A 57671-nucleotide genomic window follows, 5' to 3' on the forward strand; every position below is an offset into this window, starting at 1 on the left:
GGCCAGCGCGACCGCCTGCTCGCCCATCTTGCGGCGGGTGGCCTCGTCGAGCAGCGGCGACGGTGCCTCCTCGATGATCTTCTGGTTGCGGCGCTGGATCGAGCATTCGCGCTCGCCGAGATAGATGACGTTGCCGTGCTTGTCGCCCAGCACCTGGATCTCGATGTGACGGGGATCGACGATGAACTTTTCGACGAAGACGCGGTCGTCGCCGAACGAGGCTTTCGCCTCGGCCTTGGCGAGGTTGAAACCCTCGGCGACCTCAGCCTTCGAATGTGCGATGCGCATGCCCTTGCCACCACCGCCGGCGGAGGCCTTGATCATCACGGGATAGCCGATCTCGTCGGAGATCTTGACCGCGTGCTTGTCGTCCTCGATGACGCCGAGATAGCCCGGCACAGTCGAGACCTTGGCTTTCGCAGCCGCCTTCTTGGATTCGATCTTGTCGCCCATCGCAGCGATCGCGCCCGGGTTCGGGCCGATGAAGACGATGCCGGCGGCTTCCAGCGCGCGCGGAAACGCCTCGCGCTCGGACAGGAAGCCGTAACCGGGATGCACGGCTTCGGCGCCGGTCTTGCGGCAGGCCTCGACGATCTTCTCGATCACCAGATAGCTCTCGGCCGCGGCCGGCGGGCCGATCAAAACGGCCTCGTCGGCCATCTCGACATGGAGGGCGTCGCGGTCGGCCTCGGAATAGACCGCAACGGTTTGAATTCCCATCTTGCGGGCGGTCTTGATGACCCGGCAGGCGATTTCGCCGCGATTGGCGATCAGAATTTTTTTGAACACTGCTATCTCACAACGGCAGATTATCGTGCTTTTTTGCGGGTATTTCGATCTTCTTGTCCTTCAGCATCGAAAGCGCGCGCGCGATCCGCTTCCGCGTCGAATGCGGCATGATGACGTCGTCGATGTAGCCGCGCTCGGCGGCGATGAACGGCGAGAGGAAACGGTCTTCGTATTCCTTGGTGCGCGCGGCGATCTTGTCGGGGTCGCCGATGTCTGCACGGAAGATGATCTCGACCGCGCCCTTGGCGCCCATCACCGCGATCTGGGCGGTTGGCCAGGCGTAGTTCATGTCGGCGCCGATTTCCTTCGACGCCATCACGTCGAAGGCGCCGCCATAGGCCTTGCGGGTAATAATCGTCACCAGCGGCACGGTGCACTGCGAGTAGGCGAACAGCAGTTTTGCGCCGTGCTTGATCAGGCCGCCATATTCTTGGCTCGTGCCCGGCAGGAAGCCCGGCACGTCGACGAAGGTGACGATCGGGATGTTGAAGGCATCGCAGAAACGAACGAAGCGCGCGGCCTTGCGTGAGGCGTCGCTGTCGAGCACGCCGGCCAGCACCATCGGCTGGTTTGCGACGAAGCCGACGGTGCGGCCGGCGATACGGCCGAAGCCGGTGACGATGTTCTTGGCAAAGCTTTCCGCGATCTCGAAAAAATCGCCCTCGTCCACGACTTTCAGGATCAGCTCCTTCATGTCGTAGGGCTTGTTCGGATTGTCGGGGATCAGCGTGTCCAGCGACATGTCGAGGCGACCGATGTCGTCGAAGCTCGGCCATTCCGGCACGCCGTCGGTGTTGTTGGACGGCAGGAAGTCGATCAGGCGCCGCATCTGCAGCAGCGTCTCGACGTCGTTTTCGAAGGCGCCGTCGGCGATCGAGGAGCGCGTGGCGTGCACCGAGGCGCCGCCGAGCTCTTCGGCGGTGACGACCTCGTTGGTCACGGTCTTCACCACGTCCGGTCCGGTGACGAACATGTAGCTGGTGTTCTTCACCATGAAGATGAAGTCGGTCATCGCCGGCGAATAGACGTCGCCGCCGGCGCAGGGGCCCATGATCACCGAGATCTGCGGGATCACGCCCGAGGCGAGCACGTTGCGGCGGAACACGTAGGAATAGCCGGCGAGCGCGGCGACGCCCTCCTGGATGCGGGCGCCGCCCGCGTCGTAGAGGCCGATGATGGGCGCCCGCGCCTTCATTGCCATGTCCTGGAGTTTTGTGATCTTCAGCGCATGCGTTTCCGAGAGCGAGCCACCGAACACAGTGAAGTCTTTGGCAAAGACAAAAGTCTTGCGGCCGTTGACGGTGCCCCAGCCGGTGACGACGCCGTCGCCGGGGATCTTGTTCTTCTCCATGCCGAACTCGATGGAGCGGTGCTCGACAAACATGTCGAACTCCTCGAACGATCCCTTGTCGAGCAGCAGCTCCATGCGCTCGCGCGCGGTCAGCTTGCCGCGGGCGTGCTGCGCCTCGATGCGCTTCTCCCCGCCGCCGAGCTTTGCGCAGGCACGTCTTTGTTCGAGCTCAACCAATGTCGTCACGGCAGCATCCGTCCTCGTGGTCAGGTCCGACTTGGTGTCAACCAAGAACTCATTACGGAGTGGATATCGGGCAACAGTTTATTTCGCGGATGGTGCGACGCCTTCTTCAGCCCGGCTTGGAGCTCATGCCGAGCCGCCGGAGAAGACTTTCATCCCGATCGCGTTGCGGGTTCTTCGTCGTAAGCAGTACGTCGCCGATGAAGATGGAATTCGCGCCAGCCAGGAAGCACAGCGCCTGCAGCTCATCGGTCATATATTGTCGTCCGGCCGACAGCCGGACCACGGCGCGCGGCATCAAAATGCGAGCGACCGCAACCAGTCGCGCCACCTCGATCGGATCGGGACGCGCTGCGGTATCCGCAACCGGTACCCCCTTGACCTCGTTCCAGAGGTTTATCGGTACGCTTTCGGGATGGACCGGCAGATTGGCAAGCAAGACGAGCATGCCGAGCCGATCTTCGATTCCCTCCCCCATTCCGATGATGCCGCCCGCACAGACGCTGATGCCGGCGTGGCGTACATGCGTCAGCGTGTCTAGGCGGTCCTGCAGGGTACGCGTTGTGATGATCTTGTCGTAGAACTCGGGTGACGTGTCGACGTTGTGATTGTAAAAGTCGAGGCCGGCCGCGGCGAGCCGTTCGGCCTGTTCGAACGTCAGCATACCGAGCGTGACGCAAGTTTCGAGGCCCAGCCCCTTCACTTTGGCGACCATATCGCAAACGCGATCAAGCTCCCGGTCTTTCGGGCTACGCCATGCGGCGGCCATGCAGAATCGGGTCGCACCGGCGTCTTTGGCACGCTCCGCGGCAGCGATTACGTCAGCCTGATCCAATAAGCGAGTTGCACCGACGCCAGTATCGTAGCGCGCGCTTTGCGAACAATATCCGCAATCCTCAGGACAACCGCCGGTCTTGATGCTGAGCAAGCTTGCGAACTCAATGGTGTTGGGATCAAAGTTGCTGCGGTGAGTGCTCTGGGCACGGAGAACAAGATCGGAAAACGGAAGATTGTAGATCGACTCGGCCTCGGGGCGGGTCCATTGGTGACGAACCGCCTCCGTCGGGGCGGCGTCAGCTTGATCGGTTTGGTCAATCACGCTCATAATAACCTGTCTTGTCGGCGCCGCCATTGATCCCACGAGCGAACCGCGGCCTGCGCGATCACTGTCCCAAAGCCTCGCAAGTAGGCTCTACCGACGGACAGATTCCTCCGGCGGTCACAAGCTTCTGTAATTTCGAAGTGAGGCGGCCGCGGGCAGTTCCCCGCGTCGGCCGGAGGCTTTACGACCTTTGCACCTCACTCTGATGTATGCAAAGTTAGCAAATCAGTGGCCGCAGGAGGACTAAATAAGTGCTCATTATTGCTGATAGCGCTGCAGTTTTTGTAAAGTTTGCAAAGTGACGAAGCATCACAAGATCTTTGCGGGCGACCGCCTGCGGCGGCTGCGCGAGCAACGCGGGACGACACAAGCGGAGCTCGCAGACGCTCTTGGCATTTCGGCAGGCTATCTGAGCCAAATGGAAGGGGATCAGAGGCCGATCACGCGCAAGTTGCTCATGCGGCTCAGCCGCCTACTCGGCATTGAACCGAACTATTTCGCAGCTGATGACGACTTGCGTCTCGCAAGCGAACTCCGTGAAACCGCTAGCGACCCGCTGTTCGGGTCGGCCATCTCGGCGGACGAGGCGAGCGCGGCCGTTCGGGTCGCCCCCGACATCGCGCAGCGCTTTCTCCATCTTTATCGCGGTTATCTTGCGCTCGAGGAAGAGCATCGTTCGCTGCAAACGCGCGTCACACAGAACGATGTGGGTGCCGCGAGCCGCTTTCCCTACGATGAGGTCCGGGATTGGGTGCAGTCGAAACGAAACTATTTCGATGCGCTAGACCGCGCTGCCGAAAAACTCGCAGGAGCAAGAAGCTTCCATCCCGAGAATCGCAGCGAAGACTTCATCAGATATCTGCGCGACGCATACGGGATCCGAACGGAGCAAGCTCCGGAGGATCTCGGCAAAGGCATGATCTGGCGGCTCGATAACAGCGCCAAGACGCTCTTTCTGTCCGAGGATGCCCCGGCAGAAAGTCGACTGTTCTGGATCGCTCACGTCATCGGCCTCCTGGAGCAGCGAGACAGCATCGAGCGCCAGATCAAACAGGCCCGATTGAGCAACGAGGAAGCCGCATCGCTGGCACGTGTCGCCCTCGCCAATTACTTTGCGGGCGCTCTGGTCATGCCCTACGAAGCATTCCTCGCCACCGCGCGCGAAGTTCGGTACGACATCGAACGCCTTCAGCGACGCTTCGGCACGAGCTTCGAACAGGTCTGCCATCGCCTAAGCACGCTTCAACGTCGGAACTCTCCCGGAATTCCGTTCTACTTCTTGAAGATCGACATCGCCGGAAACGTGCTAAAGCGGAGCAGCGCTACCCGATTCCAGTTCGCCCGCTTCGGAGGTCCCTGCCCCCTTTGGAACGTGCACCAGTCGTTTTCGCATCCTGGTCGCATCCTGGTCCAGCTGGCCGCCACGCCGGATGGGACGAGGTATCTTTCCGTAGCCCGGACCGTGAGCCTCTCGGCAGGCTCCTATCTTAGCCGTCCGCGCGCCGTCGCGGTCGGACTCGGATGCGAAATTGCCTATGCAAACGAGACGGTCTACGCGAAAGGCCTGAACCTGGACGACCTCGATGCGACCGATCCTATCGGCCCAGGATGCAGAGCCTGCGAGCGTAGAGATTGTCGTCACCGGGCGTTGCCGCCGATCGGACATCCGCTTGACGTCGGCACAATCGAAAGAGGAGTCGTCCCGTACCAAATCGACGCCAAAATTCCACGAACCAGCGACAGCAGCAGATGACAGCGCGGGCGCGGACCCAGCAATAGCTTGCCAATGGGCAATCCTCGGCGGGATGACAGTTCTGGACTTTCAGCAAGCCTCTGCGGATTTCGTCGCCGCTCGGTTGCGCGGGGCTGCCAGCGAGTGTATTCCCGTGATCGAGTTCAAAGGCAAGCGCAAGACGAACTAACCCTGCCGGAGAGGCCCGCCGGCCCTTGCAGAAGGCGAGCAGGCTCGGGGTCCTGAAGTGGGCCCGCCTTATCCCAACGCAGACCTTGAGCCGAGGCGCTCCGGACCGCAACGAAAGGCAAAGCCATGTTCGCATACCAGACGATCCTCCTGTTCTTGGCGGCTGCGCTGATTGTCGCAATCACCCCAGGACCAGGCATCTTCTATATTGTCGCGCGAACACTTGCGGGTGGCAGAGAGGAAGGTTTGGCCTCGAGCGTCGGTCTGGGTCTCGGTGGACTTGTGCACGTACTGGCTGACGCCGTCGGCCTCTCTGCCCTCGTCATGGCGAGCGCGGAAGCTTTCACTTTACTGAAGATCTTGGGAGGCCTGTATCTCGTTTGGCTGGGGATTAAGACATGGCGCGAAGCACGTATCATCGAGCCGTCCGACGTTCACACCACTGGAGCGCCCCGGGCCTTTCGCGAGGGCATCGTCGTCGAGGCGTTGAACCCCAAGACGGCCGCGTTCTTTCTCGCGTTCATCCCGCAGTTCATCGACCCATCCGCGAACGTCGCCGCCCAGTTCATCGTGCTGGGGCTGATCTCGGTTGCACTCAACACGAGCGTAGACCTGATTGTGACCTATTGGGCTGCGAAGGCGCGGGACGGGTTTGCGAAGCGGCCATCATTCATCGTCAAGACCCGACAGGCCTCGGGCGCTGTCATGTGCGGGCTGGGAGCAACGCTACTCTTCGCACGTCGCGCGAGTTAACGATCGGCAAGCACACACCGCCAACGGCGGTGCCGCACCTGGTACGGCCTAGAGATGCTTCATTTCGTCTTGTCGGCCATTTCGACCGTCGCAAAATTAAGATCGGCGCGCCCCGGAAATAGGGGTTGATAGCCGGGCAGCCTTTCTATTCGCGCAAGCCAAGGCAGGACGTTTTGAAACGTCTCCAAATCAATCCCGCCCATACTTGCAAGGCGCGTGTACGGATAAAGGGCCACATCGGCGATACTCGGATGAGTTTGCGTAGCGACCCAGCCAGATGAGCCTTGCCTTGCGAGTTGCTCGTCCAACAGGCGCAACGCATGCTCTGCTTCGACCTTGAAACGAACCATGTCTTCGTCTCCAGCTTCGCGGTCACGGCGAAGGCTTAAGTGTAATCGCAGTTGCGCCAATGGATGCATGTGCTGTGATTGCTCGAACGACAACCACATCAAGACATATGCCTGATCAAGAGCGGTGATCGGCCACCACGGCGTTCCGTGAGCCAGAAACTGCAAGATGGCAATAGATTCGCCGATGGTGCGCCCATCCTCGAGCTCCAAGACCGGCACCATGCCGAGTGGACTACGTTTGAGAAACTCCGCATCGCCGAGGTTGCCTCGGTCGATCGACAACGTAACCCTTTGCAGGGGTTTATTGAGGAGCCTGGCGAGAAGTCGGACCTTCCAGGCATTCCCCGATCGCTGCGTATCGTAAAGCTTCATCATTCTGCACCACGCCCCGACACTCAGGTCTCTTTTGTGGCGATCACCACCAACGCGGACGCGGCCTCCGACGAGAGAGCAGTTAGCTTATGAGGAATCGTTGAATCGAATTGCACGCAGTCGCCCGGATAAAGAGCTTCCTTTCGGTTTCCGATAAGAATCTCGATCTTCCCGGTCAGGATGAAAAGGATTTCCTCGCCTTCATGATGACTCATGATCCGGCCCCGTTTTGCCGTTTTCGTGGGTCGAACAATGAAGGCGCGCATGATGCGATCCGGTGCCAGCCCGGCGACCAGTGACAAATATGTCGTGGCATCTCCTGGCTTGCCGTTCTCTGCTCGCACGATGGCGACCGGATCCTTGTCGTCCTGTTGTCCGTACAGCCGGTCAAGGGACGTACCCAGTGCTTCAGCTATCTTGAGCGCTGAACCAATCGAGGGCGACGAGAGACCGCGCTCCAGCTTGGACAGGTAGCTTCTTGTCAGCCCGGAATCGGCCGCAAGTTGCTCGAGGGTCATCCCGCTTTGGACGCGGAGGAATTTCAGGTTAAGGGTCATATCAATCGAATCAGCAGAATGGAGCATGCGATACGCTCGACCCCAATCTGTGTGATATTGTGCCGCAGATCAACACTGCCCCGGGCTGGGGCTGGGGCCGGGATCGGCATCACCATCCGAGGCCAATCAGAGGTCCAACACCAGTTTGGGCCCGGCGCAATCGCCTACGCAGACGATGAGCTCGCTTTGCCGCTCGGCTGGCGAAAGGACACGATCCCTGTGGATAGGAGGCCCTTCAATCCACCGCGTCCGGCAGGCTCCGCAGATGCCACCCCCGCACGAGACCGCCACATCGATGCCCAACGCCTCGAGCGTTCCGAGCAAGCCGACCTCGGGCACAACCGTTGCCACTTTCTTGCTCTCTCGCAGAACGAGTTCATAGGGTGGCACGTCACTCTGGGCGACCCGTTTCGGCGGGGTGAACATCTCGATGTGCTTGCGCTCGTCCGGCCAGCCTTCCACGGCGCCTTCGAAATCCCTGAGCATAGGCTCCGGCCCGCAGCAGGCCGCAAAGCCGCTGCCGGCGAACTCCTGAACTAGCTCGGCAATCGCGGGCTTCGGCTGCATGGCCGTGTCGTACAGCCGAACGCGACCGGCCTCGATTGCGGGCGAGATCATGTCGGAGAGGACCGGCCACCCGCGACTTGTCCAATGCAGTCTATAGTTCGTGCGTCTGCGTCGCTCGAGGTGCCGGATCGCAGAGATGAATGGCGTCACGCCGATGCCACCCGCCACGAACACGTTCATTTCGTCCGGATTCAGTGCGATGCCGCCCCGCGGCAGGGAGACGCCGAAAGAGTCGCCGACACGTACCCGATCATGCAGGAAATTTGAGCCGCCGCGGCCGTCGCGCTCCCGCTTAACTGCTATGACATAGCGTGTGTTGTCTTCGGGCTCGTTGCAAAGCGAATAGGTACGGACCAGGCCAGGTTGCAGGTGCACATCAAGATGCGCGCCGGGCTTGAAAGGAGGCAGCTCCCAACCGTCCTGATCCGTCAGCGTGAAGCGCTTGGTCTCATTGCCGAGATCCTCGACCCGCGAAACGACGGTCGAGACAGTTTTGATCGGCTTAGCCATTACAAAGGCCTTACGGCGTCACCCACGCGCAAGGTACCGCCTGCGATGATCTTGCAGTTTAATCCTGAGCGGTTGATCAGCGGATCGAACACGGCCTTACCGAGAATCTCCTCGATATGACGGCAGGGCGTGGACAGACGCGTGGCTTCGACAATCGCCTCGCCGAGCCTGAAGCGCCGGCCGACGAGGTGGTTCAGCGGCACACCCTCGACCGTCACGTTTCGTCGATGCTCTTCCGGCAGCAGTTCGATGCCGTGATCGCGGCGCAGGGCCTCGAGGGTCTCCATCTCGAACAGGGTGATCTGCCGACCCTCCTCCGGCTTGTGCGAGTAGAAGCCGGTCTCGTGCCCGATGAGGTAACGGTCGCCTTCGATGCCGCGGCCGGCAATCAGTTGGAGTACGGGGAATTCGCGCATGGGAAGAAACGCACGTGGCGTCTTGTGAAGAAAGCGCACGACACCCCGCCATGAGGCCGCGATCTGCGTTTTCTCGGATACGATGCCGTCCATTTGACTACCTTCGATATTCATGCGGCAGAGCTGTCCCACCTCTCGATCAGCGCGAGGCTGCTGCGATCGACTTGTCGGGAGATTGGTGCACGTCGGACCGCACTTCGATTACGACCGGCCCCTTTGTCGACATTGCCTCGGCCACGATTGCCGGAGCGCCTCTTGCGTCGCAAATGCAGTATCCAGCGGCGCCGTACGCGCGGGCCAAGGCGGCAAAATCAGGATTTGACAAATCGGTGCCGTACGGCCGGTTCGGAAACGTTCTCTCCTGATGGGAGCGAATGGTGCCATACGAGTTGTTGTTGGAAATCACGATCTTCAGATCGGCTCCTCTCGCAACCGCAGTGGCCAGTTCGTTCCCAGTCATCAGGAAGCCACCGTCTCCGCAAAACGCGATCACCTGTCGATCGGGATACCGCAGGCTTGCCGCGAGCCCGGACGGAACTCCGCTTCCCATCGCACCGCATGCCGAACCGAGCAATCGCGCAGTTGGCTGGAAGCTAAAAGTCCGGTGGACCCATCCGGCGAAGTTGCCGGAGTCCGTCGTGACCACCCCATCCGGCCGAAAGTGCGAGGCAATGGCCGCAACGGCATGGCCAAAAACGTCATTCGGGGGCACGCCCGACCGAGGCCAGCCGTGCGTCGCTGTCCGTGCAGCGACAATCTTCTGGCGCCAGGCGGTCCGCTCCTGTGGCGAAGCACATAAGGCAAGCATTCCGCGGACGAAGGCGTGCGCCCCAGACACGATCGCAAGGTCGGTTTGAAAGCGAGTCCCGATCGAAACGGGGTCCGGATAGACCTGCACAAGCGGCTGACGCGGCGCAGATTGTCGGGGAAACGAGAATCCGAGAGAGGAAAGATCGCCGAGGCGACTTCCGATCGCGACGATGAGATCGGCGCGCTCGAAGAGCTTCATGTGCGCGGGAGCGGTGAAGAACCCGAGCTGGCCGGCCCAGAGGGAATGATCGTTGGGAAACTGGTCCTGCATCTTGGCGGCGACAACGACTGGCACATTCCACTTTTCGCTCAGGGCGACCAGATCTTGCCGGAATGCTGTCGTCCGACACTCCCCGCCGACTAGCAGAATAGGCCGCTCTGAAGCGGCGAGCATGACGCCGGCCTTCTCGATTGCATCCGCGCCGGCCTCTGGCTGCACCGTTCCGTGGGTTCTAGCAACAAGTCCATCCGCCATATCGGCCAGAAGGTCCTCCGGCAGTTCGACAGCAACCGGACCGGGCGTGCCGGACTGCGCAATTGCAAATGCGCGGGCCATCATCTCCGGGACCAAAGCCGCGACGTCCAATCGAACCGCCCACTTCAGGACGCCATCGAAGGAGCGACTACAGTCGACCTCCTGCACCGCTTCGCGATCGAGGTTTGGACGGTCGACCTGTCCAACCAGCATCATGAGCGGAATCGCCTCCTGCGCCGCCACATGCAGACCGAGCGCCGCGTTGAAGGCACCTGGTCCGCGACTGGCCATCACGACGCCGGCACGCCCAGTCAGCTTGGCATCAGCGACCGCCGCGAGGCTCGCGCTGCCCTCGTGGCGGCACGTCACCAGATCGATTTGGTCTCTGTCATGCAACGCGTCCAGCAGCGGCAGAAAACTTTCGCCGGGAACGCCGAAGGCACGATCGACGCCGTGGGCAATGAGGCTGTCCGCGATCAACTCGGCAATACGATAGGTCATGGAACGACGGTTCCGTCCTGCTTAATAGTGCGGAGCTTGCCAGGTGTAAGCAACGGCGCCTCGGTAAGATTCTGCAAGCCCGCGACCGTCGCACCCTCGAGCAATGCGTCCATCGCCAAGCCATTTTCCGTCACGTCGAGAATAGCGAGATTCGTGAAAATGCGCGTGACCACCTTCCGTGCGGTGAGCGAGTATCCGCAGCGCTCGACGATCCGCGGACGTCCGTCCTTGGTCGTGTGGTCCATCATCACCCAGATTGATTTCGCGCCGACCGCCAAGTCAATCGCGCCGCCGATACCAGGTGGAGATCCGTTGTCGCCGGTCGTCCAGTTCGCCAGATCGCCATTCCTGGAAACCTGGAAAGCTCCGAGTACGGCGACGTCGAGATGGCCCCCCCGCATCATCGCAAACGACAGGCTGGAATCGAAATACGATCCGCCTCGCTTGAGCGAGATCGGCATCTTTCCGGCGTTGATCAGGTCCCAGTCCTCCTCACCCTCCGGAGGTTTTGGCCCAACGTTGAGAACGCCGTTTTCGCTATGAAGCATTACGCCGGAACTGGACGGCAGATAGTCTGCGACATGCGTGGGCGCGCCGATGCCGAGGTTGACGAACCCCTCGTCTGGAAGATGCAGCGCTACCATGCGGGCGAGCGCGTCTCGCGAAAGCGGCTTCATCAACGGCTCCTTGTGAACACGCGGTCAACGAAAATGCAGGGTGTCACGATGTTTTCCGGATCGAGCTCCCCAACGTCCACGATCCGGTCCACCTCCACCGCCACGGTATCGCCGGCGGTGGCCATGACGGCGCAGTGGTTGCGCGCGCTCTTGTTGTAGGTGATGTTGCCGAGACTGTCGGCCAGATTTCCCTTGATGAAGGTGAAGTCCGCTCGCAGCGGCAGCTCGAGAATGAACTCCCGGCCCTGCGCGGCGATTTTTTCCTTACCGTCCGCGAACACCGTTCCGACGCCGACCGGCGAGAGAAAGCCTCCGAGGCCGGCGCCTCCGGCCCGGATACGCTCGACCAGCGTGCCTTGCGGAACCAGCTCGAGTTCGACCGTGCCCGCCCGATATTGCTCCGCGAATTGTTGCGCATTTCGCGGATACGAGCAGATGATCTTGCGCACAATTCCAGCGCCGAACCAGAGCGAAAGGTCGTCGTCGGACGAGCCGGCATTGTTGGAAATCACAACGAGTTCACGCACGCCTGCGTCAAGCACCGCCGTGATCACCCCTTTCGGCAGGCCAGCGCCTCCGAAACCGCCAACCATGACGGTGTGACCGTCTTTGATGTCTTTCACGGCCGCCTCGGCGTCCCTAACCACTACGTTGCGCATTTGTCTTGTCCGTCAAAGGCTCGATTTCGATTCGGTCTCGGTAATCCGACGGTAGCCCACGCCCGATGCGATCCAGCAGCATCTCGTTCGTGCCATCAGCGTAAACCGCCATCCGGACCTCGGCGAGATGCATATTCAGACGGTGCGCCGCGCTCGCGCCGGTCGCGCCGATGATCCGCACGCACTGATCGATCCCCCAGATAGCGGCATCGACGGCAAACTTCTTGGCCTGCGCCGCGAGACCCACAGGGTTTCCGCCGATCTGGACCTGCTCGGCGGCGCGAAAGACCAGCGCGTGCGCGGCCTCTAGCCGGACGGAGACCTCTGCGAGCTCCCATCGCAGACCCTGATGCGCGACGAGCGGCTTTCCGAACGCATGGCGGCCTTCGCAATAGGCTACGGCCTCACAGAGCGCCGCGTGAAGTGTCGCAACGCACATCGCCGCGACATGCACCCGGGCCGCATTGACCGAGGCCATCGACGCTTTCAGCGCGGCACCGGGAGAAGCAATCAGGGCCCATTCCGGCACGAAATGATCGGCGAAGGCAATCTCGGCCAAGCGAAAGGACCGGGCGCCCGGAACGACGATCTCTTGTCGGCGGACGGTTGCCGCTACGTTCAGTGGCACATAGAAGCTCGCGATGTCGCCACCGCCGCCCCCAGCGTCTTGCACGCGCGCGAGCACGATGAGGCCGCCAACCATCATGCCGTTGGTGAGCCAGGCCTTGGTCCCATTCAGCGACCAGCCGCCGGCGATAGGCTTCGCAGTTGTGGTCAGCGCGGCGACATCGCTTCCACCGCCGGGCTCGCTCATGGCGGTGGTCAGAAGGAGCTCGCCTCGCAGTGCAGGCGTCAGGAGTTGCTCGATCTGCGCCGGTGTACCGGTCTGCGACAGGCGCGTCACGCCGCCCTGGTGATGGTTTAAGCAGAAGGCAGTCGCAAAGCTATGGCGCGCCATTTCCTGGGCGACACGGATCTTGCACAGATAGGACGCTCCGAAGCCGCCATGAGCCGGCTTCGCCTGTAGACCCAGCCTGCCGGTTGCCGCCCATGCAGCGATCCACTTTGCGGGAAACGCCTCGCCGGCGACGTGCGACGCCAGAACGGATTCTGCGAACACACCCGAACAGAATTCGCGTGTCGCCTCCACGTGCCTTCGCTCTTCCTCGGAGAGAAGCTCGTCAAACTGATGATAAAAGTCCAGCATCGGCGTTCCGATCAGGCTCTGCGACTAGCGCGCAAGGGACCCGCCCATCTCCTTGGCCCATTCATTCCAGAACGCGACTTCTTGTCCGATGTCGGTCGTAACGCTCTCCGCTGTCGAGCCATGGATCGGAAGAGCGCCAAGCGTCTCGAGCTGCGCCAGAAATTCCTTGTCGTCGGCGGCCTTGTCGAGTGCAGCGCCAATCTTCTCGACGACGTCCGGAGGCAACTTCGCCGGCCCGGCGATACCAAACCAAGGTGAAACGTCGAGCGGCTTGCCACCACCCTGCTCAACAGTCGGAAGATCAGGGAAAGCCGGCGAGCGCTCGCTTGAAGCGACCGCAATCGCCTTGAGCGTCCCCGCCTTGATGTGCTGCGCGACCGTCGATTCGGTGAAGAAGCCGACCTGAACGACGTTCGCAATCGTATCGACGACCGGCTGGCCACCACCGGAATAATTGATGAACGTCATCTTGGTGCCGTTGGCCTTGTCGAAGAGCGTACCAGCGATGTGCGACGTCGCCCCGAAGGTTCCACCGAAGTTCACTTCGCCGGGATGCGCTTTCAAATATGAAATGAGTTCCGAAATGGACGATACGGGCAAACCTGGATTGACCACGACAAGATTGCGCTGCTTTGCGACCTTGCGGATGTAAGTGAAGCTCTTCGCCTGGTCATACGGAACGGACGGATTGAGCGCGAGCGCCCGGGTGTTCGACGATTCGACCGAGACCAGAAGCGTATACCCGTCGGGTTTCGCCTTAGCGACGTTGTTTGCACCGATGAGGCCAGCAGCGCCACCGTTGTTTTCGATCACGACGGGCTGCCCCAGCTCCTTCGATAGTTTTTGTCCGATCACGCGTCCGATAATGTCGGTGGGACCACCAGGCGGAAAGCCGACAACGAGCTTGATGGGCTTCGATGGATAGACGTCGGCCGCGATCGACGGGGCAGAGGGTAAACCGAAGCACAGCGAGACAGCAGCAAGCAGCAAAGCTCTTCCGAAGAACTGGATCATGGGGACGTCCTCTCAAAGGATGGTTTCACCATCGAAGCTAGGACACATTGTGTCAAGTACGAAACCTGAATGGCGTCCATGCACCGCACCTCCGCAGCAAACAGCAGACGCACAATCACGCGGCGACTTGTGCCACTTCGATTAACAAGCTGCACAAAATACGAGTTTTGCTGCGTCGCAAGGACGATTTAACGCGATTGCGACGGCTTTTCTGTTGCCTGAAAGAGCCTGGCGTGTTTCTAGACGATCGGTCTAATGGTGAAACATGACGCAGAACAAGAACAAACCCCGGATAGTTACGCAGGCTGAACGGCGCGACCTCGGCTTCGCTGCAACGCGCGAAGTCCTCATTCGCTGTGGCATGGAGGTGCTGACGGAACAGGGGTTTGCGGCGACCGGTCTTGACGCCTTGTTGCGCCGCGCGACGGTGCCGAAGGGCTCGTTTTATCACTACTTCGGCAGCAAGGCGGACTTCGTCCGGGAAGTCATGAAGGCCTATGATGCGTTCTTCTGCCGAAAGCTCGATCGGGCTCTGAACAACGAGAGCCTCGCACCGTCCGAACGGATGCGCGCCTTCGTTGAGGATGCCAAGTCGGGCATGGCCAAGTACCAGTACACGCGCGGCTGCCTTGTCGGAAATCTCAGCCAGGATGTCGAGGCGCTCCCTGAGGACTACCGCGTCGCACTCGACAACATTGTGCAGGGCTGGCAGCGCAAGGTGGCACGCTGCCTCGAGCTTGCGCGTGAAGCCGGCGAGATCGAAGCGTCCGCCGACTGCGAGGCGCTGGCCGAGTTCTTCTGGATCGGCTGGGAGGGTGCGGTGATGCGGGCTCGCCTCGTCAGGAATAGCACGCCGCTCGACACCTTCATTGCGGGATTCATGGCCGGGCTACCGCGCCCGCGATCATCGAAATCCGGCCGAAAGCAGACCTCGTAGACAGGAGTTTGGTGATGTTGAAAGCCGTACTGATCGAAAAGGACGAACAGGGGTATCAGGCGAAGGTGACCGAACTGCCTGAAAGCCGGCTTCCCGAGGGCGACGTGCTGGTCGATGTCGAATACAGCACGTTGAACTACAAGGATGGCCTCGCGATTACGGGCAAGGGACCGATCGTACGATCATTCCCTATGGTGCCGGGAATTGATTTCGCTGGCGTGGTCAAATCGAGCTCCGATCCGGCATTCGCCGCAGGCGACCGCGTGGTTTTGAACGGCTGGGGCGTCGGCGAGCAACATTGGGGCGGTCTGGCGCAACAAGCCAAGGTCAAGGGCGACTGGCTTATCAAACTACCGGCCGCAATGCCTTCGCGCCTCGCGATGATCATAGGGACCGCCGGTTATACGGCGATGCTCTGCGTCATGGCGCTCGAGAAGCATGGCATCCGTCCTGGCCCGGGCGACGCGCTGGTGACCGGCGCCGGCGGAGGGGTCGGCAGCATCGCGATCATGCTGCTCAGCAAGCTTGGCTTCCGTGTCATCGCCTCGACCGGCCGGCCCGAGGAACGGCCATATCTGCAAAGTCTCGGAGCCGCAGAGATCATCGACCGGGCCTCGCTTTCCGAGCCCGGAAAGCCTCTCCAGAAAGAGCGATGGATCGCCGCCATCGATTCGGTCGGAAGCCATACGCTGGCCAACATCTGCGCCAGCACCAAGGCCGATGGCGCGGTGGCGGCCTGCGGCATGGCGCAGGGCCTCGATCTGCCTGTCGGCGTCGCGCCGTTCATCCTTCGTGGGCTCACCCTGTACGGGATCAACAGCGTGACGCGGCCCAAGGCCGAACGTGTGGAGGCCTGGGACCGGCTCGCCTCGCTCCTGTCGGCGTCGGATCTCGAAAAGACCGCGATTGAGATCGGATTGGGTGAGGTCGTGCCTGCCGCTGCTCGCCTCATGAACGGCCAGGTGCGCGGTCGTACGATCGTTGACGTGAACAGGTGAGTGCCGAGGGGGCCCCGATGCGTCTGAGTATTCGAAATCCAGCCGACTTCTGGTCCGGACTCCTGTTTGTGGCGGTCGCCTCTACCTTTCTCTGGATCGCCCGCAACTACGAGTTCGGCTCGCCCCTACGCATGGGGCCGAGTTTTTTCCCTGTCGTGCTTTCGATCGCGTTGGCGGCGATCGGGCTGGTCGCTCTTCTGAGATCCTTCACCGTCGCTGGCGATAAGATCGGAGGATTCGCGGTCAAGGGGCTGCTCCTCGTCACCCTTGGCTCGCTCCTGTTCGGCGCACTGATCGAGCGTGCCGGCATCATCATCGCGGTGTCCACGATCACTCTTGTCAGCGCCTATGCCAGCGTCAAGTTCACCTGGAAGCAGGGACTGATCATGGCCGCTGTGCTTTCGGCGTTCTGCGCGCTCGTTTTCGTCTATGGACTCGGTGTGCCTATGCCGATGTTCGGATCCTGGTTCGTGGATTGAAGGGCTGGCACAATGGACATTCTCTCCAATCTTCTGCTCGGATTTCAGACAGCGGGAACGCTTTTCAACCTGGGTTATTGCCTGATCGGCGTCTTCCTCGGAACTCTGATAGGCGTTCTGCCGGGGCTCGGACCGGTCGCCACCATCGCCATGCTGTTGCCCGCCACCTTCGGCTTGCCGCCGGTGTCGGCGCTCATCATGCTCTCGGGCATTTACTATGGCGCCCAGTATGGCGGGTCGACGACGGCGATCCTGATCAACCTGCCGGGAGAATCGTCTTCCGTTATCACTGCTTTGGACGGTTACGCTATGGCGCGAAACGGGCGGGCCGGCGTCGCACTCGCGACGGCTGCGATCGGCTCGTTCTTCGCCGGCACGGTATCCACCCTCCTCCTTGCGCTCGCGGCTCCGCCACTGGCACAGGTCGCGCTGAAGTTCGGGCCGCCGGAATACTTCTCACTCATGGTCCTTGGATTGAGCGCCTCGGTCGTGCTTGCACACGGATCGCTTTTGCGAGCGTTCGGCATGATCGTGTTCGGCTTGCTACTCGGCGTGGTCGGGACCGACGCCAACTCGGCGGTGCAGCGTTTCACATTCGACATCCCCGAGCTCGCCGACGGGATCGGTTTTGTCACCGTTGCCATGGGCATGTTCGGTGTCGGCGAGATCATCCGCAACCTCGAGAACGAAAGTGACCGCTCCGTCTTTGTCAGCAAGGTCACGAATCTGATGCCGAACCGCGAGGACTGGCGGCGGATCGTCGGACCGATTCTTCGTGGAACAGCGCTGGGATCCGCGCTCGGCATTCTTCCAGGCGGCGGAGCGATGCTCTCTTCGTTTGCCGCCTACTCCGTCGAAAAGAAGATTTCGCGGCGGCCATCAGAGTTTGGCAAAGGAGCGATCGAGGGCGTTGCGGCGCCAGAATCTGCAAACAATGCAGGCGCGCAGACCTCCTTCATTCCGATGCTCACGCTTGGGATTCCCTCGAACCCGGTGATGGCGCTGATGATCGGCGCGCTCATCATTCACGGTATTCAGCCGGGACCGGCGGTCATGACCCAGCAGCCCGCCCTATTCTGGGGGATCATCGCTTCGATGTGGATCGGCAACTTCTTCCTCATTTTGCTCAACCTGCCCCTCGTCGGGATGTGGGCGAAGATGCTGACGATCCCCTACCACATCTTGTTTCCCGGCATCATGGTGTTCTGCGCCATCGGAGTGTTCAGCCTGAACAACACTTCCTTCGACGTGTACCTCATGGCCGTCTTCGGCCTGCTCGGCTACGTGTTCGCCAAGCTCAAATGCGAACCTGCCCCCATGCTGCTCGGCTTCATTCTCGGGCCAATGATGGAAGAAAACCTGCGGAGATCGCTCACGCTGTCGCGCGGGGATCCGTTGGTCTTTGTGAAGAGCCCCATCAGCCTGACGATGCTAATCATCGCACTGCTCGCCTTGTTGATGGTCCTTCTTCCCTCGTTCCGAAAGACCCGCGAGGACGCCTTCGTGGAAGAGGACTAAGAGGACTCATCCGAAAGGCGAGTCATAAGACGAGTAAAATCAGGCAGGAGAAGCAAATGATTGCCGCGCCACCCGGGCTTGAGACCGCGATGGAATTGGATCCCCGCAGCCTCACTCCACAAAAAAAGATGGTCTTCCGATTCTACAAAGACATGTGGGATCGCGCGGATGTCAGCTTAATTCCCGAAATATTTCATCCAGATTTCACGTTCCGTGGCTCACTGGGCCCTGTTCTGGTTGGACACTCGCAGTTCGAGGACTATGTCCGATGGATCAGCGACGCTCTCGACGGTTACACCTCGGACATTCTGGATTTGATCGAAGAGGGTGATCGGGTATCTGGAAAGCTGCGTTTTCACGGAATTCATCGAAAGCCGCTCTTTGGGCGCGAGCCCACCGGACAGCATATCTGGTGGTATGGCACTCCGATCTTCATCTTCCGCGGCGGGAAGGTTCAGGATCTATGGGTTCTGGGAGATATTCATGGGTTGCTAGGCCGGCTCGATGGAGCCCAAGACGTGCCGCCGGAATTCAAGCCACCTCTGTCGCGTTGAATTAGAGAGCCGGTCACTGGTGCAGTCGGAGACGCGACCGACTACCCCATCTGGTCCAACAGAATGTCGTTCGGTGTTCAGATTGCTGCCGCCATCGACGGAGATCTTGCGCCGATCATCGCGACGAAGCGGTTCACCGCAACCGCATCTATTTGGCCGTTGCCATACCGGCGGCGATCTGCGGCGATGCGAGCGAGCCCGGGTGAACTTCAGCCGGGTGATCTCGCTGGGCTACCATTCTTCAACTGGCTCTCCGTGGAGCATAGCGCGAGATGAGGTCAACAAAAGGAGAATGGCAATAATGGGCAGAGAAGCAATCAACGCCCCAGGCGCCGCTGCAGTCGGTCCTTACTCCCACGGTGTGGCCGCGAATGGTTTCGTCTATCTCTCCGGTCAGACCCCTATCGATAGCGTCACTGGCCGATTGGTCGAAGGTGGAATAGAGGCCCAAGTGTCCCAATGCTTCCGCAACCTTGTAACGGCTCTGGAAGGGGCGGGTCTCTCGTTGGATAATGTCGTCAAGTGCAACGTCTTCTTGACGGACATGGGCGGTTTCACCGCGATGAACGCTGTCTACGCGAAGCACTTCTCAGACCCTATCCCGCACGCACAACAATCGGCGTGGCCTCGTTGCCATTGGTAGCGAAGGTCGAGATCGAAATGGTTGCCGTCAAGTCCTGAGCGTCGGCCCGCTTCAATCCGCTTCAATAGGAACTGCCGATGTCCTCGCACCATAGTTCGCTCGATGGAGGAAACCGATCTCGACGACGCCTGGAACCTGTCCCAACGGTTTCTTTGGCCTCATCGCCGCGAAGATCGGGCATTTTTGCTTGAGCTGGGCGAAGGGCTTGTGGCCGAGGTGGACGGCCGAGTGCGGGCCACGATCATGGCCTTTCGCTACGGGCCCGCCTTGGCGACTGTGGGCATAGTGATCGTTGACAAGTGGATGCAAGGCCAAGGCGTCGCCCGGGAGCTCATGCTGGATGTGATGGCACGTCTGAAGGGGTGCACGATTGTCCTGCAGGCCACCCCGAGCGGTGCGTCGCTCTATGCCAAATTGGGCTTCGAAGACATCGGGTTGCTATATCAGCATCAGGGCATCGCGCCGGCAGCGCCTCAGCCAACGCTATCGCCAGGCGAGCGGATCCGCTCAATCGGATCCGCCGATTCGCATCTCGCCACACTTTATTCACAGGCGAGTTGCTCCGATCGAAGCGACCTGGCGAAAGCATTGTTTGCACAGGAGAAGGGGATCGTGCTGACTCGCGACGATACGCCCGTGGGCTTCGCCATGCTGCGACAGTTTGGCAAGGGCTGGTGCATCGCACCGGTGGTGGCGATCGATCTCAACGCGGCAAAGGCTCTGATCCTCCACTGGGTTGCAGTCAACACAGACCGATTTACCCGCGTCGATGTGGCCGGCGACGAAGTCCTGTCGAAATGGCTGACGGAACTCGGCCTGCCACAAATCAGCGGTACACAAACGATGGCGCACGGGGGTTTACCGACTTCGCCCAAGGCGTACAAAGTCTTCGCAGTCACCGCGCATGCGTTGGGAGAACACAAAGCGAGTCGACGACTGAATTTGGGACCGGGCGGCAGTCACGCACGGAAATGCTGGACAGGCTGTCACTGCACGTCATGCCTGTAAATGGGCGCGCCGATGTTTACTTCGCTTGTAGTCCAAAATCAGGGGCAAGCCATTCAAGTGCCCCCAAGCTAAGCCTACATTTCAAAAAACGCCCGGCAAACTAAGTGCCGGGCGCAAGTTTATAAGGGCACTTAGGTAAGGCCCCGTGGTCCGGCCCAGGGAGGGGGCCGAAACTGAGAATCCGAGATCAGAAGCGTTCGTGCCGAAGGGGCGTGCGCGGCCTATCGCCCTCCTGTTGCACCAGTGCTCGATTGAGAATTGCTACGACGCGCCGCACCTCCAATGGAGCTTGTGATCGCCTCTTCAAGCATATCCAGTCGGTCCTGGCCCCAGAACAGCTCGTTGTTGAAGACATAAGATGGCGACCCAAAAACGCCGGCTTCCACAGCGTCATCCGTGAAACGTCGATACAACGCCTCAATCTCGGGAACATCGGCCGCCAATAGCAACCGGTCTGCGTCGAGCCCCTCCTCTGCCAAAATGCGCTTCAGCTCTTCGCGATCGGAGATATCGCGATCGTCACACCACTCGGCACGCAAAATGGCCTTGTAGAGCGAGACTATGCTCAATCCCATGCGATCCGCGGCAATCACGATCCGCGAAGCCGCGTCTGCATTCGGGCACATAAATTTCGGCATTGGATTTACGTGGATTCCGAGCTTCTTGCACCAACGGTTTAGTTCGACGATCCGGTAGGCTTGTCGTTCGGGCGCTCGATTGCCTAGCAATTGTCCGCCCGTCCGCCGGTAGACGTCAGGAAGATCGACCGGCATGTAGCGGATCTTCAGTTGATATTTGGCAGCAATTTGCTCTAGCCGGTCAGTGCCGAGATAGGCCCAGTCCGAGTTCATCCAGAAAAAGTAGTCGATCTTATTCATGATGCCACGCTCGCCGAAACGCTAGAAGCCGCGCTCGCCCTGTCTGCGGGCTCTTGGGCGGCAATGAATGCCGCTGCGCGCATACGCCACGCGCAAAGGAGGGCGATAGCGGCTAGGACCATGAGATACCAAACCACATATTGTGGATCACCTCCATTTCGCGCCAAGAGCCAAGTCGCAACGATCGGAGCAAGACCACCGCCTACCGCCCCGGAGACCTGCACGGCCAGGGAGATGCCGGTGTAGCGTACTTCTGGCGGAAATTGCGAAGAGAACAACGATCCTTCGGGGGCATACAGGCAACCGTAGACGAGCCCGATGGCGATGATCATCGCGACGTTGATCCAGAACACCTCCTTGCTGCCCAGAAGATTGAAGAAGACGGGGGCTGCGATCACGATACCGACCGCACCAATCATGAAGACGTGCTTGTGGCCGATACGATCGCCAAGCAATCCGAACAGCGGCATAGTAAACAGTACGACCGCGGCGCCCCAGATCGTCGCGTCTAAAATTACTGTTTGCGGGATGCCAAGCGTACCCGCGGCGTACGCAAGAGAGAAGCTCGACACGGTATAGAACCAGGTCACCTCCGCGAACCGCGCGCCGATCGCCAGGAGAACCTCCCGCGGATAGCTCCGGCAGACTTCGGCGATCGGGACTTTAACGTCGTTGCCATTGTCCTTCACTCTTTCGAAATCCGGGGATTCGGCAACGTTGACCCGAATGAACCAGCCGACCGCCAATAGAACCACACTGGCAAGAAATGGCAGACGCCAGCCCCAACTCAACATGTCCTTCTCAGGAAGCGCCGCCACCATGCTCATCGCCAAGGATGACAGAATGAGACCCGGGGCGACACCAGCTTGCGGCAAGCTGCCGAACAAGCCCTTCTTGCCTTCGGGAGCATGTTCAACCGCCATCAAGACCGCGCCCCCCCACTCGCCGCCCACAGCCACGCCTTGAAGAAACCGCATCGCTACCAACAAAACGGCGGCCCAGTAGCCGATGCTCTCGTAGGAAGGAATAATGCCGATGGCCATCGTCGGCACGCCCATCAAGACCAATGTGATGAGCAGCATCGATTTTCGTCCGATCCGGTCGCCGAAATGACCAAAGACGATGCCCCCTAAGGGGCGCGCAAAGAACCCAACCGAATAGGTCGCGAATGCCGCCATCGTCCCCGCAACAGGATCGAAACTCGGAAAGAAGATCTTGTTGAAGATGAGTGCGGCCGCCGTTCCATACAGAAAAAAGTCATACCATTCGATCGTCGTCCCCATCATGCTGGCAAGTCCGGCGATCACATAGTGACGGCGCCCCCGCTCCTCGACGGATTTCATGATCGTTCTCCTCCTCCGGTTTTTATTTTTGATAGTTAGGGGCCCGCTGGACGGGCCCCTTCCTTTTCACGCGGAAACCCCACGAAGATACGGCCTTCGCGCCCGGCTACTTCGCGGCTGGACCCGCCGAATGGGTCTGCCGGCACCAGTAGTCGAAGGTAGCTCCGACGATGGACGGCTTGAGCAGATAGTCGTGTGCTTCCTTCGCCAGCGCATCATCGACAGGCGTCAGCGGACCGAACGCCTGCGCGCGAATCTGCATCCGCGCGGCACGCTCGAGGTAGACCGACAGATATGTCGCCTCTTCGATCGATACGCCGGCAGTAAGGTAGCCGTGATGAGCCAGGATGATTGCGCGCTTGCGACCGAGTGCTTCCGAGATGAGAACGCCCTCCTGGTCCGCGATCGGAACACCGGGCCACTCTCCGAGAAACGCGCAGTCATCGTGCAGCGGCGTCATGTCCATCTGCGCGATCACGAGCGGCTGACGCGCCGCAGCCAGCGCCGAGGCCCACGGTGAATGTGTATGGATCAACGACTTTACGTCAGGCCTTGCGTCGTAGACCCATAGATGGAAGCGCGTGGCAGGATTTGCCATGCCTTCCCCAGTCAGCGTATTGAGGTCCCTGTCGACTTCGATGAAATCATCAGGAGTCGCCTCATCGAAGCCCAGACCAAACCGCAAGGTCCAATAGGCATTGGGGCGTTCGGAGCGAAAGCTGATTTGGCCCGCGAGCCCCGCTTCCTGACCGGTCATGGCCAATATCCGGCAGGCGTAAGCCAGCGTCTCCTTGTAGCTGCGCTTCGCGCCTTTGAGATGCTCAGCCATTTCCCGCGTGGCGCGGTCGTCGAAATATTCCTTTGCCCGCAGCTCCGCCTTCATCTGTCTTCTCCTGCATTTTGCGGGAAGCCTGATGATCCCGCATCAAAAAGTTAACATGTCGCAGGAGGTGCAAGCGTGCCATGAACCTCAAGTCATATCTGAGATGAGTTCTTCGGCGTTGAGCTACAATCGACCGTGCTTGCTCCGCTCGGGAGCCCGTTCATCACCGGTTCCTGCAGCAACGGAGGGATCATCTGGTCGCGCCCACGATCCGCGAAGACAGAACGAATCAATTGTCTGCCTCGGTCACTAACTCTCGATCACACTGCCAACTGACGACGTGATACGCGCCTTCGGCGGCACGTCGGTACAGGTACCCTTGGCTATCTCTGCCGCCATTCCGATGCTTTCACCAAGCGTAGGATGCGGATGTATTGTTCGACCGATATCGATGGCGTCCGCTCCCATCTCAATCGCCAAACAGATTTCTCCGATCATATCGCCTGCGTTCGGGCCGATGATGGCGCCACCGACGATTCGGCCCGTTTCCTTTGCAAAGATCAACTTGGTCACACCGAAATCGGCAGAATTGGCGATGGCGCGCCCAGAGGCAGTCCACGGAAATTTTGCGACTTCGATCGCCAGGCCATTGGCCTTGGCCAACTCCTCCGTCACGCCCACCCAAGCGATCTCTGGGTCGAGATAGGCGACGGAAGGAATGACCGCCGCGTCGAATGCGGCTTTGTGCCCAGCAGCAACCTCAGCGGCGACGTGTGCCTCATGGACCGCCTTATGCGCCAGCATGGGCTGACCGACGATATCGCCGATCGCGAAGATGTGCGCGACCTGTGTCCGCATATGCCGATCTACTTTGATGAAGCCATTATTTGCAGTGAGGCCGGCAGCTTCGAGCGACAGGTTTGCGCCATTTGGTCGCCGGCCAGCTGCTTGGAGAACGAGATCGTAGTCGCCGTCGGCGGCGTCGCCACTGAAGCGCCCGGTCAGCTTGTCTGGCTTGGCGTCAATCGCCTCCAGGCGCGTTCCAATCATGACGCGATCGAAGCGTCTGGCATTTTGTTTCATCCAGATGGCTACGAGGTCGCGGTCAACGCCATTCAGGATGAGATCCGTTTGTTCGACGACATCGACCCGCGCTCCAAGCGCGCTGTAGACGGTGGCCATTTCAAGTCCAATGATACCACCGCCAACAACCAACATCCGCTCGGGGACAAGCGGGAGTTCGAGCGCGCCAGTCGAGTCAACGATTCGCGGGTCGTCGGGCAGATGTGACAACGCGATCGGCGAAGACCCCGCCGCAATGATGCATGATTTGAACTGCAGGGCCAGCGCTCCACCGCTCGATAGCACGACTTCAATCCGGTTCGGCGCGGTGAATTGGCCTGTTCCTGTAATGCGTTGCACTTTCCGCATCTTCGCCATGAAATCGAGCCCATCGGTGAGCCTCTTCACCGTTGACTTTTTGAAGTCGCGGAGCGCATTGAGATCAACCTGCGGCGGGCCGAAAGTGATGCCATGTGTGGCGAGGCGGCCTGCCTCCTCCTTGACCGCCGCAACGTGCAGCAAAGCCTTGGAGGGGATGCAGCCGACATTGAGGCAGACGCCACCGAGTTGCGCTCTGGTTTCGACCAAAGCCACCTTCAGACCAAGATCGGCAGCCCTGAAAGCGGCTGAGTACCCACCCGGGCCGCCTCCGATAACGACGAGGTCAAAATCGCCGCCCGATGGCGCGACCGCCGCGGTAGAGCGTCCCGCCCCCGGCGCAGCGATGGTCGCGGCTCGCTCGCTGCCCGTAGTCGCTGGTGCATTCACAGCATCGGTTTCGATCAGGCCGAGTAGGCTACCCGTCGAGACGCGATCACCGACCGAGACGTTCAGCGACAGGATCTTCCCAGCGACGGGCGAGGGAATATCCATCGTCGCCTTGTCGCTCTCGATCGACGCCACTGCTTGCTCGAGGTTGATCCTATCTCCGACCTGCACGAAGATTTCGGCGACCGGAACATCGTGGAAGTCCCCGATGTCAGGCACGATCAGTTCGATTTTGGCCATGGTGTTTCCCTAGAGCATTGCGCGGCGAAGGTCGCTCAGGATCTCGGCGATACAGCCAAGGAATCGCGCGGCGGCGACGCCGTCCACCACGCGGTGGTCCCAAGATAGGCTTAGGGGCGTGATCAGCCGGGGTTCAAACGCCCGCCCATCCCAACGCGGCTCCATCTGCGAGCGCGCCGCCCCGAGGATGGCCACTTCCGGAGCGTTAATAATCGGCGTAAAACCGGTGCCACCAATTCCCCCCAAAGAGGAAATCGAAAAGCTGCCGCCCTCCATTTCGCGGGCCTGCAGCTTGCCCTGTCTAGCTTTCTCCGACAGGGCAGCCATTTCGACGCCGATATCGAGGAGACCCTTGCGGTCGCAATCACGGACGACGGGAACCAACAGGCCGTTCGGCGTGTCGACCGCAAAGCCAACATGGATGTATTTCTTCTGAATGACTGTTTCGCCTTCGAGCGAAGCGTTGAAGCGCGGATGTGCGGCCAGAGCGATCGCCGAGGCCTTTATGAGGAAAGCAACCATAGTGAGCTTAACCAACGGCTCGCGCTTCTCCGCGTTGGTCGCCAAGCGAAAGGCTTCGAGTTCGGTGACATCGGCGTTGTCGAAATTGGTGACATGAGGGATGGTCAGCCAATTCCGGTGCAGCGCGGTGCCCGAGATGCGTTGGATCCGTGACAGCGGAATCCGCTCCACTTGCCCATATTTCTCGAAATCGTAGGACGGCGCGGGCGGAAGCGAGAATCCGGTGGCCCCTACGTGCGCGGGTGCCGTCATCCGGGCTTTGACGAAGGCAAGCACGTCCTCGCGCAATACCCTGCCCTTTTGCCCGCTCGCCTTTACGTCGACGAGATCGACTCCGAGCTCTCGCGCGAAGGCGCGGATCGACGGCGTGGCATGCGCGCCCGCCTTACCCGCCCCGCCATTGCCCTGCTCGGGAGCGCAAGCCAGGACAGGTTGAGGAGGCGCAGCTACCGGGACTGCGGGCGTGGGAGCCGGGACCGCCGCCTCTGCCTGGGCCACGGTTGCCGAAGGGACCGAAGCCGGGTCCGCGACCTCGATGACGGCGATCGGCATCCCCTGGGAGACGTTACGGCCAATATCGACCTTCAGTTCGACGATCCGGCCCGCATAGGGAGAAGGTACCTCCATCGTCGCCTTGTCAGATTCGAGTACGAGCAAAGGCTCGTCGAGGCGGACGACGTCGCCTGGCCTGACCAAAATCTCGACAATCGGGACATCCTTGTAATCGCCGATTGAAGGCAACTCGACGGTTTGAAATGAAGCCAAAGGGGTTCTCCAGAAAATCCGGTCATTGCTGTCGCGAAGTGGCTGCTGCCGGAGGTCAACAAAGCCAAGGCGCCGTTGGCACGGCTCCAAGCCCATATTCCTTGGTCGCCTTTGCGACGATGTCCTGTGAAACCTTGCCTTTGCGCGCTAGGGCATAGATGGCAGCAAGAACGACATGCTTGCGATCGACTTCGAAGAAGGCCCGCAGGGCCGATCGTGTATCGCTGCGGCCGAAGCCGTCCGTGCCGAGGGCGACGAAAGGACCTTCGATATAGGAAGCGATCAGTTGGGGATAGGCACGAACATAATCAGTTGCTGCCACGATCGGAGCATCGCCGGGGAGCAGGCGCTCGACGTGGCTGAGTCCTGTCGCGTCGCCGCTGAGCATGCGGCGACGCTCGACCTCTCGGGCTTCACGGGCCAGTTCGCTGAAGCTAGTTGCGCTTAGCACCTCCGCCTCGATACCCCAATCGGCTAAGAGCAACCCGGCTGCGGCCACAACTTCGGGCAGGATCGCCCCCGATCCAAGCAGACGCACACTGGCGCGACCGGTCTGCGGTCCCATCAGCGAATAGAGGCCCTTGATAATGCCTTCGGCGACGTCCTTTGGCATGGAAGGCTGAGCATAACTCTCGTTCATCGCCGTGATGTAGAAGAACTCGTCGGCGCCCTGCTCCATCATCCGTCGGGCACCATGATCGACGATCGTTGCCACTTCATAAGCGTAGGTCGGGTCGTAGGCCCTGCAATTCGGCACCGTCGCCGCCATGACATGACTGCTGCCGTCCTGGTGTTGCAGGCCCTCGCCGCCGAGGGTGGTCCGGCCGGCGGTCGCTCCGATCAGGAAGCCGCGTGCACGCTGGTCGGCAGCCGCCCAGATCAGATCGCCGATGCGCTGGAAACCGAACATCGAATAGTAGATGTAGAACGGCAGCAGGGGCTTGCCGTGCACGCTGTAGGACGTCGCGGCCGCCACCCAGGACGAAATCGCCCCCGCTTCCGTAATGCCCTCCTCCAAGAGCTGTCCGTCGACGGCTTCCTTGTAGTAAAGCATCGAACCGGCATCCTCCGGCTCGTAGAGCTGGCCGACCGGGGAATAGATACCGACCTGGCGGAACAGATTGTCCATGCCGAAGGTACGAGCCTCGTCAGCGACGATCGGAACGATCTTAGGTCCGAAGTCCTTGCTCTTCAGTAGATTGCTGAACAGTCGCACCATCGCGACGGTGGTCGACATTTCCTTGCCATCTGCCTTGAGCGCAAATTCGCCATAGCTCGCCAGATCTGGCACGGATAAGGGCTTCGCGCTTTTGCGACGCGCCGGCAGGTAGCCACCTAAAGCACGGCGGCGCGCATGCAGGTACCCCAGTTCCGCCGACCCTTCCGCGGGGCGATAGAACTCGAGCTTTTCGACTTGCGCATTGGTTAGTGGCAGCGAAAACTTGTCGCGAAACGCGAGCAGCGCGTCGACATCCAGCTTCTTGGCTTGGTGCGCCGTCATACGGGACTCGCCTGCCCCGCCCATACCGTAACCTTTTTTGGTCTTCGCAAGGATGACTGTGGGACGCCCCTTAGTGCTCCTCGCGGCAAGGAACGCCCCGTAGAGCTTGCGGAAGTCGTGGCCGCCGCGTTTGAGAAGGTCGATATCTTTGTCGGACAGATGTGCGACGAGCTTGCGGACGTCCGGATCCCCGTCGAAGAAATGCGCGAGGTTATAGGCGCCGTCCTTTGCGCCGAGCGTCTGGTACTTGCCGTCGTTCGTCTCCGCGAAGCGGCGCAGCAAGCTATGCGAGGTGTCACGGGCGAAGATTGGATCCCATTCAGAACCCCATAGCACCTTGATGACATTCCAGCCCGCCCCCTTGAAGAGGCTCTCTAGCTCCTGGATGATTTGGCCATTCCCTCGCACGGGCCCGTCAAGTCGCTGCAGGTTGCAGTTTACGATGAACGTCAGATTGTCGAGACGTTCCCGCGCAGCCAGGGAAAGCCCGGCGACAGATTCCGGCTCGTCCATCTCACCATCGCCGAACACCCCCCAAACGTGCTGAGCGTCGGTGTCGTGCAGTTTCCTATCCCGCATGTAGCGCATGAAACGCGCCTGATAGATCGCGCTTATCGGACCGATACCCATCGATCCTGTCGGGAATTGCCAGAAATCCGGCATCAGCCAGGGATGTGGATAGGAGCACAGGCCGTTGCCCGACATCTCCTGCCGATAGTGGGCAAGGCTGTTCTCACTCAATCGTCCCTCGAGGAAGGCGCGTGCATAGATGCCCGGAGCCGAATGGGGTTGAAAGAAGACGAGATCACCACCATCACTCTCGCTCGGCGCACGAAAGAAGTGATTAAAGCCCAGCTCGAAGATCTCTGCCGCAGACGCGTAGCTCGCTACATGCCCACCGAGTTCGCCATAGGCTCGGTTCGCGCGCACGACCATTGCCAGCGCGTTCCAGCGAATGATCGAGGTAATGCGTTCCTCTATCGCCAAATCGCCGGGGAACGGCGGCTGCTTCTCGAGCTCGATTGTGTTCCGATAGGGAGAATAAGGATGACTATCCTCGACAATGCCGATTTCCTTAGCGCGGCGATCGAGCGCGTTCAGCAGAAAGCGAGCCCTTCGGCCATCATTTTGGCGTGCGACTGACTCTAGCGACCGCAGCCAATCATCTGTCTCGGTCGGGTCAACGTCAATGCTTGAGGTTAGGAGTTCTTTGTTGGCAGAGGAATTCACGTCAATCTCCCTAAATCGACAAGTTGAGCGTGGCTCAAGCGCTATCCTGCTTGCGTGCCGCTGCGCAGCCAATGAGGCGCTATCGCACCTTGGCGAGCGCGATCTTCACGACTTCCCGCACCAGCGGAGGACAATGCTTGTGGTCACGCACGATGGCGACGACGCGGCGGCGCAGCATCGGTCGAATGATCCTAAGTTTCTTAAGACCATAATCGACGAGTAGCCTGTCTGGAATTCGAGCCGGCAGCACACAAGCGCCAACGCCCGAAGAAACCAACTTGAGCATCGCATCGATTGTTTCTGCCTCCGCCACAAACTCCGGAGCAAGGCCGCCGCCCTGGAGCATCTTCCGCAGTGCATAGTGTGGCGGGAATCCCACGAGTTTATGTCGCGATGTTGTAAGGTCGATATCGTCCGGCCATACGCTGTCCTCGCGTGCGATCATGCACATCTCATCTTCGAACAACGGAGTTGCCTGAAGTTCTGCGGAGTCGACAGCCGAATCGTATACGAATCCGATGTCGGCCTTCCCGCTTTCGACCAGCGCGACAACCTCAGGCGAGCTCCGGCTTATCAGTGAAAGATTGACGCTCTCCCTCTGCACCATGAACTCGGCAACGACGTCGGACATGAAGTAATAACTTAAGGTGTGGATGACAGCGATCCTGATATGTCCTTGGGTCACACCTTCTTTATCACGCACAGATTCAAGAGCGTCATCGATGTTCGCGTAGGCCGCCTTTGCGACATCGAAGAGTCTTTCACCGGCTCTCGTCAGCTCAACTCCTCGTCCAGTACGGGAAAACAACGGCTTGCCGACATAGGCTTCGAGTGACGCAAGCTGGCGGCTAATTCCCGATTGGGTGAGGTCGAGCGCATCCGCCGCACGTGACAAGGATTTGAGCTCCGAAATTTTCACGAAGTACCGCAGTTGCCGGTCGGTATTTTCCATGTCCGGTACAAGCCCCGCCGTAACCCTAGCGACTAACTAACCGAGACAGCATTGTCGAAACCGCCCAAGCGATCCCCTGCAGCTCTCTCTCACCCGCCGGGGATCCAAGATCATGTTTGCTTCCGGGCTTCAACGAATGGGAGGCGCGTACTGCAGACCGCCCTTGGTCCATTGCGCATTCAGGCCTCGGGCAATTCGCAGGGGTGTGGACGGTCCCAGATTGCGGTCGAAGACCTCACCGTAGTTGCCGACATGCCGGATAATCCGCGCCACCCAATCAGCCGTCAGGCCAAGGCTCTGGCCGAGCGTGTTATCAATACCGAGGAGGCGCCTGACGTCAGGCTTGTCCGAGCGCACCATTTCATCCACGTTCGCCTTGGTAACGTCCAACTCCTCGGCGGTCAGCATCGCAAAGTGCGTCCACTTGACGATATCGAGCCATTGGTCGTCACCTTGACGAACGGCTGGTCCCAGCGGCTCCTTTGAGATAATTTCAGGCAAGATCACCTGCTCGGCCGGATTCTGTAACTTCACCCTGTAGGCGCTCAGTCCCGAGGCGTCTGCCGTCAGAACGTCGCAACGCCCTCCATCATAGGCCTTGACCGTCTCGTCGGCCGTGCCGAACACCACGGGTTCGAACTTCATCTTGTGAGCACGAAAGTAGTCCGCAACGTTTTGCTCGTGCGTGGTCCCCGCCGTGATGCAGATCGAGGCATCCGTAAGTTCGGACACCCCCTTAACGTTGAGGGACTTCTTGACCATGAAGCCCTGTCCGTCGAAATAAGTAATGGCTGCGAAGTTGAAGCCGAGCGCCGTATCGCGCTGCAAAGTCCACGTCGTATTTCGCGCCAGGACGTCAATAAGACCGGATTGCAAAGCCGTGAAACGGTCGGTTGCCGAAAGCGGCGACATACGCACCTTGGTTGGGTCGTTGAAGATTGCCGCCGCGAGCGCACGACAAAAATCAACGTCGAGACCACTCCAGTTGCCGGCGCTGTCCGGAGATGAGAAGCCTGCGACCCCTTGAGAAACGCCGCACTCGATGTGTCCCCTCGCCTTCACTTTCTCCAGGGTAGTGGTCGTTTGGGCCAATGCTCCGTGGCCCACCGTTAAGAGAAAGGTTGTCGAGATCAAAGCCAATTGAACAAGCGCGGGCGCGCGGCTCTTACGCATTTGCAATCCTCCGGTGCAGTTATTTCTTATGGACAACTTGTTGCCTGAGCGGCAGAGTTGAGTCAACATAAACTGCGATGCAGCGGTTCGCTCCTTGAGGTGCAAAGAGTCAGGAACCGCCCGCTAATGGAGATTTTCGAATGTCAGCTCCCAATTCTGTCCAAAAGGTCGCGACAGCGCCAAGTCATGGCTCGGAGCTAGGGTTCGCAACGCGCGCCATTCACTACGCGTATGATCCGGCCGACCATCATCGGGCGGTGTCTCACCCGGTTTACTTCACCTCTACTTACGGCTTCGAGAGCATGGCCGACGTCGACGCCGCCGCCGCGCTCGGAGGCAAGCTCTATGCTCGGGAGCACAATCCGACCACCGAGTTGTTGGAGACCCGCCTCGCCAATTTGGAAGGAGCCGAGGCCGGATTGGTCCTGGCATCGGGAATGGCTGCTGTGGGAGCCCTGACGCTGTCCCTGCTGTCGCAAGGTGATGAACTGATCGTCCACCGCACCTTGTACTCGAACACTACGGCCATGTCCGAGCAGGGTTTGCCGCGTTTCGGTGTGAAAGTCGTTCCCGTCGACCTCGGCGCCCCAGTCAATCTGGATGCGGTCATCACACCTCACAGTCGGGCGGTCTATTTCGAAACGCCTATTAATCCAACGGGGGACGTACTCGATATCGCCGCCATCGCGGCACGGGCTCATCGTGCGGGTCTTCTGGTCCTTGTCGACGGGACCTTCGCCTCACCGGCGTTGCAGCGTCCTCTCGAGCACGGAGCCGATATCGTTCTGCATTCGCTGACCAAATACATCAGCGGCCACGGAGACGTGCTTGGCGGGGCTCTCTTGGGAAGATCGGAGCTCATCGACAGGATCCACAACCAGGGCTTACGCTTCATCACCGGCGCGGCCCCTTCTCCCATGGCGTCATCTCTGATACTGAGAGGGTTGAAGACGCTGCCGCTTCGAATGGAGCGACATGGCTCCAATGCGCTTGCTATTGCGCGTATGCTCGACGAGCATCCTGCGGTTGCCTGGGTGAATTACCCATTCCTTGCATCGCATCCGAGGCATGCGATTGCAAAAAGGCAGATGTCAGGCGGATCCGGAATGATGTCGTTCGGTCTGCGGGGAGGATTTGACGCGGCAAGGCGCATGATGGACAAACTTGAATTGATGACAATCGCCGTCAGTCTTGGCGACGTCGAGACACTCGTCTCCCATCCTGCAAGCATTGTCCGCGCGCGGCAAACCGTTCGACCCGAGGCTCACTTGCAAGGCGGGGTTGGCGAAGATCTCGTCCGGCTGTCGGTGGGGCTCGAAGATGAGGCCGACCTCTTGGCCGATTTGAGGCAAGCGCTGAACCGGCTCTAGCGCTCTCGCTCTGAAACGAAGCTTCCGCGCGGCAGACTTTGGTTCGCAGCCGCCAATCAAGACCGCGGAGCAGCTTAAAGCCGCCACGGGTGCTTTCCTCACCGGACAAGGGCCCTGAACTGCCTTGACAAACGCCGTATCGCGACCAATTGTTGTTGCAAAGGCAACTAGTTGTCCGCCTGGGCCGGCTGGCAGCTGGGATCCCCCTTCTTGGGGACTGGCGGCTGGAAATGGCGCGCGGAAGCGCCCTTCGTTCTCAAAAAATTGAGATTAATCGGTCAACTTGACGCTTCCGCTAATCAGAGTGGGAGAGACGCACCGCCGAGCTGATAGTATGCCGGTGAATGCAGATAGCGATGGCAATGATCAAAAAGACCAGTTTGCTGGCGAGACAGAGAGTTGAAGAGATCGACACAGCAGCCGCCGGCCGCATAGGCGCTCGCCTACGGTCGAGCCGTCGGCAGAAGAATATGACCCTAGACGAGCTAGCCGAGGCGACGGGCCTCAACAAGGGATTTCTTTCGCGGATCGAAAAGGACGCCAAGGCCCCGTCGATAGCGACTGTTATGAAGTTGTCGCGGGCACTGGACATCCCCGTAGCTCGCTTGTTCGGCGAGCAAATTGATGATTCCGATATCCATCTTATTCGCACCGCAAACCACAAGCCTGAGGACGACCCGATAAACGGGTATTCCTTTGTTCCGCTGTCGCCAGCAGGGAGTGACAGACGGAACGAAGCATTTCTCATGACGCCCCCTCGCCACTTCAGCGAAGCCACACACGCTGAACATGCAGGCGAAGAGATGCTCTACGTTCTTTCAGGGCGGATCGAGGTGAAGTTCGTTGACCGAAGCGTCGCGATGTCGGCTGGCGACTACCTCCAGTTTCCCGGCCATCTCGTACATCACGTGCGACGGATCGGTGCAAACGCCACTGTGCTCATCGTCATAAGTCGCGATTAACGCAGCCGTTTTTCACCTGACTCGAGAAGCTCCGTCACGAGCCTCTAACCGGTTCCATGGCAGCAGCCCGAATGAGCCTCTTGTCTCATTGAACGAGAGGCCATATACGTGCCTCAAAGGCAATTAGTTGTCCATATAAACAACAGTTGCCCACTAGGGAAGGAAGCGCGTGTCAAGCAACGGTATTTCTGTGTCCGGGCGCGAGCCATTGAATTGCTGGGCGATCGTCGCTTTCGCGGCGTCCCGAGGCTCGGTTGTTGATTCGACACGCTCGTTCACTCGGCTGACGACCGTCTAGAGCAACGCAATGACCATTGCTCCCCGGAAACCCCCTCCGCAATCTATACAACGACTGCAGCGTGCGCTGGGCGGGCGAGCAGGTTGGAGCGGATTCGCGCTCCAACTTTTGTTCGCAGCCATCCTCGCTTGGCTGGCCTATGAAATCATCGCCAATGTCCGCGCAAACTTGCAGACGCAGCGGATCACCGCCGGCTTCGGTTTCCTGCAGAGCAACGCGGGCTTCGACGTCAATCAGACCCTGATCTCCTACTCGGGATCCGACACCTATGCCCGCGCTTTTCTGGTGGGTTTGTTCAATACTCTTCTGGTTTCCGTCATTGGTATCTTCTTTGCCACGGCGATTGGCTTCATTGTTGCGCTTGGCCGGCTATCGTCCAACTGGCTCTTGTCGAGAATCGCCGGTGCTTACGTTGAATTGGTGCGCAACCTGCCGCTGCTTTTCCAGATCCTGTTCTGGTATCTGGCGGTGCTCGCGGCGCTTCCAAGTCCGCGACAAAGCCTCTCGTTCTTTGGCGGCGCTTTCGTCAACAATCGCGGCATCATCATTCCGCGGCCAACCGGTGAACCTGGTCTCGAGCCGTTCGTCGGTGCCATTTTGCTGGCTATGGTCATCTCGTTTTTACTGTGGCGCTACTCCCGTCAGCAGCTCTATCGACACGGCCGGGTGATCAAGGTGTGGCCCTATGCTCTGGTAGATCTGGTCGGCTTGCCATTGATCGCGGCGTTGGCGTTCGGCGCGCCGGTGACGTTTGAGACCCCTGTGCTGAAAGGATTTAATTTTGCCGGCGGCTCTCGTCTCATTCCCGAGTTCGTCGCACTGACGCTGGCTCTATCGACCTACACGGCGGCATTCATCGCCGAGATCGTGCGCGCCGGCATACTGTCGGTGCACAAGGGACAGATGGAAGCCGGCTCCTCGCTTGGGTTGCGGCGCGGCACCGCGCTGCGGCTGATCGTAATTCCACAGGCGCTCAGGGTGATTTTGCCGCCGCTCACGAGCCAATATCTCAATCTAACGAAGAACTCCTCGCTTGCCGTCGCGATCGGCTATCCTGATCTATTTTCTGTGTTTGCTGGAACGACGTTGAGCCAGACCGGGCAAGCGATCGAGATCATCGGCATCACGATGGGGGTCTATCTGCTGATCTCGCTCGTGACCAGCGCGATCATGAACCTGTACGGGTGGCGGATCAGCAGGAGCACGATTTGATGCGAGACGGTGAAACACCTTCGTTCGTGCGCCAAGACTTGGTGTCTGAACGGTCCGCGCCGGTGAAGACCACGGGTTTTGTCGGCTTTTTGCGCGTACGTCTGTTCAATTCTGTAACTAACATCCTGGTCACGATCGTTTGCGCGCTGTTGCTGTGGGTGCTGCTGGTGCCTACGGTCAAATTCCTATTGATCGATGCTGTCTGGAGCGGTGCAGACCGTAGTGCCTGTCTAGCCGAAAATGCTGGTCACGTCGTTGGTGCATGCTGGCCCTTCGTTCATGCCAAATTCGGCCAATTCGTATATGGATTCTATCCGGAGCCTGAACGGTGGCGGGTCAATCTGACCTTCATGCTCGCCGCAGTGCTTCTGCTCCCGCTACTGATTCCAAAGCTACCTGCTAAGGGGCTCAATGCGAGTCTGTTTTTCATAGCGCTCCCGATCGTGGCCTTCTTTCTGCTGTATGGCGGTGGACTCGACGGCTTCGCGGTGAGTTGGATCTCGGCTCTGCTCACCGGCTTCAATGCTTCGATCGGAGAAGTCGGACGGAAGCTCGTCCTCGCAGGAGACGCCGTTGCGGTCATCGGTCCGTTTTTGTGGCTGGCTGGCAAGCTGATTGTTGGAATCAGCACCGCGATCTCGTGGGTGCTTACGCCGCTGGTTTGGCTGCACATTTCGATTCAATCGTCGGGCCGTCCGGTGTGGATCGACCTACTCCTGACGACGGCAATTATCTCGGCGCTGATCTTTATGCTGGGCGGGGGCGCGCGTGCGGGCTGGCGGCCGTTGCTGGCGAGCTTGACGACGTTCGTTGGTATCGGTCTCCTGATCGCTGTGATGGGCCTCGATCGTGGCGGCCTGCCGGTCGTTGATACCAGGCTATGGGGCGGCCTGCTGATAACGCTTGTCGTGTCCGTAACGGGCATCGTCGCGTCGATGCCAATCGGCATCGGTCTGGCGCTCGGCCGGCGATCGACGATCCCTCTAGTCCGGACCTTTTCGATCGCCTTTATCGAGTTTTGGCGCGGCGTGCCGCTCATTACGGTGCTATTTTTTGCGACCTACATGCTGCCGCTCTTCGTGCCAACCGGCTTCACGATCGACGGACTGGTGCGTGCGCTTATAGGGATCTCGCTGTTCGCAGGCGCCTATCAAGCCGAGGTTATTCGCGGTGGGCTGATGGCGATCCCACGCGGCCAGACCGAAGCGGCGAGCGCGGTGGGCCTAACCTGGTGGAAGACAACTGCGTTGATCGTCCTGCCGCAGGCGTTGCGCCACGTCATTCCCGGCATAGTCAACAGCTTCATTGGGCTGTTCAAGGATACGTCGCTCGTATCAATTGTGGCTTTGTTCGACCTGCTAGGTTCAATGCGGGCATCCTTCAGCGACCCTCTCTGGGCGACACCATCGAGCCTATTCACGGGCTTCGCCCTAACTGGCACGATCTATTTCGTCTTCTGTTTTGGAATGTCGCGTTACTCGCTGTTTGTCGAGCATAGATTAAACGCGCACCAGCGCAATTGAGGCAGGCGATGGCTACTGATTCTATCGTTGGAATTAACGATCTTAACAAATGGTACGGCGACTTCCATGTGCTCCGAGACGTCAATCTCGAGGTCGGTAAGGGTGAGCGTATTGTGATTTGCGGCCCCTCGGGCTCCGGCAAGTCGACGCTGATCCGTTGCGTCAACGCGTTGGAAGAATTTCAGGAGGGTGAGGTCGTCGTCGACGGCATCAAGCTCGGACCCAACCTCAAGCACATTGACGCGGTCAGGCGCGAAGTCGGCATGGTATTCCAGAGCTTCAACCTGTTTCCACATCTCACCGTGCTGGAAAATTGTACTCTGGCGCCGATCTGGGTACGCAACATCCCGAAGAAGGACGCCGAAGCGGCCGCGATGAAATTTCTGGAGCGGGTTAAGATCCCTCACCAGGCCAACAAGTTTCCAGGGCAGATGTCCGGCGGTCAACAGCAGCGCGTCGCGATCGCGCGCGCGCTCACCATGAACCCCAAGGTAATGCTGTTCGACGAGCCGACCTCTGCACTCGATCCCGAGATGGTAAAGGAGGTGCTGGACACCATGGTCGACCTTGCGAAGGAGGGTATGACTATGCTCGTCGTGACGCATGAGATGGGATTTGCCCGCGAGGTTGCTAACCGGGTGGTGTTCATGGATGCCGGCCAGATCATTGAATCGAACGCGCCACGGGAATTCTTTGCCGCCCCGCAGCACGCGCGCTCGAAGCTGTTCCTGGCCCAGATATTACGACACTAGATTGGTACGAAATCTGAACAACGCCCCGAGCGTGGAACGAAACCCGGTCCGCGCGACTTCTGCAATTTGCAAGTTGATTTAGTGACCGCGCTTTTCTTTGCGGCGAATTCAGACGACCCGACCTTTGGAGGATAGATGGGGGGATCCGTCTTCTGACCGTAGTCGGGGACTCTAATGTTCCGGGCCGGACATGAGAAGAGATTTCACGATCAAACACGTCTCTCGAGGAGGTCGTCGCTGCATTGCAGACAGTCTCACCTGGCGCTCGATTTGATGTTAGGCACCCGAAGCAGTTTCGTTGGCATGTGCGTTTTCTATCGACGCCGCATCTCCAGATCTGGAAGAGGCAGGGAAATGCAGAATGGACGGGCACTGCTGTAGGCACGGCGGAGAGGTTCTCTCTGATCCTGCCGACCGTCGGCGTCGTACAATCCACGCTAAGCAAACAAACCCATACTTCGGTTGGGTCGCACGCTCTGAACACTACAATCCAGATCCAGTTCCGATGTGGGAATACCGCGAGCCAGACGACGCACAGATCAATGGCACCTGCTTTGCAGGCGGAACATCGCGCCGTCTCCAAGAATAGCGGGAAATGAACTGGGCACCGCAACATCGCTCGCGCTCCGAGATTCAAAAAAAGGCCACCGCCGATCAAATCAAGCAATGGACCTTATCCGTATTGCGCGCACGGACATCAGATTGCGAAGCAGGTCACGTATCTAGGGATGCTCCCAACAACGCCCGCAATCATGAGATGTCGCCGTTCTTGCACATCCACCTGACCAGAAGCCAACGTAAGCTTGGCCCAGGCTATCGCGCGATCTCGGCCTCGGCGCTCCCGGTCCGGTCCGGTGAGCCAAAAAAGCGGTAGATGCGCGACGAAAAGCTCTTTCGGAATGCCGGCTGAGGATCAAAAGCTGAAGTTGTGTTTTACACCGAGCAATGTCGGTTTAGTATTTGACGAACGGGTCCGCCATCCCGAAGGTCACAACAAGCACCGTGATCACCGGCGCGTCGGAAGTTTCGAGAACGTTCGCACGGGCACGCCGGCACGTAGCCACCGAACTGCATATTGCTGCAGTCGATTCAGCGTTGCATCCGCTCAGTGGCTGCCCAACGGCAACTACCCCTCGTCGCCGCGAGAACGCGCCACGAGTGACGCGCCCTGCCGCACCTAAGCAGAGTAATTTCGCCCGCCAAGCTCCCAGCTCACGCCGGTCGCTTGTTCTGCCGGTTCTTCACGAGATCATCGACGACGGCGGGATCAGCGAGGGTCGAGGTGTCGCCGAGGCTGCCCGGCTCGTCCTCGGCGATCTTGCGCAGGATGCGGCGCATGATCTTGCCGGAGCGGGTCTTGGGCAGGCCCGGCGCGAACTGGATCTGGTCGGGCGAGGCGATCGGACCGATCTCCTTGCGCACCCAGGTCACGAGCTCCTTGCGCAGATCGTCGGTCGGCTCGACACCGGCCATCAGGGTCACATAGGCGTAGATGCCCTGGCCCTTGATGTCGTGCGGGAAGCCGACCACGGCGGCTTCCGACACCTTCTCATGGGCAACGAGTGCACTCTCGACTTCCGCGGTGCCCATGCGATGGCCGGAGACGTTGATGACGTCGTCGACGCGGCCGGTGATCCAGTAATAACCGTCGGCGTCGCGCCGGCAGCCGTCGCCGGTGAAGTATTTGCCCTTGTAGGTCGAGAAATAGGTCTGCTCGAAGCGTGCGTGATCGCCATAGACCGTGCGCATCTGGCCCGGCCATGAGCGGGTGAGGCAGAGATTGCCCGAGGTCTCTCCGTCCAGCACCTTGCCGTCGGCGTCGACGATCTCGGGCACCACGCCGAAGAACGGCTGCGTCGCCGAGCCCGGCTTCAGCTTGGTCGCGCCCGGCAGCGGCGTGATCAGGATGCCGCCGGTTTCGGTTTGCCACCAGGTGTCGACGATCGGGCAGCGGCCGTCGCCGATGACGCGGTGATACCATTCCCAGGCCTCCGGATTGATCGGCTCGCCGACCGAGCCGAGCAGGCGGAGCGAAGCCCGCGAGGTCTTGGTCACGGGCTCGTCGCCCGACTGCATCAGCGCGCGGATCGCGGTCGGCGCGGTGTAGAAGATGTTGACCTTGTGCTTGTCGATGACGTCCCAGAATCGCGAATTATCCGGATAATTCGGCACGCCTTCGAACATCAGCGTGGTTGCGCCGTTGGCCAGCGGTCCATACAGAATGTAGCTGTGGCCCGTGACCCAGCCAACGTCGGCGGTGCACCAGTAGATGTCGCCGTCGTGATAGTCGAAGACGTATTGATGCGTCATCGCGGCGAACACGAGGTAACCGCCCGAGGTGTGCAGCACGCCCTTGGGCTGGCCGGTCGAGCCTGAGGTGTAGAGGATGAACAGCGGATCTTCGGCGTGCATGTGCTCGGCCGGGCACTCCGTCGTCACCATCTTGGCGGCGTCGTGGTACCAGAGATCGCGCGACGGGTTCATATCGACCTTGCCGCCGGTGCGCTTGACCACGACGACCCAGTCGACGCCTTCCGCTTTAGCAAGGGCCGCATCGACATTGGCCTTCAGCGGCACCTTCTTGCCGCCGCGCAGGCCCTCGTCCGCGGTGATGATGACCTTGGACTGGCAGTCGCTGATGCGCTGGGCGAGTGAGTCCGGCGAGAAGCCGGCGAACACCACGGAGTGGATGGCGCCGATCCGCGCGCAGGCCAGCATCGCGTAGGCTGCTTCCGGAATCATCGGCAAATAGATGGTGACGCGGTCGCCCTTCCTGACGTTGCGGGTGCGCAGGATGTTGGCCATCCGGCAGACCTCGTCGTGCAGCTCCTGATAGGTAATGTGCTTCGACTGCGAGGGATCGTCGCCTTCCCAGATGATCGCGGTCTGGTTGGCGCGCTTGTGCAGATGGCGGTCGATGCAGTTGTGGGCGACGTTGAGGACGCCGTCCTCGAACCATTTGATCGAGACGTTGCCCGGCGCAAAGGAGACGTTCTCGATTTTGGTGGGCGCGTGCATCCAGTCGATGCGCTTGGCCTGCTCCGCCCAGAAGGCGTTCGGATCCGAGACCGAGCGCGCGTACATCTCCCGGTATTTAGCGTAACCGACGAAGGCCCGCTTGGCCCATTCGGTCGAAACTGGATAAACCTTCTCCACGGCAGTTTTGTTCTCGTTTGCGCCCATCGAGCATTCCCCGTTGATAGTGTAGCTGCAGCTTTCAAGAACTCGTGCGCCCTTCAACCAGTTCTTCCGAACGCTGCGTTTAAAACCTGCGAAGTTGACCGCGCCGCCGAAGCGACGCACTCATGAGCTTCGAAACCCAAGCGATTGCATCTCTCACTGTCTAACGGATTGAGCGCCTATGTTTCGACAGCAGAAAAAAGGGCCGCTGCCGGGATTCAGCAACGGCCCCGCCTAGTCTAGGGAGAATTAGCAGACGAGCCGGTCTGCCAGCGGATCAGTACGAGTCATCACGTATTGATGTCCCGACCACGGGTTTCCGGGAGCAATAGAGCTCCGATAATTGCCGTCGAAGCTGCGAACGCGACGGTATACCAAAGTCCATCGAAGATGTTGCCAGTCGCGACGACGACCGCTGTTGCGACGAATGGTGCGAATCCCCCGATCCATCCATTGCCGAACTGCAGCGCGACGGAGACGCCGCTGTATCTGATACGGGCCGGAAAAAGCTCGACCAGAAGAGCACCAAGCGGCCCGTAAACCATGGTCGCCAGGAACACGAGAACGAAAAGCACTGCTACGACCATGGGACCGTTTGGCTCCGCGGGCGCTTTTAATGCCGGCATGCCTCTTTCGCTGAGCACCTTAAGGATCATGGTTTCCTCAAAGGGCATAGCTGCATCATTTCCGATTTGAACGTTGAGAGATGCAGCATCGGCCTTCACAACGTAAGGCACGGCATGCGCGGACAAGAACGACTTCACGCGGGTGCACTCTTTCGTTGCCTTTGGGCTGAAGAGGCGACCAAACAACGACTGATCCTCGCTGCAATCATTCGCGTGAATCACCACCGAAGTTTTTGAACGGAATTCAGCAAGCGCAGGATTGCCGTAACTGGCCAACGCCTGAAAGAGAGGGATGATCAAAATGGCCGACAAGGCGCATCCCGCGACGATGATCGGTTTGCGGCCCACTCTGTCAGAAAGCCAGCCAAAGAACAGAAAGAACGGCGTTCCAAGAACCAGCGCGATGAGCAGATAGAAGTTCGCTTGCTCGAGACTCATCTTCAGCACGGTCGTCATGAAGTAGAGGCTGTAGAAGTGTCCCGTGTACCAAACCACCGCCTGACCTGCCACGACTCCGAAGATCGCGACAAGCACTAGACGCAGATTGCGGCGGTCACCGAAAGTCTCGCCGATCGGATTTTTCGAGCTTTTGCCGTCAGCCTTCATTTGCTGAAACACAGGCGATTCGTGCAGCTTGAGGCGAATGTACAGGGAGAGGACGAGAAGACCGATGGATCCGATGAACGGTATGCGCCAACCCCAACTCGCGAAAGTCTCCGCTGACATCGAAGAACGACACAGGAGGATCACAGCCAGCGAGAGGAACAAACCAAGCGTTGCCGTGATCTGAATCCAGCTTGTCGTGAACCCCCTCTTATCCACATCAGAGTGCTCCGCAACATAGGTCACGGCACCTCCAAATTCGCCACCGACGGCGAGACCTTGCAGCAGCCGCAATCCAACCAAGATAGTGGGAGCCCACCAGCCGAAAGTCTCGAATGTCGGTAGCAGCCCGACGGCCGCTGTAGCGAGACCCATCACCAGCATGGTGACGAGAAACGTCTTCTTGCGACCGACGAGGTCGCCGAGCCGCCCGAACACGATCGCACCGAAGGGACGAAGGACGAAGCCTGCGCCGAATGTCGCCAGTGCCGCCAGCAATGCCGCTGTTTCATTCCCTTTTGGGAAGAACAGAGTGCTGAAGAACGCAGCTAGCGAGCCGTATATGAAAAAGTCGTACCACTCGAAAACAGTGCCGAGTGCGGCGGCGAAGATAATACGTTTGGTATCCCGGTCGAGATTGCGGGTTGTGGGGACCGAGGGCTCAGACGTTATGGCGTGAATGGACATGTTTTCCTCCCGCATCAAATGTTTTGTTGCACGTTGGCCGTTGCACTCACGTGTGACAACGAAATGCCTTGTTTCATCAAAAACTCGCCGAACAAGGGATTGAAGCGGTCAGGTCGTTCGAGCATCGGGAAGTGACCGGCTTCAGATATGATCGCAAGCTCGCTATTGGGAATGCCGGCGGCCAGGGCGCGCGACTCGCTCGGCGGGGTAATGATGTCTTCGTCGCCAACTACCACGAGCGTTGGCACGTGGATTTCTCCCAACCTTGAACGGCTGTCCGACGCGTTGAGCGACTTGATCGCTTCGCGAGCCACGAAGGCCGGCGTTTGCGCAACTTCCTTCCTGGCGAATTCGATGAGCTCGGGGCTTGCAGCAGAGCCGAAGGATCGTTCGATGACCCTCTGACTTGCTGATACGACGCCCAACTCATCGATGGCTTTGAGGACGTTGTCGACGTTGACGTCTGCGCCCAATCCATGTGGTGTGGCTCCCACAAGTACCAGCGCTCGCACGCGCTCCGGGTAAGACAGCGCGAAACTCTGGGCCACCGTTCCTCCCATGGAGAGACCCACGAGGACCGCCGATTCGATGGCTAATGTGCGATACACACTGAGCACGTCGTTCACGAATGCATCGATCGTATATCTCCGATCCTCTGGACGAGGTGAACGGCCATGACCGGGCAAGTTGATGCGAACCATCTGATGACGAGACGAAAACGCCTCGACCTGCTCGCGCCAGAACTCGGCTGTGGTCGTGAAGCCGTGCACGAACACCAATGGCGTGCCTGCTCCTGAGACCTCCACAATGGTGTCTCCGATTTTAATGGCTTTGCTGAGTGTCACTCGAGCCTCCCTTGCTTGTTTCCCACGCAAGAGGTTCGCAAGCTCCGTGCCAAATTTGCTCGCAGAGACGCGCCACCGCGCATCTTATTGGAACTTCGGTACAATTTGCCAAAAGTCAGCGCGATCGCGCCGAGTTGACGCTCATAGACTGCAAGGCTAGTGTCTCATTAAAGTGACAATACTGTCACCCGAGTGACACGTGCCGAGGTAGATTCCAATGGTCCTTTCACAGTGGATCGTCGGCTCGTCCGAGGAAGCAGGCTTCCTGAAGCTTGTTCTCGACCATGTATCGGACTGCCTCGTCGCGGTTGATACTTCTGGGACAATCGTATTGATCAACCAGCCATACTGCAGACTATTAGGCGGTAAAGCGGATGATTTTATCGGACGGCACATTACCGACGTCGTGGGTCCACAGACCAAGCTCCATCTCGTTGCGCGTGGTGAAGGAAGCCATGTTGGTTACCCTTTGAAGGTCCGCGGACATCAACTCATTACGAAGCAAGTTCCAGTAATTCAGGATGGTCAAATCATCGGTGCCGTTGGCTTGGCACTGTTTTCGGATCTCGCTGCTCTGAAACGAACCTTCCGTCGGATCTCGCAAGCGGAGCTGGCACTGCCCCAAGGCAACAAACCTTGGCGTTCGCGGTTTGGCATGAGCAACATCGTGGGGCAAGGCGAGCTCATGGACGCCTACCGAAACTCTCTTGAGGTCGTCGCAGGGCACGATCTTCCTGTTTTAATCTCGGGTGAAACTGGCTCCGGCAAGGAATTGGCCGCCCACGCCATCCACGCGCATTCAAGCCGATCCGAGGGTCCTTTCGTTTGGATCAATTGCGCTTCAATCCCGGGCGAGCTGATCGAAGCCGAGTTATTTGGCTATGAAGGCGGCGCATTCACCGGCGCGCGCAGTCGCGGAAAGCTGGGAAAGTTCGAGTTGGCTTCCGGAGGTACCCTGTTCCTTGACGAAATTGGCGATATGCCATTACACCTCCAGGGCAGCTTGCTGCGCGTTCTCCAGACCAACGAGATCGTACGCGTTGGCGGCACGACGCCGGTCGCCGTCAATGCCCGCGTCATTTGCGCAACTAATCAATCGCTGCCCGAACTGGCGCGCGCTGGCCGCTTTAGACAGGACCTTTACTACCGCCTCGGCGTGCTGCCGATCGACGTCCCTCCCCTTCGCGACCGTGAGGACACCGAATTTCTCGCGCGACAATTGCTGACGCGGATTGCAGCCCGATTGAGTGCGGTGCCGAAGGACTTGAGCCGAAGGGAGATCACAGCGCTTCTTGCACATCGATGGCCAGGCAATGTTCGGGAACTCGAAAACGTGCTCACCCGGTTCGTCGTAACCAGTCAACTGGTGTTGCTCCCCGCAGATCTACGTCCCGAGCAGGACGAGGCGCGCAAACCGCAACCGCTCAAGAAGCGTATTCAGTCCCAGACGGCGACGGAGATCAGGGCCGCCCTAAAGCAATCGAGCGGCAACAGAAGCCGTGCGGCCGGGCTGCTGGGCATCAGCCGGGCACATCTCTACCGACTCATGAAGGAGCAGCGCCTATGACCGCTCGCATCGAGTCTCGATGCCTCCTTTCAACACACAGAACGAATCTCGCCCTATGCCGCCCGGACGCTTGCAACAAAGCCGCTGACCTCCTCCTGTAACAGCTGCAACTTGCCCGTCAGGCGCGCGCTCGAGCCAAGCACGGTGCCCGCCACCTGACCGGTTTGCGACGTGGCGGTGCTGACATCGGAGATGTTCTGCGAAACCCGGTTCGTGCCGGAAGCCGCGTCCCGCACACTTTGTGCGATGGCTTGCGTTGCAACGCCTTGCTCCTCCACGGCCGAGGCGATCGACGACGATATCTCGTTTACCTCTGTGATGGTCGCGAGAATGCTCTGAATGTTGCCGACCACGGAAGTCGTCTCCGCCTGTATCGAAGAAATTTGCGCCCCGATTTCGTCGGTGGCCTTGGCCGTTTGCGTCGCGAGCGACTTCACTTCCGCGGCTACGACCGCAAAACCCCTCCCGGCTTCGCCAGCCCGCGCCGCCTCAATCGTGGCATTCAGCGCGAGCAGGTTGGTCTGCGCCGCAACCTGGTTGATGAGTCCAACGACCTCGCCGATCTTGGAGGCCGCCGCGGCGAGCCCTTGCACTGTGGCATTGGCACGCTGCCCGTCGTTGGCGGCCTTGTCGGCAACCTGAGCCGCCTGTGTCACGCGATGGCTTATCTCGTTGATCGAAGCCGACAGTTGACTGGCAGCCGAAGCTACCATTTGCACGTTCTCGGAAGCCTCGCGACCCGCTTCCGCAACCGAGTTCGCGCGTCCATTGGCATGATCGGCGCTCGCTGACATACTCTCTGCGGCCCTCTGCATCTCGCTCGCCTCATCGAAGACCTGCCGCACCACGCTTTCGACGCTTGCCTCGAACTTGCCGGCAAGTTCGACCATCGTCCTGCGCTTGTCTTCGTCAGCGCTCTGCTTGAGCTTTTGCTGATCGTCGTTCATCTTCCGAACCGCGGCTACGTTCTCCTTAAATACGCGCAAGGCGCGGGCGAGACTCCCGACTTCATCGCGGCGGGTCGTGAACGGTACCTCGAAATCATCTTCCCCCGAAGCAAGCCTCTCGGTAAGAGTGGTAATCGTGGTGAGAGACCGCGTCACGGTGCGGCTGATTGCAAGGGAAATGGCGAGCACCAGCACAACGACACCAAGGCAAATCCAAGCGAACGTCCAGGCGGTCTGCCGAAAGATCACGTCGACATCGTCGAGATAGATGCCGGTGCCGATGATCCAGCCCCAAGGCGCAAAACCCTTTACATAGGATAGCTTGGAAACCGGCTGATCGGAGCCCATTTTTGGCCAGAGGTAGCCGTAGAAGCCGGCGCCCTGTTTCTGCACAACGTCGACAAAGCCCCGAAAGAGGTAATTTCCAGCCGGATCTTTAAACTCTCCGACCGGCTTGCCATCGAGCTCAGGCTTGGCCGGGCTCATGATCATGTGCGGAACCATGTCGTTGATCCAGAAGAACTCGACCTTGCCGTAGCGCAGCCCCTTGATTTCCGCGAGAGCAGCAGCCTGGGCCTGCTCGCGACTAAGCTTTCCGTCGCTTTCAAACTTTTGGTAGTGCGCCAGGATACCGTGCCCGATATCGACCATTTGCTGGATCTTGGCCTGTCGATCCGCCATCATCTGGCTGCGGATATTGTACAACGCAATTGGCACCAGAGCGATCATGCCCGCAAGCGCGACGCCAATGATGACGAGGAATTTGGCTCTCACCAGACGCTTAAGTATCTTGGCCTTGCCCCCGCCAATGCACGAAGTTGACGCTGTTTGGCAGAATTTGCACGTATGCCAATGTTGCGATGCCCCTCGCCCCAAAACTAGCTTCCCCAGGGAGTGGTGCAAAGAAGCGCAGGGGTTGATGGCGACATCGCGAAAAATTCCGGTCACTGTCCTGACCGGCTTTCTGGGATCGGGTAAGACGACGCTGCTAAATCAGCTCCTCGAAAGCGATCTGATGGCGGGCTCCGCGGTCATCGTGAACGAGTTCGGGACGATCAGCATCGACGCGGAGCTGGTGATCGGCGTCGACGATGAAATCCTCCAGATCAACAACGGCTGCATCTGCTGCACGGTCCGCACCGATCTGGTTACGACGATCACCAATCTCCTTTCCGGCACGAAGCCGATTCGCCGTATCCTTATCGAGACTACGGGTCTGGCCGATCCCGCACCCGTCATACAGAGTTTTATTGTCGACGAAGTGCTGTCAGCAGCGACCATGCTCGATGCGGTCGTAACGGTAGTGGACGCCACCCATATCGATCGGTGGCTTGCCGACCAAAGCTCCGGCGAAAACGTCGCTGCCGAACAGATCGCCTTTGCCGATATCGCAGTGATCAGCAAGCTGGATCTGGCCGGAGAAGGCAGCCTCGCCAAGTGTGAGGCGACCATTAGGACCATCAACCCGATGGCTCGTGTGGTGGCTCCGGTTGACGGCCGGGTGGTTGTCTCATCAATCATAGACGTGAAGGCGTTCGATCTGAAGAGCTGCCTGGCGATCGAACCGCTGCTGCTCTCCGATCTAGAACACGAGCACGATTTGTCAGTGATCAGCGTGGAGGTACGTGAAGAACACCCGTTGGATGGACCTCGGTTCTTCCGATGGCTCAACGCCTTCGTTCAACAGAACGGTGACCGGCTTCTGCGCTGCAAGGGCATATTATCGCTGGCGAGCGAAGCGCGGCGTTGGGTGTTTCACGGCGTCCACATGACGCTCGACGGTCGGCCAGGTCGCCCATGGGGCGCGGCGGAGCCTCGGACCAGCGCGATCGTCTTCATCGGAAGAGGGCTCGATGCGGCTCGTATTCGCAACGAGATTGCCGACCTGTCACAGCAGGATCTCGTCGCTTAGCGCGGATCGGCAGCTCAGAAGGTTTACCGCGTTTCATGCCGACGAGACGATCGACTTTGCGTCTCGATATCCCGCGGCGTTTTGGATTCTGGCGGCAGCGTACCCAATCCGGAGGAAAACGGCTCCAACATGAAGCTGCAACACTATCTTGGCGGCCTGGAAGGCCTCGATCCGATCTCGCTCGAAACACGGATATTCGTGGAAGCTTGGGAGGAGCGGATCTTCGGCATCCACACCGCGATGATGGCGCTGAGCTCGCAACTTGAGCTCGACGCGACATCAAGCACTTTCAACACCGAGTGGACCTGGGCGGACCTGCGCAAAGGCGCCGAGTCGATGAATCCATTCGATTACTTCAAGTACCGCTACTACGAAAAATGGCTCGGCGGTATCTCCGGCTATTTCGTTGCCAAGGGCTATATCGCCCGAGCAGAGCTCGATGCGCGGACGAAGGCCTTTCTGTCTTCGGCACCGGCGATGCCGAGGGGCGGAGACGCCGAAGTCGATGCTCGCGTACGAAAATACCTCTTGATTGGGGACGACCCGAAACGCGAGCGATCAGCTCCGCCCCGCTTCGCGGCCGGAGATACGGTTCGGGTCGCCGACCCGAATTCAGTCGACCACACGCGCCTGCCGGGTCATCTCCGGAACAAGGTGGGCGTCATCGACAGCGTCTATCCCGACGCCTACGCCTACCTTTGCGACACGGGACCCGACGGACTCGGGAAGGCGATGCCGGCTTACTGCGTCAAGTTCGATCCCGAAGATCTCTGGCCAGGCAATACCGAAACAAACTTCACCTTCTATGCAGATCTGTTCGAGGCCTACCTCGAACCTGCCACCGCATCCTGAGGAGACCTCGATGGAGCGCTTCGAATATTCGAGAGACCGCGAGGCGGTGAACGCGGCGCGCGCACGCGCGCTTGAGGCTCTTCTCATCGAGAAGGGTGTTATCACCAGCGAGACCGTCGACAAGATCATGGCGATCTTCGCGACTGAGATGGGTCCGTTCAACGGCGCCAAACTCGTTGCGAAGGCGTGGGTCGATCCGGCGTTCAAGACACTTCTGGCCCAAGACACCATGGCCGCCGTCGAACAGATGAATTTCGCGACCAAGGGTGCCGGCGCCGAAGGCGAGCATATGAAAGCGGCGATTAACACGCCCGAGGTGCACAACCTCATCATCTGCACGCTCTGTTCATGTTACCCGTGGCCGATCCTCGGCCTTCCGCCCTACTGGTACAAGGACCCTTCATTCCGTGCACGAGCTGCGCGTGAACCGCGGAAGGTGCTCGGCGAGTTCGGGCTGAACATCGATCCGACTAAGGAGATCAAGACCTGGGACAGCAGCGCCCAGATTCGCTGGTTCGTCGTTCCCGAGCGGCCGGAAGGCACAGAACATCTCGGCGAAGAGCAACTTGCGGCGCTAGTCACGCCCGAATCGATGATGGGAGTGGCCATCGTCAAGCCGCCGAGTGCTTGAGACAACGATGCAGACGAACTTCGAGCATTTCGCCCTGAGCAGCATGATGGGAAAGTCCGACATGCCGCCCAAGGACAATGGAAGCCTGTGCTTCGGTGCGCCTTGGCAGCGCCAAGCCTTCGGAATAGCGCTGGCTCTTTCCAAGCAGGGCGTGTTCGAATGGGACGACTTCCGCTCGGAAATGATATCAAGCATCGCCGCATGGGAGGTCGCTCACGAGAATACCGACCATAGTTGGGACTACTACGAGATTTGGCTTACCGTGCTGGAGCGGATGGTCCAGCGGTCTGGCTTACTGGGCGACGCGACCCAAGCTTCTCCTAAGGCGCTCCTCTCATCGCCTTAGAGATTCTTCAGGCTCGTGGTCAGGGACTAGGCGAGCGACTGTTCCATGACATCGTTGGTCAGCTTTTGGCAAAGCTTTTGGCTGCAGGCTACACCTGCGGGTGTTCGAAGCGAATGTCGCAGGCCTTCGCTTTTATGGACGCCTTGGAGGCAGCGTAGTCGAGAGGGATCGCTCTGCAACTCCTGCGGCGAATGGAACGGTCTTCCCGCGCGTGCACTGGCCAACCCTCAAGCAAATCGGCTAAAATCGCGAATTGCAGATCTGCTTCTGGCGTTGTGGATGGCTGCCGCATCCAAAAGCGGATCTGAGCATTACCTTTGAATAGGTGCTCTAAACCAGCGGCTCCCACGTGGAGTTTGCTCTGTAACCCGTGCACGGAGTCCGAATACCACGCAAGTTTGGCCGAAAATGACGCATCGGTGGCGAATAGCCGGAACGAGAATTGCATGAAACTTGGGCCTACTGGGGATTATTGATGCGCATCGCACTACTAGCTCCGCCCGGTGTTCAATCCCTCGACATCGTCGGTCCCGCGGAAGTCTTCGGGGAGGCCGCAAGACGGCTCGGAGATCCCAGCGCCTATACCGTGCAGGTGATAGCGGGATCAGCCGAACCTGTTCTCGGGACGGGAGGCCTGCGCTTCTTGGCTGACCGACACATATTTCAAGCCGACGAACCGATCGACACTCTTTTGGTCGGCGGCGATCCGACATTTGAGACGATTGATCCAGCGACTGTGCAGTGGCTACGACGGCGCTCCAGCACGGTCCGTCGACTCGGATCTGTCTGTACGGGTGTCTTTTTGCTCGCGGCGGCCGGCTTGCTCGAGGGAAAGCGTGTAACGACGCATTGGGAATGCGCGGCCCGTCTGCGCGCCCAGTATCCAACTCTCAATATCGATTCCAACCAAATTTTTATTAGAGACGGTAACCTCTTCACGACCGCTGGTGTCACCGCCGGCATGGATCTCGCGCTCGCTCTCGTCGAGGAAGATTATGGACGAGACCTCGCTCTGATCGTTGCACGTTATATGGTCATGTTCCTGAAACGGCCCGGCGGTCAATCACAATTTAGCGCCCATCTTGCAGCGCAAATGTCCGGCAAGACAAAGATCCAACAGGTCCAGCAATACGTCCTCGACAATCTTGCGGCGCCACTCGCGGTCGATAGCTTGGCCGAACGGGCTGGCATGAGTGTTCGGAATTTCACACGGGTGTTCCGCCGGGAAATGAACATGACGCCGACCGAGTTTGTGGACGCGGCGCGACTGGATGCGGCACGACTGCTCCTCGAAGATAGTGGAAAATCGTTACAGCAGATCGCCCTACGCTGCGGCTTCGGGAATGCCGACGGTATGAGGCGGGCATTCGTCAGAAACCTTGGCGTAGGCCCTGGCGAATATCGACTTCGGTTTCGAAGTGCGTGGGCAGATACAACTCTGCCCTCACCTAACCATCCAGTACCCAGCAGACCATAGAACGCTCAGGTTATTGCAGCGGCTATCGCGCGCGCCTGCATCGCAAGTCGCCACGCGCTATGCGCACCGTCGCAAGACGGATGCGACGTTCTCTTTCAATCTTAAGGCGTCGAAGGTTGCCGAACCGAGCATCCGTCGGTGCGCAAATGGCCGATGGTGACGTGTCTTTGGCCGCACGACTGCAGCGGGCTCACACATAATCGTCATCGAACGTTCGGTTAGATCAACGACAGGCGGCCCGAAAAGCCGGCAACAAGGATCGTGAGGCCGTGCGCGGCTGAGGCGTCGAGGCATCTATCTATGGCGAACATCGACCCTCCTCCGCCCCGTGAAAGCGATGGAGAAGTTGGGCCTAGTCTTCGAGTCGGCATCGTCATCATCAACGGTGCCAACGCGATCGACTTCATAGGTCCGAGCGACGCGTTCAACGAAGCCGGCCGATCAGCCGCGACGCCATTTCGTTACCAAGTCGATCTGATCAGCGTTCGGCCCGGCCCCATCGTGGGTTCGTCCGGCATCCGTACCCTTCCCGATAAGATTATCGGACCCGAACTGGATGCGGCCTACGATACGATCTTGATTACTGGCACTCAAGAACTTCACCCATTTGACGGCGACCAGCTTCTTATCGACTGGCTGAAACGAAACGCGCCCTCGGCGCGACGCATCTGTGCCACATGTACCGGAACATTCATCCTGGCATCGGCCGGCCTCCTCAACGGACGGCGCGTCGCCACACGTCACGATCACGCTAAGCAGCTTGCAAACATGTTTCCAGAGGTCCGTGTCGAGCCGGATAGGCTCTTCGTGCGGGACGGCAGCTATTATACCGCTGTCGGTGGCATGGCCGGGATCGATCTGTGCCTTTATCTCATCGAGAACGATTGCGGTCGGGCGACTTTTCTCGATGTGGCCCGGATGTTGGTGCTCTTCCTGCGGCGTCCGGGCAACCACCCTCAAGTCAGCGAATTCCTGAAAGCGCAATCAATCACAAATACTCAGATCAGCCAGGTGATGGACTGGGCGCTAGACAATCTCGTCGCCGATCTTTCGGTCGACGCGCTCGCCAAGCGTGCAGCTATGAGCCCGAGGAATTTCAGCCGCGCGTTCATGGACGAAATGATGACCACCCCTGCGCGCTTTGTCGAAAACATCCGGATCGAGGCCGCTCGCATTCTACTCGAGACTACGCCGCTAACTATTCAGCAAATTGCCCATCGGGCCGGGTTCGGTAACCCTGCAAACATGCGTCGTGCTTTCGTTCGCGCCTTTCAGGCACCGCCCGCGGAATATCGGCATAACATCGATCGCTCCCCGACCAACTCGAAGGGGCTAAGTTGCTGAAGGCCTGACGACTGGGTTTTGACTTTTCTCGATCAAGAAGGCGTTGCCCTAGCATGGCCGATGATCAACCACTGTTTTAGAGCCCACGATAGTATCGACGCTCGGACCGTTCCGGGACGTCGCCTAAGGTGTCATGACCGACCGTCCCCGAAGCGGCCGATGCAACGCCGGTAGGTTCTCCACTGGATAGCGAAATCGGAACCTACAGCAGACCTCGTGACGCTACTCAGGGGTGGCATCCCAAGATCGCTTCAACTTTCATTTCCAAGATTTAATCCGGCCTAATTCCCCAACCAGTCTTTCGTGAGATCAGCCAGCATGAACCGTCAGTGATTCCCCGAGCCCTGTGACTGTTGTCTGATATTGAACGTCCGCGCATTCGAACCGCTGGGCTCTCGACAGCAGTATCTTCTCGAAAACAGGCTGGACAATGTCGGTTCGCGTGCCAAAACCGTTCGGCGTCATGAACGGATCAATTCTGACGATCGGCGGCCCCGCGATGAATAGAAGAAGATTCCGAAAGGCGCGGCGATATCGTCGCGCATGACTGGAAGAATACCCAGTTTATCGAGCACGCGCATGTATTCGTCGTCGACGACCAGTGCTCGCGGCAAGTCCGAGGTGAATTCGTTACGCTCCACCAGGATCGTCTTGACGTCCAGCGAGCCAAGGATGTTGCACCGTAAGCTCGAAGCCGGCCCGAAGCCGGCCCTGTTATAGCCGCGGAAGCGGGGAGTCTTGACCATCTCGATGGCAAGCTTGTCTGGCGACCGGCTCCGCAACGACGGGCGGAAGAAGCCCCTCGAAACTCTCCGCGTCTCGGGAAGCTTGGCCGAGACGCGCGGCGTCTCGGCATGCACCTCAGCGCCGATATGGTGCGCGATCAGGCGCACGATCCGCTCGCCGTCGGCGGCGGACATCGTTCGTCCGCTATCTTCCAGCCCGCCGGACAGCCGATCGATCCAGGGCCGACCGTCGGGGTTGAGCATCACCTCGACGATCGAAGGGTCTTCGAGAAAGGTCGAGATCGCGGGGCGCCACGTTGGAACGGCAGACGGTAGAGTATCTCTCTCAGGCTCGCTTGACTATTTTGTATTGCTCGACGGATTGCCTCAGTCGTTGTTGCGCCGCCATGAAGAACCTAGCCTATAGTGCATCCTTCTATTTAATGGAAAATACTGCACCAGTAAAGTCCGGGATCAAACACCTAGACCTGATGAGATTTTTCTTGATCTCCCGGTGCACACGTCGTGCACACGACGCCCTCTAATCAATTGAAATACTTGAATTCTCGCTCCAATCCATCATGGGCAAGTTTGGTCTAACTCCAGCAATCGATGTCCAACTAGGTCAACAATGGCGTTACGTCGTTGAAGGAGCACGCTCGCCCGCACTCTCCGCCCTACCCCGCGATCGCGAAGTCCCAGTAGATTCAGATCACGGACGCGCAACCATCTCAAATTGCTGTTTCAGCAGCCTGACGGCGTTGGATGGTACTCCCCAGCAAGCCGGAAGAGCCAAAAAATCAACACGCTAGGAAATCATCTGGGACAAGGTGAGCTGATAGTCGGCAAGGCTTTCAAGACACTATCCCATACTTGATTATCCAAAGCCGATGGCCGAATGGCTCAGATGCTGATTGGTCGGCTATCAGGTCACCTTCCGGAGAGGATTGACGATTTCGACGTCAACAAAGTCATTCTCGTTATCGCAGACGACGATGCAGTGGTTGGCCTCGTCAATCGCTACGATGACTGTGTCGAGAGCATTGCGCAGCTTTCCTTTGCTGTTCTCCAGCCATCAGGCAGGGCCAGATCAGGTCCGCTATTTAGTCAGATGGCATGAGCGGCGAAGCGCTGCGCAAATGCCGCCTGAACCGGATTCGTTCGCGACCTGAGCGCCCGAATGCTCAGTCGAGCGCCGAAACAGGTGAATGCGGCGCCAGGCAAAAAACTTCGATAGAACCAGGCATTGATCGGCGATGGCAATGGGAAATCTGCCATTTTGGACACCTCAGAAATGCTCTTTCTTCAGGAAAAGACTAGAGCTAACCTGTCTAAGACAGCTCTGATTTGGCTGTCAAATGAGCAACGCATTCAGATCAGATACATTTGACTGCTTCGTGGATATATCTTCGTCCGCAGAAAAATGTGTAGACTTCGTCGAACAGGAATCGATCAGTAAGTAATGGGCACGGCGGCTTGAAATAATGAAATGGCTCCGATCGAGACTTCGATCTTGCACGCAGTTGGCGCTGTTTGCGCTGGCGGTGCAGATGGTTCTTTCGTTTGGCCATATCCATCGACACGATCTCGGACTGCCACCACCTGTATCCGATGCGACGCAACTCATATCGGATACGGAGCACGTGCCGGCGGGTCCGGCCGATCAGGACCATCATCCAGCCACGAACGATAGTTGTCCGATCTGCGCCAGCGTGGCGCTCGTCGCGACAGCGCTACCGTCCCTCCCCCCGGTGCTTGTCGAGCCGATACCGATCCGCCGTGCTCGCCTGCTGGAAACACCGGTCCAGCCGCCATCGACACAAGTCTGGCGTTCATTTCAAGCCCGCGCTCCACCTATCGCTTAGCTCATTGCCAGCTCGGCTCGTCGCCAGCATTTGAGTATGCCTCGGTCTACCCGGGGTTTGCTCGATCAATCGGCGAGGATGAATTGACGCTTCGTGCGCAATCCCGACTTCGGGTGCCAGCCGGCCGCGACGACTGAACAGCGCTCGCTTGCCGTTCTTCGCCAACAAGAGCTTGATGCAATCCCTATGAAATCTCCTGCCAAGGCGAACCGCATGCAACGATCGGCGGGCGAACTCGGAAAGGCGCCCGGGATGCTGGCCGAGCTGCCGCATTTCAACAATGCCAAGCGGTATGTTGGCGCGCTGCTGATCATCGGTGCGATCTTTGCATCAATCGGGTTGGGCTTGATTGGGATGGTCTACGCGCCGCCGGTCTACGCGCCTCCACATCTCTATCGATCTTTCTATCTCGTCATTCCGTCGGCATTCGCCTATGTGGGAGCGGCGCTTCTGGTCGCAGCTGCGGGATCTCTCTCGGCCGGTATTGTCGCCTCCATCCGTGCCCACTTGCTGGAGTCCGACCGCCAAGGGGTCGCGCAAGCGGAAAACTCCGTTTCGGCCGTACCGCACTGGGCCAGAAGCGAGCGATTGAGGCGTCGTCTTGGCGTTGTGCGCGCATTATTGATGCCAAGCGCAGCCTCTCTGGCGAACTGGCCGGCGACGCTTGTCGTCCTGCTGTTCGGCGGCCTGGCGGCTGGCGGTGTCATCGTTGGCTGGCTTGCGCCGCCAATGCGCATTGCCGACCCGCTGCCTCGACAAGTGCTGAGTGGCGTGCTGCTCGTCGCGGCATTCCCGCTCCTGGTGCTGGAGCGCTCCTACGCGGCGATCCCGGCCGAGATGCTGCCGGAGGCGCCGCAGCTCAATCGGTTGCTAAGGGTCCCGCTCACCACATGCCTTGGTCTTGGCATATCGATGGTCCTGCTCTCGCTCGGATTCCCATGGGCGATCTGGATCTATGTTGCCTTGGGCCTGTTGATTGTTGTCATCGCGCTCGAATTGATGCTGCGCAGCATGGCGATGTTTTTCATCCCGTTCGCGCCCATCGAACGATTGCGATCGGTTGCAGACAGCAGTGTGGCCGGACTGCTCCGCTTCTCCGTACCCAACTTCCACGCCTTTAACATTGCCGTGCGTCAGCAGTTCGGCATTGATCTGTCGCGCAGCTGGGCGCTTGCCTTCATCCAAAGGGCAATGCTGCCAGTGGCGGCCGGGATGGCCCTTATGGCCTGGGGGCTAACCGGAGTTACAGCGCTCAGCCTCACTCAGCGCGCGGTTTACGAACGGTTGGGTGTACCCGTCGCCGTGTTTGGGCCCGGACTGCATTTTCATCTTCCATGGCCGATGGGCGTGATGCGTGGGGTTGAGCTTGGCATCATCCACGACATTCCGATCGCGATATCGCCTGGCGACGCTTCGATCGATTTCCAGCAGCCCAGCGCCGGCGTCGGTCAGCAGCAGAATTCGGTGGGCGACGAGGCCCCGGCGCCGCCCAGCGCAGATCGTCTGTGGAATGCATCGCATCCGTCCGAGCAGAGCTACCTGATCGCGAGCGAAGCGAGCGGCCGGCAGAGCTTCCAAATCGCCGATGCGGACTTGCGCATAGTCTACCGGATCGGGCCGTCAGACGCCGCTGCGATCGACTCCGTCTATCGAGTCGCTGAGCCGACGACTTTCATCCGCGCCGTAGCCGGCCGGCTCCTGGTGCAATATTTCGCGCGGTACACATTGCTCGACGTGCTCGGTCAAAACCGCGAAGCTTTTGCCAATGAATTTCGCACCGCGTTGCAGGAACAATTGGATCAGATGTCGAGCGGCATCGAGGCCATTGCGGTGGTGGTCGAGGCGATCCACCCGCCTCCGGGGGCCGCCAACGCATACCACAACGTGCAGGCCGCCGAGATTCTCGCCACGTCGCAGGTTTCGAAAGAAAAGGCAAAAGCGATCCAAACCCTCAAGTCGGCCGAGACGAACGCAACGGCAGTTCACAACGGTGCGGTCGCGGCGGCCGCTCAGCTTGTTGGCGGGGCCAATAGCGAGAGCGTGCTGTTCGATGCCGATCGCGAGGCAGCGCAGCGCAACAGCGCGGCATTCCTTCTCGAGCGGTGGCTCGAACGCTTGGTCGTTGCCCTTACCGGCTCCGACATCATCGTCGTCGATCACCGCCTCAACGGCCAGAACGCGCCAACTGTCGATCTGCGTAGCCTTGATGCCGCAACCCGCGACGTCCTCCCGCCCTCGGGGAAAAATGACGTCGCGCCGCCCTCCGACAGAAATAACGATCCGGAAGACGAGGACAACGAATTCACGACACCAAAGTCCACACCGATACCAGGATCAAA

At 59.4% G+C, this 57671-nt stretch carries 48 protein-coding genes and 2 pseudogenes (1 of these 50 running past the window's edge); 24 read left to right on the forward strand and 26 right to left on the reverse strand.

The features are described 5' to 3' along the window. The 3 genes from YUA_RS0136355 to bioB form a co-directional block, all read right to left on the reverse strand. Nucleotides 1–789: biotin carboxylase N-terminal domain-containing protein (locus tag YUA_RS0136355; protein WP_027535079.1), on the reverse strand; the 789-nt coding region annotated here is incomplete at its 3' end. Nucleotides 790–796: 7 nt separating this feature from the next. Continuing rightward, nucleotides 797–2326 carry an acyl-CoA carboxylase subunit beta gene (locus YUA_RS0136360; protein ID WP_027535080.1) on the reverse strand — a complete coding sequence of 510 codons (1530 nt, stop codon included), beginning with the start codon at nucleotides 2324–2326 and terminating at the stop codon, nucleotides 797–799. 106 nt (nucleotides 2327–2432) lie between these two features. Next, the gene (gene bioB / locus YUA_RS0136365) at nucleotides 2433–3428 is read right to left on the reverse strand and encodes a biotin synthase BioB (RefSeq protein ID WP_027535081.1); all 996 of its coding nucleotides are present in this window, start codon (nucleotides 3426–3428) and stop codon (nucleotides 2433–2435) included. A gap of 295 nt (nucleotides 3429–3723) precedes the next feature. Here bioB and YUA_RS46125 point away from each other — a divergent pair, with 295 nt between their 5' ends. Next, the gene (locus YUA_RS46125) at nucleotides 3724–5178 is read left to right on the forward strand and encodes a short-chain fatty acyl-CoA regulator family protein (protein ID WP_035972669.1); all 1455 of its coding nucleotides are present in this window, start codon (nucleotides 3724–3726) and stop codon (nucleotides 5176–5178) included. Nucleotides 5179–5472: 294 nt separating this feature from the next. Then, nucleotides 5473–6099, forward strand: coding sequence for a LysE family translocator (locus YUA_RS0136380; protein WP_027535082.1), 627 nt, complete (start codon nucleotides 5473–5475; stop codon nucleotides 6097–6099). A gap of 59 nt (nucleotides 6100–6158) precedes the next feature. Here YUA_RS0136380 and YUA_RS46130 read toward each other — a convergent pair whose 3' ends face one another. The 9 genes from YUA_RS46130 to YUA_RS0136425 form a co-directional block, all read right to left on the reverse strand. Continuing rightward, nucleotides 6159–6824 carry a glutathione S-transferase family protein gene (locus tag YUA_RS46130; protein ID WP_051383575.1) on the reverse strand — a complete coding sequence of 222 codons (666 nt, stop codon included), beginning with the start codon at nucleotides 6822–6824 and terminating at the stop codon, nucleotides 6159–6161. Nucleotides 6825–6844: 20 nt separating this feature from the next. Beyond that, nucleotides 6845–7405 carry a helix-turn-helix domain-containing protein gene (locus YUA_RS0136390; RefSeq protein ID WP_245285350.1) on the reverse strand — a complete coding sequence of 187 codons (561 nt, stop codon included), beginning with the start codon at nucleotides 7403–7405 and terminating at the stop codon, nucleotides 6845–6847. Nucleotides 7406–7504: 99 nt separating this feature from the next. Continuing rightward, on the reverse strand, nucleotides 7505–8455 hold the full coding sequence (locus YUA_RS0136395; protein WP_027535084.1) for a PDR/VanB family oxidoreductase: 951 nt from the start codon (nucleotides 8453–8455) through the stop codon (nucleotides 7505–7507). After that, on the reverse strand, nucleotides 8455–8964 hold the full coding sequence (locus YUA_RS0136400; protein ID WP_027535085.1) for an MOSC domain-containing protein: 510 nt from the start codon (nucleotides 8962–8964) through the stop codon (nucleotides 8455–8457). The genes YUA_RS0136395 and YUA_RS0136400 overlap by 1 nt, the downstream gene beginning before the upstream one ends. Nucleotides 8965–9010: 46 nt before the next feature. After that, entirely contained in the window at nucleotides 9011–10657 is a 1647-nt protein-coding gene (locus tag YUA_RS0136405) for a thiamine pyrophosphate-dependent enzyme (RefSeq protein ID WP_027535086.1), read from the reverse strand. Continuing rightward, the gene (locus tag YUA_RS0136410; RefSeq protein ID WP_027535087.1) at nucleotides 10654–11334 is read right to left on the reverse strand and encodes a 3-oxoacid CoA-transferase subunit B; all 681 of its coding nucleotides are present in this window, start codon (nucleotides 11332–11334) and stop codon (nucleotides 10654–10656) included. Before YUA_RS0136410 ends, YUA_RS0136405 begins: the two co-directional genes overlap by 4 nt. Continuing rightward, nucleotides 11334–11957, reverse strand: a complete 624-nt coding sequence (locus tag YUA_RS0136415) for a 3-oxoacid CoA-transferase subunit A (protein ID WP_245285351.1) — start codon at nucleotides 11955–11957, stop codon at nucleotides 11334–11336. Before YUA_RS0136415 ends, YUA_RS0136410 begins: the two co-directional genes overlap by 1 nt. Before the next feature lie 16 nt (nucleotides 11958–11973). Beyond that, complete coding sequence (locus YUA_RS46135) at nucleotides 11974–13200, reverse strand: acyl-CoA dehydrogenase family protein (protein WP_245285352.1); 1227 nt, start codon at nucleotides 13198–13200, stop codon at nucleotides 11974–11976. A gap of 24 nt (nucleotides 13201–13224) precedes the next feature. Continuing rightward, nucleotides 13225–14214: a tripartite tricarboxylate transporter substrate binding protein gene (locus YUA_RS0136425; RefSeq protein WP_027535089.1), complete on the reverse strand. Its 990-nt coding sequence runs from the start codon at nucleotides 14212–14214 to the stop codon at nucleotides 13225–13227. A 265-nt stretch (nucleotides 14215–14479) separates the two neighbouring features. Between YUA_RS0136425 and YUA_RS0136430 the strand changes: the two genes are divergently transcribed. The 7 genes and pseudogenes from YUA_RS0136430 (at nucleotide 14480) to YUA_RS46150 (ending at nucleotide 20351) form a co-directional block, all read left to right on the forward strand. Further along, a complete protein-coding gene (locus tag YUA_RS0136430; RefSeq protein WP_027535090.1) occupies nucleotides 14480–15151 on the forward strand; it encodes a TetR/AcrR family transcriptional regulator in 672 nt (223 codons plus the stop codon). A gap of 14 nt (nucleotides 15152–15165) precedes the next feature. Further along, complete coding sequence (locus YUA_RS0136435) at nucleotides 15166–16149, forward strand: MDR family oxidoreductase (protein ID WP_027535091.1); 984 nt, start codon at nucleotides 15166–15168, stop codon at nucleotides 16147–16149. Beyond that, nucleotides 16146–16628 carry a tripartite tricarboxylate transporter TctB family protein gene (locus tag YUA_RS0136440; protein WP_156947523.1) on the forward strand — a complete coding sequence of 161 codons (483 nt, stop codon included), beginning with the start codon at nucleotides 16146–16148 and terminating at the stop codon, nucleotides 16626–16628. The genes YUA_RS0136435 and YUA_RS0136440 overlap by 4 nt, the downstream gene beginning before the upstream one ends. A 12-nt stretch (nucleotides 16629–16640) precedes the next feature. After that, complete coding sequence (locus YUA_RS0136445) at nucleotides 16641–18146, forward strand: tripartite tricarboxylate transporter permease (RefSeq protein WP_027535093.1); 1506 nt, start codon at nucleotides 16641–16643, stop codon at nucleotides 18144–18146. A gap of 56 nt (nucleotides 18147–18202) precedes the next feature. Then, nucleotides 18203–18700, forward strand: coding sequence for an ester cyclase (locus tag YUA_RS46140; RefSeq protein WP_156947524.1), 498 nt, complete (start codon nucleotides 18203–18205; stop codon nucleotides 18698–18700). A gap of 301 nt (nucleotides 18701–19001) precedes the next feature. Beyond that, a pseudogene (locus YUA_RS46145) lies at nucleotides 19002–19381 on the forward strand (RidA family protein). Between the two features lie 64 nt (nucleotides 19382–19445). Continuing rightward, nucleotides 19446–20351, forward strand: coding sequence for a GNAT family N-acetyltransferase (locus tag YUA_RS46150; protein WP_051383577.1), 906 nt, complete (start codon nucleotides 19446–19448; stop codon nucleotides 20349–20351). Between the two features lie 221 nt (nucleotides 20352–20572). On the opposite strand, the gene YUA_RS46155 is transcribed toward YUA_RS46150, so the two are convergent. The 8 genes from YUA_RS46155 to YUA_RS0136500 all read right to left on the reverse strand — a co-directional run bounded on the left by YUA_RS46155 (nucleotide 20573) and on the right by YUA_RS0136500 (nucleotide 31608). Further along, entirely contained in the window at nucleotides 20573–21229 is a 657-nt protein-coding gene (locus YUA_RS46155; RefSeq protein ID WP_051383578.1) for a 2-hydroxychromene-2-carboxylate isomerase, read from the reverse strand. Next, nucleotides 21226–22572 (reverse strand): MFS transporter, encoded by a 1347-nt coding sequence (locus YUA_RS46160; protein ID WP_051383579.1) that lies wholly within the window; start codon nucleotides 22570–22572, stop codon nucleotides 21226–21228. The genes YUA_RS46155 and YUA_RS46160 overlap by 4 nt, the downstream gene beginning before the upstream one ends. A gap of 106 nt (nucleotides 22573–22678) precedes the next feature. Further along, nucleotides 22679–23455, reverse strand: coding sequence for an aldolase (locus YUA_RS0136475; protein ID WP_027535094.1), 777 nt, complete (start codon nucleotides 23453–23455; stop codon nucleotides 22679–22681). Nucleotides 23456–23704: 249 nt separating this feature from the next. Next, nucleotides 23705–25465, reverse strand: a complete 1761-nt coding sequence (gene lpdA / locus YUA_RS46165; protein ID WP_051383580.1) for a dihydrolipoyl dehydrogenase — start codon at nucleotides 25463–25465, stop codon at nucleotides 23705–23707. A 9-nt stretch (nucleotides 25466–25474) separates the two neighbouring features. Next, the gene (locus tag YUA_RS0136485; protein WP_027535095.1) at nucleotides 25475–26752 is read right to left on the reverse strand and encodes a 2-oxo acid dehydrogenase subunit E2; all 1278 of its coding nucleotides are present in this window, start codon (nucleotides 26750–26752) and stop codon (nucleotides 25475–25477) included. 55 nt (nucleotides 26753–26807) lie between these two features. After that, entirely contained in the window at nucleotides 26808–29483 is a 2676-nt protein-coding gene (gene mdeB, locus YUA_RS46170) for an alpha-ketoglutarate dehydrogenase (RefSeq protein ID WP_035972671.1), read from the reverse strand. 79 nt (nucleotides 29484–29562) lie between these two features. Continuing rightward, nucleotides 29563–30435 carry a LysR family transcriptional regulator gene (locus YUA_RS0136495; protein ID WP_027535096.1) on the reverse strand — a complete coding sequence of 291 codons (873 nt, stop codon included), beginning with the start codon at nucleotides 30433–30435 and terminating at the stop codon, nucleotides 29563–29565. A gap of 129 nt (nucleotides 30436–30564) precedes the next feature. Then, entirely contained in the window at nucleotides 30565–31608 is a 1044-nt protein-coding gene (locus YUA_RS0136500) for an amino acid ABC transporter substrate-binding protein (protein WP_035972673.1), read from the reverse strand. A gap of 140 nt (nucleotides 31609–31748) precedes the next feature. On the opposite strand from YUA_RS0136500, the gene YUA_RS46175 reads away from it, so the two are divergent. From YUA_RS46175 to YUA_RS0136525, 5 genes are all read left to right on the forward strand, one after another. After that, nucleotides 31749–32978, forward strand: coding sequence for a PLP-dependent aspartate aminotransferase family protein (locus YUA_RS46175; protein ID WP_051383581.1), 1230 nt, complete (start codon nucleotides 31749–31751; stop codon nucleotides 32976–32978). A 356-nt stretch (nucleotides 32979–33334) separates the two neighbouring features. After that, nucleotides 33335–33940, forward strand: coding sequence for an XRE family transcriptional regulator (locus YUA_RS0136510; RefSeq protein WP_051383582.1), 606 nt, complete (start codon nucleotides 33335–33337; stop codon nucleotides 33938–33940). Nucleotides 33941–34247: 307 nt separating this feature from the next. Then, complete coding sequence (locus YUA_RS0136515) at nucleotides 34248–35450, forward strand: amino acid ABC transporter permease (protein WP_027535099.1); 1203 nt, start codon at nucleotides 34248–34250, stop codon at nucleotides 35448–35450. Next, on the forward strand, nucleotides 35450–36973 hold the full coding sequence (locus tag YUA_RS0136520; RefSeq protein WP_027535100.1) for an amino acid ABC transporter permease: 1524 nt from the start codon (nucleotides 35450–35452) through the stop codon (nucleotides 36971–36973). The genes YUA_RS0136515 and YUA_RS0136520 overlap by 1 nt, the downstream gene beginning before the upstream one ends. A gap of 8 nt (nucleotides 36974–36981) precedes the next feature. Further along, complete coding sequence (locus tag YUA_RS0136525) at nucleotides 36982–37725, forward strand: amino acid ABC transporter ATP-binding protein (RefSeq protein WP_027535101.1); 744 nt, start codon at nucleotides 36982–36984, stop codon at nucleotides 37723–37725. A 1212-nt stretch (nucleotides 37726–38937) separates the two neighbouring features. On the opposite strand, the gene acs is transcribed toward YUA_RS0136525, so the two are convergent. The 3 genes from acs to YUA_RS0136540 all read right to left on the reverse strand — a co-directional run bounded on the left by acs (nucleotide 38938) and on the right by YUA_RS0136540 (nucleotide 43666). Further along, nucleotides 38938–40908, reverse strand: coding sequence for an acetate--CoA ligase (gene acs / locus YUA_RS0136530; protein WP_027535102.1), 1971 nt, complete (start codon nucleotides 40906–40908; stop codon nucleotides 38938–38940). A 287-nt stretch (nucleotides 40909–41195) separates the two neighbouring features. Next, nucleotides 41196–42821, reverse strand: a complete 1626-nt coding sequence (locus YUA_RS0136535) for an MFS transporter (protein WP_027535103.1) — start codon at nucleotides 42819–42821, stop codon at nucleotides 41196–41198. 14 nt (nucleotides 42822–42835) lie between these two features. Beyond that, complete coding sequence (locus YUA_RS0136540; RefSeq protein ID WP_027535104.1) at nucleotides 42836–43666, reverse strand: alpha/beta fold hydrolase; 831 nt, start codon at nucleotides 43664–43666, stop codon at nucleotides 42836–42838. A 217-nt stretch (nucleotides 43667–43883) separates the two neighbouring features. Between YUA_RS0136540 and YUA_RS0136545 the strand changes: the two genes are divergently transcribed. After that, nucleotides 43884–45233: a sigma-54-dependent Fis family transcriptional regulator gene (locus YUA_RS0136545; RefSeq protein ID WP_027535105.1), complete on the forward strand. Its 1350-nt coding sequence runs from the start codon at nucleotides 43884–43886 to the stop codon at nucleotides 45231–45233. 53 nt (nucleotides 45234–45286) lie between these two features. Here YUA_RS0136545 and YUA_RS0136550 read toward each other — a convergent pair whose 3' ends face one another. Beyond that, nucleotides 45287–46954: a methyl-accepting chemotaxis protein gene (locus YUA_RS0136550; protein WP_027535106.1), complete on the reverse strand. Its 1668-nt coding sequence runs from the start codon at nucleotides 46952–46954 to the stop codon at nucleotides 45287–45289. A 145-nt stretch (nucleotides 46955–47099) separates the two neighbouring features. On the opposite strand from YUA_RS0136550, the gene YUA_RS0136555 reads away from it, so the two are divergent. From YUA_RS0136555 to YUA_RS46185, 6 genes are all read left to right on the forward strand, one after another. Next, a complete protein-coding gene (locus tag YUA_RS0136555; protein WP_027535107.1) occupies nucleotides 47100–48092 on the forward strand; it encodes a GTP-binding protein in 993 nt (330 codons plus the stop codon). Nucleotides 48093–48221: 129 nt separating this feature from the next. Continuing rightward, nucleotides 48222–48944, forward strand: coding sequence for a nitrile hydratase subunit beta (gene nthB / locus YUA_RS0136560; RefSeq protein ID WP_027535108.1), 723 nt, complete (start codon nucleotides 48222–48224; stop codon nucleotides 48942–48944). A 10-nt stretch (nucleotides 48945–48954) separates the two neighbouring features. After that, the gene (gene nthA, locus YUA_RS0136565) at nucleotides 48955–49575 is read left to right on the forward strand and encodes a nitrile hydratase subunit alpha (protein ID WP_027535109.1); all 621 of its coding nucleotides are present in this window, start codon (nucleotides 48955–48957) and stop codon (nucleotides 49573–49575) included. 7 nt (nucleotides 49576–49582) lie between these two features. Then, nucleotides 49583–49921: a nitrile hydratase accessory protein gene (locus tag YUA_RS0136570; protein WP_027535110.1), complete on the forward strand. Its 339-nt coding sequence runs from the start codon at nucleotides 49583–49585 to the stop codon at nucleotides 49919–49921. 475 nt (nucleotides 49922–50396) lie between these two features. Beyond that, a complete protein-coding gene (locus YUA_RS46180; protein ID WP_051383583.1) occupies nucleotides 50397–51398 on the forward strand; it encodes a GlxA family transcriptional regulator in 1002 nt (333 codons plus the stop codon). Between the two features lie 300 nt (nucleotides 51399–51698). Further along, entirely contained in the window at nucleotides 51699–52742 is a 1044-nt protein-coding gene (locus YUA_RS46185; protein ID WP_051383584.1) for a GlxA family transcriptional regulator, read from the forward strand. A gap of 461 nt (nucleotides 52743–53203) precedes the next feature. Here YUA_RS46185 and YUA_RS49255 read toward each other — a convergent pair whose 3' ends face one another. Both YUA_RS49255 and YUA_RS49260 read right to left on the reverse strand, forming a co-directional pair. Beyond that, a complete protein-coding gene (locus tag YUA_RS49255; RefSeq protein ID WP_084293106.1) occupies nucleotides 53204–53488 on the reverse strand; it encodes an FAD-dependent monooxygenase in 285 nt (94 codons plus the stop codon). Between the two features lie 25 nt (nucleotides 53489–53513). Then, nucleotides 53514–53770: pseudogene (locus YUA_RS49260) on the reverse strand (P-type conjugative transfer ATPase TrbB); the annotation flags it as partial. Nucleotides 53771–54365: 595 nt separating this feature from the next. Here YUA_RS49260 and YUA_RS0136600 point away from each other — a divergent pair. From YUA_RS0136600 to YUA_RS46195, 3 genes are all read left to right on the forward strand, one after another. After that, the gene (locus YUA_RS0136600) at nucleotides 54366–54587 is read left to right on the forward strand and encodes a hypothetical protein (RefSeq protein WP_027535113.1); all 222 of its coding nucleotides are present in this window, start codon (nucleotides 54366–54368) and stop codon (nucleotides 54585–54587) included. Between the two features lie 364 nt (nucleotides 54588–54951). Further along, nucleotides 54952–55332 (forward strand): DUF2946 family protein, encoded by a 381-nt coding sequence (locus tag YUA_RS52870; protein WP_371259937.1) that lies wholly within the window; start codon nucleotides 54952–54954, stop codon nucleotides 55330–55332. Nucleotides 55333–55425: 93 nt separating this feature from the next. Further along, on the forward strand, nucleotides 55426–57671 hold the 5' portion of the coding sequence (locus YUA_RS46195) for an SPFH domain-containing protein (protein ID WP_156947526.1). The gene runs 7 nt beyond the window's last position; 2246 of the gene's 2253 nt are visible here — the first part of the coding sequence; the start codon lies at nucleotides 55426–55428; its stop codon lies off the right edge, out of view.

It is taken from the genome of Bradyrhizobium sp. WSM3983 (assembly GCF_000473045.1).
Classification (GTDB): Bacteria; Pseudomonadota; Alphaproteobacteria; order Rhizobiales; family Xanthobacteraceae; genus Bradyrhizobium.

What these genes read in the sequence shown, in the direction of transcription:
- YUA_RS0136555 (WP_027535107.1), top strand. Translation starts at nt 47,100, where the DNA reads ATGGCGACATCGCGAAAAATTCCGGTCACTGTCCTGACCGGCTTTCTG.
- YUA_RS0136525 (WP_027535101.1), top strand. Translation starts at nt 36,982, where the DNA reads ATGGCTACTGATTCTATCGTTGGAATTAACGATCTTAACAAATGGTAC.
- YUA_RS0136570 (WP_027535110.1), top strand. Translation starts at nt 49,583, where the DNA reads ATGCAGACGAACTTCGAGCATTTCGCCCTGAGCAGCATGATGGGAAAG.
- YUA_RS0136535 (WP_027535103.1), bottom strand. Translation starts at nt 42,821, where the DNA reads ATGTCCATTCACGCCATAACGTCTGAGCCCTCGGTCCCCACAACCCGC.
- YUA_RS46180 (WP_051383583.1), top strand. Translation starts at nt 50,397, where the DNA reads ATGCGCATCGCACTACTAGCTCCGCCCGGTGTTCAATCCCTCGACATC.
- YUA_RS0136515 (WP_027535099.1), top strand. Translation starts at nt 34,248, where the DNA reads ATGACCATTGCTCCCCGGAAACCCCCTCCGCAATCTATACAACGACTG.
- YUA_RS0136500 (WP_035972673.1), bottom strand. Translation starts at nt 31,608, where the DNA reads ATGCGTAAGAGCCGCGCGCCCGCGCTTGTTCAATTGGCTTTGATCTCG.
- YUA_RS46135 (WP_245285352.1), bottom strand. Translation starts at nt 13,200, where the DNA reads ATGCTGGACTTTTATCATCAGTTTGACGAGCTTCTCTCCGAGGAAGAG.
- YUA_RS49255 (WP_084293106.1), bottom strand. Translation starts at nt 53,488, where the DNA reads ATGGTCAAGACTCCCCGCTTCCGCGGCTATAACAGGGCCGGCTTCGGG.
- YUA_RS0136495 (WP_027535096.1), bottom strand. Translation starts at nt 30,435, where the DNA reads ATGGAAAATACCGACCGGCAACTGCGGTACTTCGTGAAAATTTCGGAG.
- nthA (WP_027535109.1), top strand. Translation starts at nt 48,955, where the DNA reads ATGGAGCGCTTCGAATATTCGAGAGACCGCGAGGCGGTGAACGCGGCG.
- YUA_RS52870 (WP_371259937.1), top strand. Translation starts at nt 54,952, where the DNA reads ATGAAATGGCTCCGATCGAGACTTCGATCTTGCACGCAGTTGGCGCTG.
- YUA_RS0136445 (WP_027535093.1), top strand. Translation starts at nt 16,641, where the DNA reads ATGGACATTCTCTCCAATCTTCTGCTCGGATTTCAGACAGCGGGAACG.
- YUA_RS0136425 (WP_027535089.1), bottom strand. Translation starts at nt 14,214, where the DNA reads ATGATCCAGTTCTTCGGAAGAGCTTTGCTGCTTGCTGCTGTCTCGCTG.
- YUA_RS0136395 (WP_027535084.1), bottom strand. Translation starts at nt 8,455, where the DNA reads ATGGCTAAGCCGATCAAAACTGTCTCGACCGTCGTTTCGCGGGTCGAG.
- YUA_RS0136545 (WP_027535105.1), top strand. Translation starts at nt 43,884, where the DNA reads ATGGTCCTTTCACAGTGGATCGTCGGCTCGTCCGAGGAAGCAGGCTTC.
- YUA_RS0136510 (WP_051383582.1), top strand. Translation starts at nt 33,335, where the DNA reads ATGGCAATGATCAAAAAGACCAGTTTGCTGGCGAGACAGAGAGTTGAA.
- YUA_RS0136600 (WP_027535113.1), top strand. Translation starts at nt 54,366, where the DNA reads ATGGCTCAGATGCTGATTGGTCGGCTATCAGGTCACCTTCCGGAGAGG.
- YUA_RS46150 (WP_051383577.1), top strand. Translation starts at nt 19,446, where the DNA reads ATGGAGGAAACCGATCTCGACGACGCCTGGAACCTGTCCCAACGGTTT.
- YUA_RS0136405 (WP_027535086.1), bottom strand. Translation starts at nt 10,657, where the DNA reads ATGACCTATCGTATTGCCGAGTTGATCGCGGACAGCCTCATTGCCCAC.
- YUA_RS0136380 (WP_027535082.1), top strand. Translation starts at nt 5,473, where the DNA reads ATGTTCGCATACCAGACGATCCTCCTGTTCTTGGCGGCTGCGCTGATT.
- YUA_RS46140 (WP_156947524.1), top strand. Translation starts at nt 18,203, where the DNA reads ATGATTGCCGCGCCACCCGGGCTTGAGACCGCGATGGAATTGGATCCC.
- YUA_RS0136475 (WP_027535094.1), bottom strand. Translation starts at nt 23,455, where the DNA reads ATGAAGGCGGAGCTGCGGGCAAAGGAATATTTCGACGACCGCGCCACG.
- YUA_RS46185 (WP_051383584.1), top strand. Translation starts at nt 51,699, where the DNA reads ATGGCGAACATCGACCCTCCTCCGCCCCGTGAAAGCGATGGAGAAGTT.
- YUA_RS0136520 (WP_027535100.1), top strand. Translation starts at nt 35,450, where the DNA reads ATGCGAGACGGTGAAACACCTTCGTTCGTGCGCCAAGACTTGGTGTCT.
- YUA_RS46130 (WP_051383575.1), bottom strand. Translation starts at nt 6,824, where the DNA reads ATGATGAAGCTTTACGATACGCAGCGATCGGGGAATGCCTGGAAGGTC.
- acs (WP_027535102.1), bottom strand. Translation starts at nt 40,908, where the DNA reads ATGGGCGCAAACGAGAACAAAACTGCCGTGGAGAAGGTTTATCCAGTT.
- YUA_RS0136430 (WP_027535090.1), top strand. Translation starts at nt 14,480, where the DNA reads ATGACGCAGAACAAGAACAAACCCCGGATAGTTACGCAGGCTGAACGG.
- YUA_RS46155 (WP_051383578.1), bottom strand. Translation starts at nt 21,229, where the DNA reads ATGAATAAGATCGACTACTTTTTCTGGATGAACTCGGACTGGGCCTAT.
- YUA_RS46175 (WP_051383581.1), top strand. Translation starts at nt 31,749, where the DNA reads ATGTCAGCTCCCAATTCTGTCCAAAAGGTCGCGACAGCGCCAAGTCAT.
- YUA_RS0136400 (WP_027535085.1), bottom strand. Translation starts at nt 8,964, where the DNA reads ATGGACGGCATCGTATCCGAGAAAACGCAGATCGCGGCCTCATGGCGG.
- YUA_RS0136435 (WP_027535091.1), top strand. Translation starts at nt 15,166, where the DNA reads ATGTTGAAAGCCGTACTGATCGAAAAGGACGAACAGGGGTATCAGGCG.
- YUA_RS46160 (WP_051383579.1), bottom strand. Translation starts at nt 22,572, where the DNA reads ATGAAATCCGTCGAGGAGCGGGGGCGCCGTCACTATGTGATCGCCGGA.
- lpdA (WP_051383580.1), bottom strand. Translation starts at nt 25,465, where the DNA reads ATGGCCAAAATCGAACTGATCGTGCCTGACATCGGGGACTTCCACGAT.
- bioB (WP_027535081.1), bottom strand. Translation starts at nt 3,428, where the DNA reads ATGAGCGTGATTGACCAAACCGATCAAGCTGACGCCGCCCCGACGGAG.
- YUA_RS0136390 (WP_245285350.1), bottom strand. Translation starts at nt 7,405, where the DNA reads ATGCTCCATTCTGCTGATTCGATTGATATGACCCTTAACCTGAAATTC.
- nthB (WP_027535108.1), top strand. Translation starts at nt 48,222, where the DNA reads ATGAAGCTGCAACACTATCTTGGCGGCCTGGAAGGCCTCGATCCGATC.
- YUA_RS0136410 (WP_027535087.1), bottom strand. Translation starts at nt 11,334, where the DNA reads ATGAAGCCGCTTTCGCGAGACGCGCTCGCCCGCATGGTAGCGCTGCAT.